Source organism: Pseudomonas syringae (assembly GCF_021606685.1).
Lineage (GTDB): Bacteria > Pseudomonadota > Gammaproteobacteria > Pseudomonadales > Pseudomonadaceae > Aquipseudomonas > Aquipseudomonas syringae_R.
Window position 1 is genome coordinate 1 of the sequence record NZ_WKCB01000010.1, and the last position, 55731, is coordinate 55731.

Genomic DNA, 55731 nt, shown 5'->3' on the forward strand with positions numbered 1-55731 from the left:
CCATGGGGCTGCGGCATGCCTGTCGCGTCTCGCCTGGTTTTCGTCATTGGCTGGACGCCGGTTTGTTGAAAGCGCCCCTGGCAGGCAAACTGCTGCAAAAATCGGCCGTGGCCCGCTACGCCCGCACGCTTTCCACTACCTTTGCCGCCGGTGTTCCGCTGGTACAGGCGTTGGGTTCCGTGGCCGGGGCCGTCGGTTCAGGTCCGTTCAAACAGGCAATCGAGCATATGCGACATGATGTATCTACCGGCATGCAGTTGAATCAATCGATGGCCGCCAGCGGTTTGTTTCCGGGCATGGCGATCCAGATGACGGCCATTGGCGAAGAGTCCGGCACGCTGGACTTCATGCTGGAAAAAGTCGCCAAGCACTACGAGGCCGCTGTGGACGACCAGGTCGATCACCTCACGAGCCTGATGGAGCCGCTGATCATGGTCGTGCTGGGGGGGATTGTCGGAGCGCTGGTGCTCGCCATGTACCTGCCGGTGTTCCAGCTGGGGAGCGCATTTTGAGCCCGCTGTTCACAGAGTTTCCCTGGGCCTTTGTAGCGATGGCCCTGGTGCTGGGGTTGATCGTCGGCAGTTTTCTCAACGTGCTGGTGTCGCGCCTGCCGACCATGCTCGAACGGGAATGGCGCGCACAGGCCCATGACATACTCGGTTTGCCTGCCGACCCCGCCGGGCCGCCCTACAACCTGATGCACCCCAACTCCCACTGCCCGCACTGCGAGCACCCGATCCGTGCCTGGGAGAATATCCCCCTGCTGAGTTACGTGATGCTCAAGGGCCGCTGCGCGCACTGCGAGGGCGCGATCAGCCTTCGCTATCCGTTTACCGAGCTAGCGTGCGCGCTGATCAGCGCCGTGGTGGCCTGGCATTTCGGCGTGGGCTGGCAAGCGGCGGCGGTGATGCTGTTGAGCTGGGGGTTGCTGGCGATGAGCCTGATCGATGTCGACCACCAGTTGCTGCCGGATGTGCTGGTGCTGCCGTTGCTGTGGCTGGGGCTGATCGTCAATGCCTTCGAGCTGTTCGTGCCGCTGCCCGACGCGTTGTGGGGCGCGGTGATCGGCTACGTGAGCCTGTGGTCGGTGTTCTGGCTGTTCAAACTGGTCACCGGCAAGGAAGGCATGGGCCATGGTGACTTCAAGTTGTTGGCGCTGCTCGGCGCCTGGGGCGGCTGGCAGATCCTACCGATGACCCTCTTGATGTCGTCCCTGGTCGGGGTGTTTGTCGGGTTGATCCTGATGCGCCTGCGCAAGGCCCAAGCCTCGACACCGATGCCGTTTGGTCCGTATCTGGCAATTGCCGGCTGGATTGCATTGCTCTGGGGTGGTCAAATAACCGACTTCTATTTGCAGTCTGTCGGTTTCAGATGACCACTTCTGTTGCAACATCCTGGATTCTCGGCCTCACCGGCGGCATCGGCAGCGGCAAGAGCGCGGCGGCCCAGCACTTTATCGACCTGGGCGTTGACCTGGTGGACGCCGACCACGCCGCGCGCTGGGTGGTTGAACCTGGCCGCCCGGCACTGGCGCGCATTGTCGAGCATTTCGGCGCTGGCGTACTGCAGCCTGACGGCCAGCTGGACCGAGCGGCCCTGCGCAAGCTGATCTTTGAAGTGCCCGAGGAGCGCCGCTGGCTGGAAGGCCTGCTGCACCCGTTGATTGGCGAGGAGATTCGCAGCCACCTGGCCCGTGCCCGGTCGCCGTACGCGATATTGGTGTCACCCTTGCTGATCGAATCCGGGCAGTACAGCATGACCCAGCGCATCCTGGTGATCGACGTGCCGCAATCGCTGCAGATTCAGCGTACCCTGCAGCGCGACGGCATCAGCGAGCAACAGGTGCAGGCAATTCTCAAGGCTCAGTCCAGCCGCGAAGACCGTCTGAACCATGCCGATGACGTGCTGGTCAATGACCAGGACCTCGCCTGGCTGCACAGCGAGGTCGAGCGACTGCACCACTTTTACCTTACTTTGCGTGGAGGCCGATCATGAGCCAACCCTTGACCGTCGACTGCCCAACCTGCGGTGCACCCGTGGAATGGAAAGCGACCAACCTCAACCGGCCGTTCTGCTCGGACCGCTGCAAACTTATCGATCTGGGCGCATGGGCCGCTGAGGAACACAAAATCCCGGTAGCGCCGGACGCCGAAGACGAGCTGTTCTCCGAAGACCTGCCGCCGCGCCATTAAGGCCGCATAAAGGCGTACTCCTGCTGGTCGTCGAGGTTCTCTGCAAGGTATTGCAGCTCGTCGGCCAGGTCTTCGAAACTGCGCACGCCCTTGCTCTGCTGCACCACCGCACTGAGCATCGCGCGCAGGGTCAAGCCCGGATCAAAGCCGATTTCCTGCGCGGCGTCCTGGCTTCTGCGCAACTCCTGCCGTGCCCATTCATACACACTCATGATCCGTGCTCCTGAAAAATTCTGCAGAGCATGAGCCTGCCGAGTCGCGCAGGATTTGACCTGGATCAACGCTGCGAATCGTCATCCTTCCACGGTGCCGAGAGATAGCGAGTGCGGTTGAACGTCTCCAGCCATTCCGGGCAAAACACCACCAGCGCACTGATGACCATGCCGTTGATAAAGGCCTCGGGGAAGATGATCAGCCAGAGGTAGCCGACAAAATCCTCCAGCCATTCCGGCATGGCAAAACGGCCGTCGAACCATAACAGCCCCAACCCCAGTAACAGGCAGAGCAGCGCCGAGAGCGCGGCAGCAAAAAAGCCGGAACAGAAGATGTACACGAATGGATTACGCGGTTGCGTGCGCTCGACCAGCAACGCGCAGCCTTCGGTAACCAGCACCGGCAGCCCGATCAGCAGCAGGCCGTTCACGCCAAGGGCTGGCAGGTCCTGACGCCCCAGCGCCATCAGGCCCAGCTGCGCGGCAAACCCACCGACGATTGCCAGCGGCCAGTCCAGCAGCAGGGTCACGGCGGTCATGCCGATAAAATGGTAGGAAACCCCCGTATCGAAATCCCGCCTGACCAACCACAGCATGAACAGCGCGAACACCGTGCCGAACAACAGATGCTGACGCCGTCGGTCGGCAAACAACTCGACCCACGGCGAGCGCAGAACTGCCCACACAAGCACCGGCACATACAGCAGCCAGCCAATGCCGAGGGTGGCCGGCGCCAGCACGGCGGCACTGATCACGGTTTCACCTGCTCCAGCGCTTGGCGAAGCTCAGTGGCCGTGCTGTATTCGCGTTGCGCAACCAATGTACCGTTATTCAGTTGCAGCCACAGCACTTTGTCGACAGCCGCCGGATAGCGCGGGGCGATGCGGGCATCCCGGTCCAGCATGACCCGGTAGTTGTAGGCCTGCATGGCCGGTACCGCGAACAGTTTGGCGATCAGCCTCGGCATGCGCTGGATATCGGCGACAAACACCGCGTGCCGCGCTTCGAGGTAGCCTTTTGGCTGGCCTTGCAGCGCCGCATCCACCTGTTTGGCGGCGTCCATGCTGCGCGCAACCAAGAGAACCTGCGCTTGATCATTCAAGGTGTAGGCCTGGTCGAACTGATCCAGCAGCGTCCAGGGCGCCACGCGCTCCCCCACCTCAATGGCCTGGGCGCACGCAGGCAGCAGGATCAGCAACAGCGCCAGAGAAAACTTCACGGCAAACTCCTCATCGTTTTGGCCTAACACTCGAGCGGCCAGTCTACACCGGCGTTTTAACGCAAGACTTCCTGCAGTCATCATTTGGACGCTAAGCTGCAAATATGGATGACTCAGACTACTTGCGCCTGCTCACCGTAGCGGCCGAACAAGCCAACGCGTTCCTGTCCAATGCCCGCAAATGGGAGCGTGAGCGTTGGGTCTGCCAGCGCCTGCTGCAAGGCCTGAACGTGCCTTATCGCGCCGAAGAGTTCCACGCCGCCGGGCAAGAGCCGCCGGATGTGCTGTTTCGTGACGCCAGTTTCGAGGTGTTTTTCGTGCTGGACGAGGGGCGACGCCTGAACGATGAATGGCGCGATGAATTGCTGCGTCGCCGCAGTGCATTCTCCCTGAGCCAACTGGTACGGCGCGAAGCCAAGCCGCGGCGCATTCCGGCCCATGAGTTCCTGCTGCGCCTGGCGCCGACCCTGCGCAAAAAGGCGCACAACTACAAAGAGCGCGGGATGGACCTGGGTGAGCTGGATATCGTCGCCTTTACCAGCCTCAAGCGCGAAGTGCTGGACCTCAACAGCCACTTCCCACCCCCTACCGAATACCTGCGCCAGGGCTGGCGCTCGCTGTCGCTGGTGGGGCCGACTTTTGCGCGGGTGTTGTTCGCGCACCCGGATGCGCCGGATTTCTTGCGCAACAACCTGGGGCGCAGCATAGTATTCGACGTGGGCATCAGCCTCTGAGCCCCCGGACTGTAACGTGGCGCCCTTTTGCAACGTCTACCTGACGAGGCCTTATATGACCAGCCGCCTGAACCCCGACGACCAACAGCATGTCGAAGAGTACCTGCAACTCTCCCAAAACCGAGTCGAGCGCAAGCCTTTCCGGCCGTGGCTGCTCCTTGGTGTGGTGCTGGTGGTGGTGATCGGGCTCGGCCTGCTGAGCCGCCTTTTGAGTTACCTGACGCTATGAGCTGCCTGGCGCTCGCGGGGGTAACTGCTCCGATTTCTTTTAGCCTTGCGAGATATCCCCATGACCCATCGTATTATTATCGTCGGCGGCGGCGCCGGCGGCCTGGAGTTGGCTACCCGCCTGGGTAAGACTCTGGGCAAGCGCGGCACCGCCAGCATCACGCTGGTGGACGCCAACCTGACCCATATCTGGAAGCCGCTGCTACACGAAGTGGCGGCCGGCTCGCTGAACTCTTCGGAAGACGAACTCAATTACGTCGCCCAGGCCAAATGGAACCACTTCGAGTTCCAGCTGGGGCGCATGAGCGGGCTCGACCGCGAGCAGAAAAAAATTCAGCTGGCCGCCACCCTCGACGAAGAAGGCCGTGAACTGGTGCCTGCACGCGTGCTGGGCTATGACAGCCTGGTCATCGCGGTGGGCAGCACCACCAACGATTTCGGCACCGAGGGCGCAGCGCAGCACTGCCTGTTCCTCGACACCCGCAAACAGGCCGAGCGCTTCCACCAACAATTGCTCAACCACTACCTGCGCGCTCACGCCGGGCAGACCGACACCATTGAGCAGATCAGCGTCGCCATCGTCGGCGCCGGCGCCACCGGCGTTGAACTGGCCGCCGAGCTGCACAACGCGGCCCATGAGCTGGCAGCGTACGGCCTGGACCGCATCAAGCCGGAAAACATGCACATCACCCTGATCGAAGCCGGCCCACGGGTGTTGCCTGCCCTGCCCGAGCGTATCGGCAGCCCTGTGCATAAAACCCTGGAGAAACTCGGGGTGACCGTACTGACCAACTCTGCCGTCAGCGAAGTCACCGCCGACGCCCTGATCACCAGCAGCGGCCAGGTGATTCCCGCCAGCCTCAAGGTGTGGGCCGCCGGTATTCGCGCCCCGGGTTTCCTCAAGGACATCGACGGCCTGGAAACCAACCGCATCAACCAGCTGCAAGTGTTGCCGACGCTGCAGACCACACGCGACGAAAACATCTTCGCCTTCGGTGACTGCGCAGCCTGCCCGCAACCCGGCACCGACCGCAATGTGCCGCCACGTGCCCAAGCCGCTCACCAGCAGGCTTCGTTGCTGGCCAAGTCGCTCAAGCTGCGAATCGAAGGCAAGGACCTGCCGTCCTACAAGTACACCGACTATGGCTCGCTGATTTCGCTGTCGCGATTCTCGGCGGTGGGTAACTTGATGGGCAACCTCACCGGCAGCGTGATGCTGGAAGGCTGGCTGGCGCGGATGTTCTACGTGTCGCTGTACCGCATGCACCAGATGGCGCTGTATGGCTTCTTCCGCACGGCGATGCTGATGCTGGGCAGCAAGATCGGGCGCGGGACTGAGCCACGCCTGAAACTGCACTAACAACATCAAACAATGTGGGAGGGGGCTTGCTCCCGATAGCGGTGGGTCAGTTAAGCAATTACTGACTGACACCCTGCTATCGGGGGCAAGCCCCCTCCCACATTTGTCCTGCGGGGACTTTGAGTTTTCAGCAGGCAAAAAAAATCCCCGTATCTTTCGATACGAGGATTTTTAATATGGTCGGGGTAAGGGGATTCGAACTCCTGACATCCTGCTCCCAAAGCAGGCGCGCTACCGGACTGCGCTATACCCCGGTAAAAAAAAGGCGACCTTTCAGTCGCCTTCTTCGATCAGTGCTTTTGGCCTCTGATCTTAAGATTCGATTCCAGCGTTAACTGGTCTCAAAAATGGTGGGTCGTGTGGGATTCGAACCTACGACCAATTGGTTAAAAGCCAACTGCTCTACCAACTGAGCTAACGACCCAAATATGGTCGGGGTAAGGGGATTCGAACTCCTGACATCCTGCTCCCAAAGCAGGCGCGCTACCGGACTGCGCTATACCCCGGTTTGAAATTGGCTCCGTGACCAGGACTCGAACCTGGGACCCAATGATTAACAGTCATTTGCTCTACCGACTGAGCTATCACGGAACTACATATTTCAAAGTACAACTTTTACTGCGTATTGCCTTCTCATCGACTTGTCCGTATCGCTACGTTCATGTGTCTGAGGCGCGCTATTCTACAATCTTAAAAACCCCTGTCAACCCTTTAAATTGCTTTTAAGACAATGATTTGCGCTTGTTTCTGATTTCTTCTTGGGGAGAAGAAACCCGTGGGCTGACGTTGCTGCGGGGCGCACTTTACAAGCCTTTGCCTTACAGTTCAACGCCCTATCGAAAAAAAAGGCCCCGCAATGCAGGGCCTTCTCTTATTGCCGTAGCGCCAGGGCTCAGTGGAAGACGATTTCGTCGTTTTCCACGGTCGCCGTCACGCTGGTGCCAGGCATGAAGCTGCCCGACAGGATCAACTGCGCCAGCGGGTTCTCGATCCAGCGCTGGATCGCACGTTTCAAAGGCCGTGCGCCATACACCGGGTCGTAACCGACCGCGATCAGTTTATCCAACGCCTCGCGGCTCAGCTCCAGCGACAACTCACGCTCGGCCAGGCGACCACGCAGGCGGCCCAACTGGATCTCGGTAATCCCCGCAATCTGATCCCGCGCCAAAGGCTCGAAGATCACCACTTCATCGACCCGGTTGATAAATTCCGGGCGGAAGTGCGAGGTCAGCGCGTCCATCACAGCGGCGCGCTGCGCCTCACGATCACCCACCAGTTCCTGGATCTGCGCCGAGCCCAGGTTGGAGGTCATCACGATCACCGTGTTGCGAAAATCCACGGTACGCCCGTGGCTGTCCGTCAGGCGGCCATCTTCCAGCACTTGCAGCAGGATGTTGAACACATCCGGGTGGGCCTTCTCGACTTCATCCAGCAGGATCACCGAGTAAGGCTTACGCCGCACGGCTTCGGTCAGGTAACCGCCCTCCTCGTAGCCCACGTAGCCTGGCGGGGCACCGATCAGGCGCGCCACCGAGTGTTTCTCCATGAACTCGGACATATCGATCCGCACCATCGCCTCTTCAGTATCAAAGAGAAACTCGGCCAACGCCTTGCACAGCTCGGTCTTACCCACGCCAGTCGGGCCGAGGAACATGAACGAGCCGCTTGGGCGATTCGGGTCGGACAACCCGGCGCGCGAACGCCGTACCGCGTTGGACACCGCCACCACGGCCTCTTCCTGACCGATCACGCGCTGGTGCAACAGGCTTTCCATTTTCAGCAGCTTGTCGCGCTCGCCTTCGAGCATTTTCGACACCGGAATGCCGGTCCACTTGGAAACCACTTCGGCGATTTCTTCTTCGGTCACCTTGCTGCGCAGCAACTGGTTTTCAGCCTTGCCATGCTGGTCGACCATCTGCAGGCTGCGCTCCAGGTCAGGGATCACCCCATACTGCAGCTCGGCCATGCGGTTCAGGTCGCCTTTACGGCGTGCGGCTTCCAGCTCCTGACGCGATTGCTCGATTTTTTGCTGGATCTGCGCCGAGCCCTGTACTTCGGCTTTTTCCGAGGTCCAGATTTCTTCGAGGTCCGAATACTCGCGCTCCAGACGCACGATTTCTTCCTGGAGTTTTTCCAGGCGTTTCTTCGCCGCGTCATCCTCTTCTTTCTTCAGCGCCTGGGATTCGACTTTCAGTTGAATCAGGCGCCGGTCCAGACGATCCAGCACTTCCGGCTTGGAATCGATCTCCATGCGGATACGGCTGGCGGCCTCGTCGATCAGGTCGATGGCCTTGTCCGGCAATTGACGGTCGGTGATATAGCGGTGGCTCAGTTTGGCCGCCGCAATGATCGCGCCGTCAGTGATCGCCACCTTGTGGTGGACCTCATAACGCTCTTTCAGGCCACGCAGGATCGCGATGGTGTCCTCTTCGCTCGGCTCTTCCACCAGCACTTTCTGGAACCGCCGCTCAAGGGCCGCGTCCTTCTCGATGTACTGGCGATACTCATTGAGCGTCGTGGCACCCACACAGTGCAGCTCACCCCGCGCCAACGCAGGCTTGAGCATGTTGCCGGCGTCCATGGAACCCTCGCCCTTACCGGCGCCGACCATGGTGTGCAGTTCGTCGATAAACAGAATGATCTGCCCTTCCTGCTTCGACAGCTCGTTGAGCAGGGATTTCAGGCGTTCTTCAAACTCGCCTCGGAACTTGGCACCGGCGATCAGCGACCCCATGTCCAACGACAACAAGCGCTTGCCTTTAAGGCCGTCCGGCACCTCACCGTTGATGATGCGTTGGGCCAGGCCCTCGGCAATCGCGGTTTTACCCACACCAGGTTCACCGATCAGCACCGGGTTGTTCTTGGTACGACGTTGCAGGACCTGGATGGTGCGACGGATTTCATCGTCACGGCCGATCACCGGGTCCAGCTTGCCTTCCTCGGCGCGCTTGGTCAGGTCGACGGTGTATTTGTCCAGAGCCTGGCGCGACTCCTCATGGTTGGGGTCGTTGACGGCATCGCCGCCCCGCAGGTTGTTGATGGCATTTTCCAGGGCTTTCTTGCTCACACCCTGGCCCAGCAACAACTTGCCGAGTTTGCTGTTCTCGTCCATAGCGGCGAGCAGCACCAGTTCGCTGGAGATGAACTGGTCACCTTTCTGCTGGGCCAGGCGGTCCGCCTGATTAAGCAGGCGCGCCAGGTCCTGTGACATATTCACGTCGCCGGTAGGATTTTGGATTTTTGGCAGTTGGTCGAGCTCTTTGCTCAACTCCTTGCGCAGGCTGCTGACATCAAAGCCGACCTGCATCAACAAGGGCTTGATAGAACCACCTTGTTGTTCCAGGAGCGCCTGCATCAAGTGCGCAGGCTCAATGGCCGGGTGGTCGAGGCCCACCGCCAGGGATTGGGAGTCCGATAAAGCCAACTGTAATTTGCTGGTTAAACGATCAATACGCATTAGTCACCTTCCTTTTGAGCAGGCCGGAGCTATAAACACACATCCTGAATGAAGAAACCTGCCAGATACCCCTATAGATGCGGTCGATTCTGGGAGATTCAAGCTACAGAGCGTTGACGCAGATCAGAAGAGTCTAGCGTTCGAGCCAGATCAGGGAGGCAAACCGACCAGTGCGAGCGCTGCGGCGGTAAGAAAAGAAACGCGGGTCGGTTACGGTGCACAAACCGCCCCCGTAAACAGCAGTGACGCCGCGCGCAGCAAGGCGCAGGCGAGCCAGCTTATAAATGTCAGCCATGAACTTGCCCGGATTGTGGCTGGGCACAAAAGCCTGGGCGGTGATCGGCAAGTGCTGCATGAAGGCTTCACGCACTTCCGGGCCCACTTCAAAGGCTTGCGGGCCAATGGCGGGGCCGAGCCAGACCAACACTTCATCCGGCTCGGCCTCGAGGCTTTCAACAGCCGCCTCCAGCACACCCGCCGCCAGGCCACGCCAACCGGCGTGGGCCGCGGCCACGCGAGTACCGGCGCGGTTGCAGAACAATGCGGGCAGGCAGTCGGCGGTCATTGAGGTGCAGGCGATACCCGGGGTGCCGGTCCAGCTGCCATCCGCTTCGACCGTGCGCGACGGATCGGCCTCGACCACGGCCACCCCGTGAATCTGGCGTAACCAGGCCGGCTGAATATCAAAGGCATCGGTAAGACGACGGCGATTTTCAAGAACAGCCTCCAGGCTGTCCTCGACATGATCGCCCAGGTTGAGGCTGTCGAACGGCGCCAGACTGACGCCGCCCGCACGGGTGGTGACGCAGGCTTTGACCTGAGTTGGCGCAGGCCAGTCAGGAATCAGCCAGTCACTCATCCGATAAACGCCTCGCGATCCTGCTTGAGGAGCGACAACAACCAGACCAGATCGTCCGGCAGAGGCGATTCCCAGCTCATCCGCTTACCGCTCGTCGGATGATCCAGCTCCAGGAAGCGTGCGTGCAGTGCCTGGCGCGGGAAGGATTTCAACGATTCAACCATGGTCTGACTGGCCGCAGGTGGAATGCGGAAGCGACCGCCGTAGGCCGGATCTCCGACCAACGGGAAGTTGATGTGGGCCATGTGCACCCGAATCTGGTGGGTACGACCGGTTTCCAGCTTGACCCGCACGTGGGTGTGGGAGCGGAAACGCTCCAACACGCGGTAGTGGCTGACGGCCTGCTTGCCGCCCTCCATCACCGCCATGCGCTGGCGCTGCTGGCCGTGACGGCCAATCGGTGCGTTGATCTTGCCACCGGCCACCACCACGCCGATCACGATGCACTCGTAGATCCGGCTGACGCTGCGGCTCTGCAATTGCGTAACCAACTGCGTCTGCGCCTGAATGGTCTTGGCCACCACCATCAAACCGGTGGTGTCCTTGTCCAGGCGGTGCACGATGCCGCAGCGCGGCACATTGATGATGTCCGGCACGTGGTGCAGCAGGGCATTGAGCAAGGTGCCATCAGCGTGCCCGGCGGCCGGGTGAACCACCAGGCCTGCGGGTTTGTTGATGACCAGGATGTCGTCGTCTTCATAGACGATATCCAGCTCGATGTCCTGGGCGACCCATTCTCCCTGGGCTTCCTGCTCGGCGGTCAGCTCAAGAATCGCACCGCCATGGACTATGTCTCGCGGGCGGATAACCGCTCCATCCACAGTCAGGCGGCCGTCTTTGATCCAGGCGGAAAGGCGCGAGCGCGAGTGCTCAGCGAATAATTGTGCGGCGACTTGATCGAGGCGTTGGCCGCCCAATTCGGACGGCACCTCTGCGCGAAGTTCAATTTTATCGGACATGCTCAGACTAGGCGTGGCACAGCCTTTGGTTTCGGCTGCGCGCTTGTGGTTAAATACGGCGTCTTTTGCCCCGAGGCTTTCAACGGGGCGCTCATCATAACAGGACGGCCCCGCCCAAGACAGCGGCCGTCATAGGGACGCAAGCCGCCATGCAAGTGAAACACCTGCTGCTGATCGCCATCCTCGCCATGACTGCTGCTTGCTCGTCAACAAAGGAAGTCGTCGACGAAAACCTGAGCGAAGTCGAGTTGTACCAACTGGCTCAGAAAGACTTGGACAACAATAGCTACACCAGCGCCACAGCGAAGCTGAAGGCACTGGAGTCGCGCTATCCGTTCGGGCGCTACGCCGACCAGGCCCAGCTCGAGCTGATCTACGCCAACTACAAGAACGCCGAGCCGGAAGCTGCCAAGTCCGCCGCCGAGCGTTTCATCCGCCTGCATCCGCAGCACCCGAACGTCGACTACGCCTACTACATGAAGGGCCTGACCTCGTTCGACCAGGACGTCGGCCTGCTGGCGCGCTTCCTGCCGCTGGACATGACCAAGCGTGATCCGGGCGCTGCCCGCGACTCCTACAACGAGTTCGCCCAGCTGACCAGCCGCTACCCCAACAGCCGCTACGCGCCGGACGCCAAGCAGCGCATGATCTACCTGCGCAACCTGCTGGCGTCCTACGAGATCCACGTGGCTCACTACTACCTGACCCGTCAGGCCTACGTAGCAGCCGCCAACCGTGGCCGTTACGTCGTAGAGAACTTCCAGGAAACCCCTTCGGTGGGTGACGGCCTGGCCGTGATGACCGAGGCTTACCAGCGTCTGCACCTGGACGAGCTGGCCAACACCAGCCTGGAAACCCTGAAGCTCAACTACCCGGACCACCCAAGCCTGCAGGACGGCCAGTTCGTGCCTCAGGTCGCCGAGGCAGACAACCGTTCATGGCTGAGCAAATACACCCTGGGCCTGATCGAATCCCGTCCACCGCTGCCGCCGGGCGAAACCCGCGCCAACCAGGACGTAATCAAGCAGTACCAGGACGCCAAGGAAGCCATTCCTTCGGAACTCAAGCCGCACGATGAGAACGGCGATGTGATCGAAGAGGAAGAACCGCAGGCCCTGGGCAACAACCAGGACCGCTCGTGGTTCAGCTACATGACCTTCGGCGTGTTCGACTGATCAGTCGACGCAACGCAAAAAGGGAGCCCCTCGGGGCTCCCTTTTTTATGGGCAAGCATTATTGCTCTGTGCGCCTGCCACGTCCTTGGCTAAACTGGCGCATTCCTTGTCGAGAAACTACCTACCATGGTTCGTCTACTGTTCTGGATTGCCGTCATTGCTGCCGCAGTATGGTTCTGGCGCAAATTCAAAAGCCCGGCCGCCAAACAGCAGCGTGGCAGCGAGCCAGGCACGGCCCTGATGGTGCGCTGCGCCCACTGCGGCGTGCACCTGCCGCAGGATCGCGCACTCAGCTCACGTCAGGAGTGGTATTGCACTCAGGCGCATCTGGAGCAAGGCCCCAAGTCTATTCAGCGTTGAGCCGACCGGCGGGGGCATAGGGCGCCGGGTCAATGATCGGCGTGCGCCCCAGCAACAAGTCGACAAACAGCTGGCACGAGGCCGGTGCCAGCACCAGGCCGTTGCGGTAATGCCCACAGTTGAGCCACAACCCCTTGAAACGGGGCACCTGGCCAATATAGGGAATCCCTTCTGGTGAGCCTGGGCGCAGTCCGGCCCAATGCCCCACTACTTCTGCGTCCGCCAATGCGGGAATCAGCTCTACCGCAGATGCCTTGAGGCTTTCCAGCGCGGTTTCGGTGGGGGTCTTGTCGAAGCCTTCATGCTCCAGGGTACTGCCGATCAGGATGTGCCCGTCACGCCGGGGAATCGCATAACGCCCCTTGGCCAGAACCATGCTCGACAGGAAGTCTGAAGCGCACTTGTACAGAATCATCTGCCCTTTGACCGGCTCCACCGGCAACGCCAGGCCCAGCGTGGCAAGCAACTCACCACTCCACGCCCCAGCGGCCAGCACCACCTGATCGCCGAAAACCGGGCCATCCGCCGTGTTCACCCCCACCACGCTGCCACCGTCCCGAATAAAACCGGCGACCTCGCACTGCTCATAAATCGTCACACCCGGCAGCGCCAACAACGCCGCCTTGAGGGATTTGACCAGGCGCGGGTTACGCACATTGGCCACATCGGCCATATAGATCGCCTGGGAGTACCCGCTGCCCAGCACAGGGACTGCATCGTGGGCAGCCGACACATCGACTTTGCTCAAGGGCCGGCCTTCACGGGCGGCCCAGGCCAGGGCCTCGGCCTCATCGTCCAGATCGAGCCAGTACAGCCCGGTGGTGTGAACCTCAGGATCGACCCCAGTGGCCGCAAACAAGCGTGCAGCCAGTTGCGGGTAAAAATCCTGGGACCAATGCGCCAGAGCGGTGACCGCCGGGCTGTAGCGCCAAGGATACAGCGGGGAAACAATGCCACCGCCCGCCCAGGACGACTCCTGGCCTAGCCCTGCACGCTCCAACAGCACTACCGCCTGGCCCTGGGTGGCCAGGTTGTATGCCGTCAACAAACCGATGACACCGCCACCGACAATCACCACTTGCTGTTGCTTAGCCATCATTTGATCCAGCCGAAAAATAGGAACAAGCGCGCCTGGCGCCCAGTCGTCCAGCACTTGCATCTGCATCATTGCCCCCAGCACGCCGTACGCGACATGTGCGGTGCAGCGCCAGGGTTGGCCCGTGCACCGGTGCTGTTCAGGCTGAACTCACCGCACGGGTCGCCAGCCATCACCGAGTCGGCGACAGGCGTGGCCACCAGGCTGAAATCCTGAGGGTTCAATGCAGCGCTGATTCTATAGCGATCGTTGCCCTGACTGACGCCGCTTGCATCAATAAAAGTACCGTTCCTCGTATAAAAACGCTCCAGGTGCTGAGCCTGCTCAATCAATAACCCGACAAGTTCGACGCGATACGCTTTCTTAACGTGGTGGGTGTACCCGGGGTACGCGATCCCGGCCAGAAACGCGATGATCGTCACCGCGATCAGTAACTCGATCAGGGTAAAACCCTGGCTGTCCATGCCCATCTTGTTGCTCCTTATTGAAGTTGCCGCCATGCCACTCGCCGAAACCGCGAGCCGCCCTCCTCCTCCACTCGCGCATACACGCTCTCCAGCACCGTGCGCGCCTGCCCGCTCAGCCCCACGGCCGTCACCCGATACAACGTGGCGGGAGTCAGCGCGGGCAAACGCGCCACCCCAACACCTGGGCCCAGGGATTGAACGCCGTATAAACCGCCTTTCACCGCAACCCAGGTGATACCCGAGAGGTAGCTGCCTCCGGCGTGCACCACTGAAAGCGCCTCATTCGGCGGCGCACAACTGACGATCGAGCGGCACACCGGCCACGTCGCCGACTCTCGCTGCACCGTTGCCTCACCGAACCTCAGGCCACTTTCGGCACGTTGCAGCGATTGGTTGCCATGCCAGAAGCTGCCGGCGATTTTTTGCTGCGTCACCGCCCCTTGCATCGACGACAAACCGACCAACGACAACAGCAGCAGAAACACCAGGCTGACCAGCAAGACCATGCCCGTCTGCCGTACAAACCCACCTTGACCGAGCCTCATGGCGCTAACCCAACCGGTTTCGCAGCGCCGCCACGACGCTGTAGGTTTGATCCTTTACCCGGCCCGCCGGGTCATGCAGCGTCAACACGATGCGCACACTGCGTATCAACGACGCATCCGCCTGGCTTGCGTCGTAGCGCTCCACGCGCGTCGAGTCGAACTTGGCGGCCATGCCGAAACTCACGTCGAACCGCTGCACGTTGTCCACCAACACCGTTTTGGCCGGCGCTGCCAGCGTGCTCACCTTCAGCTGGCCCGCCTCAAAGCTGTAGGTGAGCTGGCGCAGCGCAAAACGGCTCTGCCCGGGCGCCGGCGCCGGTGAGTTCGCGGTGTAAGCCTGGGCGGTACCTGTGCAGTCGGACAGCACTGTCCAGTCAGGCTTGCCGCCTTCGCCCGCCACATCGGCAGTGACCAGTGTCAGCGACGCTGAGCCGCCACCGGCCACCCAGGCAATGGGGCGATCGAAGGCTGGCGGGGCATTCTCGATAAACGCCGGCGCCAAACAGCCGAACATGCCGGCCTGGCGTATGTCCTGAATCAGCTTGCCCAGGGCAAACCGCGCGTCATCCTGCAGTTGCATCGCCGCCTGCTGGCTGGCATGAGTCGCCCGCGCGCTGACCGCCACCTGGCTGACGCCAAGCACCAGTACCAGCCCGACCGACAGCGCCAGCAGCACTTCCAGCAAGCTGAAACCACGAATCGGGTAGCTCATCGCGCCGTCCCCGCTTCGATGCCGATGCGGCTGGTGAGCGTGAAGGTTTCGCGGGCTCCCGGAATGCCGGTGCGCAGGCGGTCATCCCAACTGATGCTGACCGTCACTTCGCCAGCACTGACAACCACCGAGCCGTCGCCGCTCTCCCCGGCAAACCCGCGAATATTGGCCTCGAAATCATGCAGGTCCAGGTCGCGCGCACTGGCGCTTGCAGCACTGGCCGATGCACGCGCGCCGCGGCGCCATGCGTAGTCGGCAGCGGAATTGGCGCGAATCCGGTCGAGCATGTCGTAGGCAATGAAACTCGCCTGGCTGGTCATCCTCGAGCTGTCGGTGAGCTTGAGTGCATTGAGTTGGATCAGCGCCGCGCCCAGCAGGCCGATGGCGAGAATCAGCACCGCCACCAGCACTTCAATCAGCGTCATGCCGGTTTGGTCCTGGTGCGATGCGTGGGAAATACAGGTGTTCGAGCAGGCAAGCATTACCGTCGTCATCCGTGTCGAAGGCCAAAAGAAGCAGGTAAACCCTGCTGTGCGGCCCAAGACTAGCGTCGGTTTTCAGACCGCGCTGCTGCGGGAACAAAGGGAAATACTTTGGACATAAAGGCCATCATCCGCAGTCGCCGGTGGGCGCTATACCTAGGGCAGCACCCAAACACTACCCACGTCCACGGAGGGACGGCCCATGCGCCAACACGGCTTCACACTGATCGAACTGCTATTGGCGCTACTGCTGAGCGGCGTCCTCGCGCACTTGGCAACGCCCAATTTCAAGAGCCTGCTGGAATCCCAGCAACGCCAGGGCGCCGCACACGCCCTGGCGAGCGGACTGCGTTATGCACGCACGGAGGCCATCGCCCGTAACCGCCCGGTGGTCATTCACGCCTGGGACGATGACTGGAGCCAGGGCTGGCGAGTGATACTGGATGTGAGCGGACGCGGTCATCTGGACGACGACAACCCCGTACTGCTGGAACGCCAGGACAGCGGCCGAGTGCCGATTGTGGGCAACGGGCCGGTCAAGAACCAGGTGCGCTTCAGCGGGGTGGGCGAACCGGTATTTTCAGGCGGGGGGTTTCGGGCCGGCACCGTGCATGTGTGCGCCGCGGACCAGGCGCAGAGCCTGCATCAGATCGTGCTGGCGCCAAGTGGGCGCATCAGCCTGCGCAGCGACAGGGCCGAGCAGGCGCTGTGCCGGAGCTACTCCGGCACCCTGGGCATCAGAGCAGCGAACGAACCCGCAGCTCCTTGGGCATCGAGAAGGTGATGTTCTCTTCACGCCCGGCCAACTCATCGGCGCCGGTCGCGCCCCAGGCGTGCAGTTGCTGGATAACACCGCGCACCAGCACTTCCGGGGCCGAAGCACCGGCGGTGATGCCAATACGCTCAACGCCGTCGAACCAGCTGCGCTGCATGTCTTCGGCACCGTCGATCAGGTACGCGGGGGTTGCCATGCGCTCGGCCAACTCGCGCAAGCGATTGGAGTTGGAGCTGTTGGGGCTGCCCACTACCAACACGACATCGCACTCGTTGGCCAGTTGCTTAACTGCGTCCTGACGGTTCTGGGTGGCGTAGCAGATGTCGTCCTTACGTGGGCCGCCAATGGCCGGGAAGCGGCTACGCAGCGCGTCGATAACGCGGCTGGTGTCGTCCATCGACAGCGTGGTCTGGGTCACGAACGCCAGGCGCTCAGGGTTTTGCACCTGCAGGTTGGCGACGTCGTTCTCGTCTTCCACCAGGTAGATGGCGCCGCCATTGCTGGCGTCGTACTGGCCCATGGTGCCTTCGACTTCCGGGTGGCCGGCATGGCCGATCAGGATGCATTCACGGCCATCACGGCTGTAGCGCGCGACTTCGATGTGCACCTTGGTGACCAGCGGGCAGGTGGCATCGAACACTTTCAGGCCACGGCCCGCCGCTTCGGTACGCACCGCCTGGGAAACACCGTGAGCGCTGAAGATGACGATCACGTCGTCCGGCACCTGGTCCAACTCTTCGACAAAGATGGCGCCACGGGCGCGCAGGTCTTCGACCACGAACTTGTTGTGGACGACTTCATGGCGCACATAGATAGGCGGGCCGAAGACTTCCAGGGCGCGGTTGACGATTTCGATCGCCCGGTCCACGCCGGCGCAGAAGCCACGGGGGTTGGCGAGTTTGATTTGCATGCTGTGCCTCGTGTGTTGCAGCGGCTATGGGTCAGGATCGACGCGACTCAAGTGACAATGAAGATCAACGGTGGGAGGGAGCTTGCCCCCGATGGCGGTGGATCAGTTAAACATGTATTCACTGACCCACTGCTATCGGGGGCAAGCCCCCTCCCACACTATCCCGCCCCACACATTAATTGTGTTTCGCCAGTCAGAGCGCTTTAACGTCGATGATTTCAACGTCGAACGTCAAGGTTTTACCGGCCAATGGGTGGTTGAAATCGATGGTCACTTGCGCGTCATCGAAAGTTTTGACCACACCGGGCAGCTCGGTATTCGCCGCATCGTTGAAGATCACCAGCAGGCCTTCCGACAGGTCCATGTCCTGGAACTGCGAACGCGGGATGATCTGCACGTTTTGCGGGTTGGGCTGGCCAAAGGCGTTTTCCGGCAGGATCTGCAGGGTGCGCTTGTCGCCGGCCTTGAAACCGAACAGGGCCGCTTCAAAACCCGGCAGCAGGTTGCGGTCGCCGACCTTGAAGGTCGCCGGGGCTTTGTCGAACGTGCTGTCGACCGTGTCGCCATTCTCCAGGCGCAGTGCGAAATGCAAAGTGACTTCCGTGTTCTGGCCGATGCGTTGCTCAGCCAATACCTGATCAGTCATTGACGGTCTCTCCGGTTTTCTTGCTCTTGAACATGTCCAACGCCAGCATGATTGCACCGACGGTGATGGCGCTGTCGGCAAAGTTGAACGCAGGGAAATACCAGCGGTTCTGCCAATGCACCAGGATAAAGTCGATCACATGGCCCAGGGCAATGCGGTCGTACAGGTTGCCCAGCGCGCCGCCCAGCACCAGGGCCAGGGCAATGGCCAACCAGGTGTCATCGCGGCCCAGGCGTTTGAGCCAGACCACCAGCACCGCACTGACCACCACGGCGATCAAGGCAAACAGCCAGCGCTGCCAGCCGCCACCGTCGGCGAGGAAGCTGAACGCCGCGCCGGTGTTGTAGGCCAGGGTCCAACTGAAGTAATCCGGGATCACCACGATCTGCTGGAACATTTCCAGGGAGCCCTCGAAGTGAGCCTTGCTGACCTGGTCGATGACCAGGACCAGCACGCTCAATACGAGCCAACCCAGGCGTCCAAAACGGCTGGCTGGATTAGGCATAGTGGCGAACCTCGCCATCACCCGAGATGTTGTCGACACAACGACCGCAGATCTCTGGATGCTCAGGGTTCACGCCAACGTCTTCACGGCAGTGCCAGCAGCGGGCGCACTTGGGGAAGGCCGACTTGACGACTTTGAGCTTGAGCCCAGGCACGTCGGTGACCACCGCGTCTGCCGGGGCCTGGGCGAACGGGGCCAGGCTGGCAGTCGAGGTGATCAGCACGAAGCGCAGCTCGTTGCTCAGCTTGGTCAGGTCGGCGGTCAGGCCTTCTTCGGCAAACAGGGTGACTTCGGCTTGCAGGTTGCCACCGACGGCCTTGGCCGCACGCTGCACTTCCAGCTCTTTGTTCACCGCGACTTTGACGGCCATCACGCCTTCCCAGTACTCGCGGCCCAGTTCGAAGTCGGCCGGCAGTTCGGTCAAGCCTTCGTACCAGGTGTTGAGCATCACGGACTCGTTACGCTCGCCCGGCAGGTATTCCCACAGTTCGTCGGCGGTGAAGGCCAGGATCGGCGCGATCCAGCGCACCAGCGCCTCGCTGATGTGGTACAGCGCGGTCTGCGCCGAACGGCGTGCCTTGCTGTTGGCGCCGGTGGTGTACTGGCGGTCCTTGATGATGTCGAGGTAGAAACCACCCAGCTCCTGCACGCAGAAGTTGTGGATCTTCGAGTACACGTTCCAGAAGCGGTATTCGCCGTAGTGTTCCTGCAACTCGCGTTGCAGCAACAGGGTGCGGTCTACGGCCCAACGGTCCAGGGCGAGCATGTCCTCGGCCGGCAGCAGGTCGGTGGCCGGGTTGAAACCGGTCAGGTTCGACAGCAGGAAGCGTGCGGTATTACGGATACGGCGGTAGGCATCGGCGCTGCGGGCCAGGATCTGGTCCGACACGGCGATTTCGCCGGAGTAATCGGTCGAAGCGACCCACAGACGCATGATGTCGGCGCCCAGGGTGTCGTTGATCTTCTTGGGCTCGATCACGTTCTTCAGCGACTTGGACATCTTGCGGCCCGTCTCGTCGACGGTGAAACCGTGGGTCAACAGTTCGCGGTACGGGGCGTGGTCGTCGATGGCGCAACCGGTCAGCAACGAGGAGTGGAACCAGCCACGGTGTTGGTCCGAGCCTTCCAGGTACAGGTCGGCGCGTGGGCCGGTCTCGTGACCCATCGGGTGTGAACCACGCAGCACGTGCCAGTGAGTGGTGCCCGAGTCGAACCACACGTCGAGAGTGTCGCTGATCTTGTCGTACTGCGGCGCTTCATCGCCCAGCAGTTCGGCGGCGTCCAGCTTGAACCAGGCTTCGATACCTTCCTGTTCAACGCGCTGGGCCACGACTTCCATCAGTTCAACGGTGCGTGGATGCAGTTCGCCGCTTTCCTTGTTCAGGAAGAACGGGATCGGCACGCCCCAGTTGCGCTGGCGCGAGATGCACCAGTCCGGGCGGTTGGCGATCATCGAGTGCAGGCGCGCCTGGCCCCAGGCCGGTACGAACTTGGTGTCTTCAATGGCCTTGATCGCACGGTTGCGCAGGGTGTCGCCGCTGGTCGGCTGCTTGTCCATGCCGATAAACCACTGCGCGGTGGCGCGGTAGATCAACGGAGTCTTGTGGCGCCAGCAGTGCATGTAGCTGTGCTTGATGGTTTCGGTGTGCAACAGCGAACCGACTTCGCGCAGCTTGTCGATGATCGGCTCGTTGGCCTTGAAGATGAACTGGCCGCCGAAGAACTCCAGCGACGGCGCATACACGCCATTGCTCTGCACCGGGTTGAGGATGTCGTCGTTGACCATGCCGTAGGCTTTGCAGGTCACGAAGTCGTCCACGCCATAGGCGGGCGCGGAGTGAACCACGCCGGTACCCGAACCCAACTCGACGTATTCAGCCAGATACACTGGCGACAGACGGTCGTAGAACGGGTGACGGAAGTTGATCAGTTCCAGCGCAGTACCGGTGGTGGTGGCGATCACCGAACCTTGCAGCTCGTAGCGCGCCAGGCAGGCTTCGACCATTTCTTCGGCCAGCACCAGCAGGCGATCACCGACGTCCACCAGGGCGTAAGTGAATTCCGGGTGCACGTTCAGCGCCTGGTTGGCCGGGATCGTCCACGGGGTGGTGGTCCAGATCACGATGGCCGCCGGCTTGCTCAGGCTTGCCAGGCCAAAGGCCTCGGCCAGCTTGGCGTCGTCGGCGATCGGGAAGGCCACGTCGATGGTCGAGGACTTCTTGTCTTCGTACTCGACTTCCGCTTCGGCCAGGGCCGAACCGCAGTCAAAGCACCAGTTCACGGGCTTGAGGCCCTTGAACACGAAGCCGCCCTTGACGATTTCGGCCAAGGCGCGGATTTCACCGGCCTCGTTCTTGAAGTTCATGGTCTTGTAGGGGTTGTCCCACTCGCCCAGCACGCCGAGGCGGATGAATTCGGACTTCTGCCCTTCGATCTGCTCGGTGGCGTAGGCGCGGCACAGTTCGCGGGTTTTGTCCGCGCCCAGGTTCTTGCCGTAGGTCACTTCGACTTTGTGTTCGATCGGCAGGCCGTGGCAGTCCCAACCTGGAACATACGGTGCGTCGAAGCCCGACAGGGTTTTCGAACGCAGGATCATGTCCTTGAGAATCTTGTTCAGTGCATGACCGATGTGAATCGTGCCGTTGGCATAAGGAGGGCCGTCGTGCAGGACGAATTTCGGACGATCCTTGCCAATTTCGCGCAACTTTCCGTACAGGCCAATACTGTCCCAGCGCTGCAGGATCTGCGGTTCGCGCTGTGGCAGGCCGGCCTTCATTGGGAAGGCGGTGTCCGGAAGGTTTAGCGTGGCTTTATAGTCGGTCATTTAAGGCTCTTCGGTTAGCGATGGGCGCTAGGTGCGGCTAGTGCACGGGCGGCGGCGACATCCGCATTGATCGCCGTTTTCAACGCCTCAAGGGAGGCGAAACGCTGCTCTTCACGCAGCTTCTGGTGGAAAACCACCGTCAAACGCCGGTCATACAAATCACCGGCAAAATCCAAAAGGTGAACTTCCAGGTGGGCCTTGCCATCACCTGCAACCGTGGGTCTGACGCCTATATTGGCGACTCCCGGCCACGGCTGGCCGTCGATGTCGACGCTCACCAGGTAAACCCCGGTCAACGGTACACGACGGCGCTTGAGTTGCACGTTGGCGGTTGGCGTGCCCAGTTGGCGCGCCAGCTTCTGGCCGTGCAGGACCCGCCCGGCAATGCGGAACGGGCGGCCGAGCAAACGCTCGGCCAAGCCGAAGTCGGCAGCGGCCAGGGCGTTACGCACCTGGGTACTGCTCACACGCAGGCCGTCCAGTTCGACGGTTTGCGCGGCTTCGACGGTAAAACCCTGGGTGATACCGGCGTGTTGCAGGAAATCGAAATCGCCTACACGGTCGCAGCCGAAACGGAAGTCGTCGCCGACCTCCAGGTGCTGTACGCCCAGGCCATCGACCAGGATGCGGTCGACGAACTCTGCAGCGCTGAGGCTTTGCAAGCGCTGGTTGAAGGCCAGGCAGAGAACGCGGTCCACGCCTTCTTCGGCCAGCAGTTGCAGTTTGTCGCGCAGGCGGGCCAGGCGCGCTGGCGCCGTTTGCGGGGTGAAGTATTCCCGCGGCTGTGGCTCAAAAATCACCACGCAGCTGGGCACGCCCAACTCGACCGCACGCTCGCGCAGCCGGGCCAGGATAGCCTGGTGGCCACGGTGAACACCGTCAAAGTTGCCAATAGTGGCGACGCAGCCCCGATGCTCGGGGCGCAGGTTGTGGAGACCTCGAACCAGCTGCATAACGCGCTTCTTGCTCATAAAGTGGTCGATTATAACCACACCCAGCCCCGGACGACAGGCAACAGCGCAGGCCAAATGGATCGAATCGATAAAACAACCGTTTTATCGCGGCAAACTCTCTAGTTCAGTGACTTGCGATTGAAATCGCGCAGGCGAAAGCCCTGCAGCAGCAACATCCCGAAGTACACCACCACACCGGCAACCACCAGCACGCCCAGGCGCATGAAGCGCTCAAGCATATGGCCTTCGTCCCAGGCGGGCATAAAGTGCATCAGGCCCAGCAATACCGCCGACATCGCCGCCACCGCCACCAGCAGTTTGAGGGCAAACAGACCCCAGCCTGGCTGCGGCTGGAACATCTGCTGCTTGCGCAGCTGGTAAAACAGCAGGCCGGCGTTGATGCACGCCCCCGCACTGATGGCCAGGGCCAGGCCGGCGTGGGCCAGCGGACCGATGAAGACCAGGTTGAGCAATTGCGTGACGATCAGCGTGAAAATCGCGATTTTGACCGGCGTTCGGATGTTTTGCTGCGCATAGAAGCCGGGGGCCAGCACCTTGATCACGATAATGCCCAGCAGCCCCACGGAATAGGCGACCAGCGCGTGCTGCGTCATCAACGCGTCGTGCGCATCGAATTGGCCGTATTGAAACAGCGAGACCGTCAACGGCTCGGCCAGGATACCCAGCGCCAGGGCGCACGGCAGCACCAGCACAAAACACAGGCGCAGGCCCCAATCGAGGATGCGCGAGTATTCCTGGCGGTCCTTGCTGGCGTAGGTGCGCGCCAGTGTCGGCAGCAGGATGGTGCCCAGCGCCACACCGAGCACACCGGATGGCAACTCCATCAGACGATCGGCGTAGTACATCCACGACACCGAGCCGGACACCAACAACGAGGCAAACGCGGTGTTGATGATCAGGGAGATCTGGCTCACCGACACGCCGAGGATCGCCGGCAGCATGTTGCGCATCACGCGCCACACGCCGGTGTCCTTGAGGTTAAGACGCGGCAATACCAGCATGCCGATTTTTTTCAGGTGCGGCAGTTGGTAGATCAACTGCGCCAGGCCGCCGGCCAGCACGGCCCAGCCCAGGGCCATTACCGGCGGGTCGAAATACGGCGTGAGGAACAGCGCAAAAATAATCATGCTGACGTTCAGCAGGGTCGGCACAAAGGCCGGCACCGAGAAACGGTTCCAGGTGTTGAGGATCGCCCCGGCCAGGGACGACAAGGAAATCAGCAATATATAAGGAAAGGTCACGCGCAGCAGGTCAGTGGTCAGCGCGAATTTTTCCGGGGTATTGGCAAAGCCAGGCGCCGTGGCCCAGATCACCCAGGGCGCAGCGAGCATGCCGAGGATAGTCACCAGCATCAGCACCAGGGTCAGCAGGCCAGACACGTAGGCAATAAAGGTGCGAGTCGCCTCTTCGCCCTGCTGGGTCTTGTATTCGGCCAGGATCGGCACGAATGCCTGGGAAAACGCGCCCTCGGCGAAGATCCGTCGCAGCAGGTTGGGAAGTTTGAAGGCAATAAAGAACGCATCCGTGGCCATGCTGGCGCCAAATATGCGCGCCAGCAGGGTGTCACGCACAAACCCCAAAACCCGGGAGATCATCGTGATAGAGCTGACGGCAGCCAACGATTTGAGCAGATTCATTGAAAGAGTTTGCGCCTATAGATAAAGAGCAGGCGAACTGTGCGCCTACTTATGCGATACTGCGCGCCTGCAACAGCACAGAGCCAAAGCTCGCGAGTTTACAGGTCAAGCGCCGGAAATAAATCACCCGCCTCTTCAGATCGACCACTCAGCAGTTCGCATCAGCCGCTCTTGACAACCCATCAAGTCATCGGCATGATTCGCGGCCTATTTTGTTTGCTATTTCCTAAAAAGTCTTTCGAGGAGCTCGACGGTGGCCAACACACCTTCCGCCAAAAAACGTGCAAAACAGGCTGAGAAGCGTCGCAGCCACAACGCCAGCCTGCGTTCCATGGTTCGTACCTACATCAAGAATGTAGTTAAAGCCATCGACACCAAAGACGCTGAAAAAGCCCAAGCTGCTTACGTTCTGGCCGTGCCAGTTATCGACCGTATGGCCGATAAAGGCATCATCCACAAGAACAAGGCCGCTCGCCATAAGAGCCGCCTGAATGGCCACATCAAGGCTCTGAACGTCGCTGCAGCAGCCTAAGTGGTAACAACTGCCGCGTAACCCAGGTTGCGTAACAGTTAAGAAATGCCCCGTGCCGAAAGGTCCGGGGCATTTTTGTGTGTGCCGGAAAATCACTACAGGCTGATGTGATGAACAGGCTTGTTGTGGCGAGCGGGCTTGCCCGCGCTGGGGCGCGAAGCGGCCCTGAAACCTGCGACCGCGATATGCCTGAAATAGCGCGGTGGATTTATTGGGGCCGCTTCGCGCCCCAACGCGGGCAAGCCCGCTCGCCACAAAAAAGCACTCGACTTAACTATCAGGCAAAAAAACGCCCCGAACCAGTCGGGGCGTTTTTGCTACCGATTGATCAAACCACGATCAATGGTGGTGACCGCCTTCACCGTGGACGTGGCCGTGAGCCACTTCTTCCTGGGAAGCGTCGCGGATGGCAACGATCTTCACTTGGAAGTTCAGGCGCTGGCCTGCCAGAGGGTGGTTGCCGTCGACGGTAACGTCGTCGCCGTCCAGATCACGGATGGTCACGATCTGCATTTGACCGTCCGGCGCGGAAGCGTGGAACTGCATGCCGACTTCCAGCTCGTCAACACCTTCGAACATGCTGCGGCTCAGGGTGCTGACCAGCTCGGCGGAGTACTCGCCGTAGGCATCTTCAGGTTCTACGGCAACGGTCAGTTCATCACCAACGCTCTTGCCTTCCAGAGCCTTTTCCAGGCCTGGGATGATGTTACCTGCGCCTTGCAGGTAGACCAGCGGCGCGCCGCCGGCGGAGCTGTCGATGACCTCACCAGCGTCGTTGGTCAGGGTATAGTCGATGGAGACAGCCTTGTTAGCGGCGATCGTCATGGGGCGAGACCTTTTGCATAAGAATGAAGAACGGACAAGTCTAAACAAGGATTTGCCCGAAAGCGAACAGAACCCGGACGGACGGGGTCGAACAAACGACTCGACCATCACCGGTTTTCATCAGGATGAAGACCAGCATTGGGTGGTGGAGCTGTCCTGCGGCCACACTCAGCACCTGCGTCATCAACCACCCTGGCAATCCCGGGCCTGGGTGACGGAGCCCGCGCAACGTCTTGAAAAAATAGGCCAGCGCTTTGCGTGTGGCTGGTGTGCTCAAGCGCCGGATAGAGATAACCTTGTCAGCTGATTCCCGCGGTAGGCCATCAGTCATAGACGGCCACCCAAGCCATGCACCTCCAGAGAATTCGCATGCAGACTTTTTTTATCGCGCCCACCGATTTTGGTGTGGGTCTGACCTCCATCAGCCTTGGGCTGGTGCGTACCCTTGAGCGGGCCGGGCTGAAAGTCGGCTTCTTCAAACCGATCGCCCAGCCGCACCCCGGCGACACCGGCCCCGAGCGCTCCACCGAACTGGTGGCCCGCACCCACGGCCTCAAGCCGCCACAGCCGCTGGGCCTGGCTCACGTAGAGCGCATGCTCGGCGACGGCCAGCTGGATGAGCTGCTCGAAGAAATCATCACGCTCTACCAGCAAGCCGCCGTGGGCAAGGACGTGCTGATCGTCGAGGGCATGGTGCCGACCCGCAGCGCCAGCTATGCGGCGCGGGTCAACCTGCACCTGGCCAAGAGCCTGGATGCGGAAGTGATCCTGGTGTCGGCCCCGGAAAACGAAGTACTCACCGAACTATCAGGCCGCGTGGAATTGCAGGCCCAACTGTTCGGTGGCCCGAAAGACCCGAAGGTGCTGGGCGTGATCCTCAACAAGGTGCGCACCGACGAAAGCATGGAAGCCTTCTCGGCGCGCCTCAAGGAGCATTCGCCGCTGTTGCGCAGCGGCGATTTCCGCCTGCTCGGCTGCATCCCCTACCAACCGGAACTCAACGCACCGCGCACGCGTGACGTGGCCGACCTGATGGGCGCGCAGATCCTCAACGCCGGCGACTATGAAACGCGGCGCATGACCAAGATCATCATCTGTGCGCGCACCATGCGTAACACCGTGGAGCTGCTCAAGCCCGGCGTGCTGGTGGTAACCCCAGGCGATCGCGACGACATCATCCTCGCCGTCAGCCTGGCCGCGATCAACGGCGTACCCCTGGCCGGCCTGCTGCTGACCAGCGACACCCTGCCCGACCCGCGCATCATGGACCTGTGCCGTGGCGCCTTCCAGGCCGGGCTGCCGGTGCTGTCGGTGAGCAGCGGCTCCTATGACACGGCGAACCAGCTCAATAGCCTGAATAAGGAAATCCCCATCGATGACCGCGAGCGCGCGGAGATCATCACCGATTTCGTCGCCAGCCACCTCGATGCACGCTGGCTGCACCAACGCTGCGGCACTCCGCGGGAAATGCGCCTGTCGCCGGCGGTGTTCCGTTACCAGCTGATCCAACGCGCCCAGGCGGCCAACAAGCGCATCGTGCTGCCCGAAGGCAGCGAGCCGCTGACCGTGCAAGCCGCCGCCATCTGCCAGGCCCGGGGCATCGCGCGCTGCGTGCTGCTGGCCAAGCCTGCGGACGTGGAAGCCGTCGCCCGCGCCCAGGGCATCGAACTGCCCGAGGGCCTGGAGATTCTTGACCCGGACCTGATTCGCCAGCGCTACGTCGAACCGATGGTGGCGCTGCGCAAGAGCAAAAGCCTCAATGCGCCGATGGCCGAGCAGCAACTGGAGGACACGGTGGTGATCGCCACCATGATGCTCGCGCTGGACGAGGTGGACGGCCTGGTCTCCGGCGTCATTCACTCCACCGCCAACACCATCCGCCCTGCCCTGCAGCTGATCAAGACCGCGCCAGGCTGCACGCTGGTGTCGTCGGTGTTTTTCATGCTGTTCCCCGAGCAGGTGCTGGTGTACGGCGACTGCGTGATGAACCCACACCCAAGCGCTGCGGAACTGGCGGAGATCGCCCTGCAAAGCGCCGATTCGGCCGCCGCGTTCGGGATTACCCCGCGTGTGGCGATGATCAGCTATTCCAGCGGCGACTCGGCCAGCGGTGAGGAAGTCGAGAAGGTCCGCGAAGCCACCCTGCTCGCCCACGAGCAACAAAGCTCGCTGCTGATTGACGGCCCACTGCAATACGACGCCGCAGCCAACGAAGCCGTGGCTCGCCAATTGGCGCCCGACAGCCTGGTCGCGGGCAAGGCCACGGTGTTCGTGTTCCCGGACCTGAACACCGGCAACACCACGCACAAGGCCGTGCAACGCAGCGCCGACTGCGTGAGCCTGGGGCCGATGCTCCAGGGCCTGCGCAAACCGGTCAACGACCTGCCACGCGGCGCCCAGGTCGACGACATCGTGTACACCATCGCACTGACTGCGATCCAAGCCGCCAACCGACCTATGGATATCTAAATGCTGGATTTTCTACCTGCCGCCGTGCGCGGGGTGATCGCGTCAGTGCTGTTGGCGCTGAACACGATCCTGTTGTGCTCGTTCCTGTTTATCGTCGCGCTGTTCAAGGCGCTGCCGTTTGCCAAACGCTTCAGCGAATGGCTGATGAATCACACGCACGAGGCCTGGGTCACCAACAACAAGGGCTGGATGAACCTGGTGCAGCGTACACGCTGGCACCTCACCGGCCTGGAGGGGCTGGACTATGAACACTCCTACCTGGTGACCAGCAACCACCAGAGCTGGGTCGACATCATGGTGCTGCAATACGTGCTCAATCGACGCATCCGCCCGCTGAAGTTCTTCCTCAAGCAGGAGCTGATCTGGGTGCCGGTGATTGGCCTGGCGTGGTGGGCGCTGGGCTTTCCGTTCATGAAGCGCTACACCAAGGCCTACTTGGAAAAGCACCCGGAGAAGAAAGGCAAAGACCTGGAAACAACCCGCAAGACCTGTGCGAAGTTTCGCGACAACCCGGTGGGCATTTTCAACTTTGCCGAGGGCACGCGGTTTACGCCGGGCAAGCATGCCCAGCAGAAATCACCGTTTAAATATCTGCTCAAGCCCAAGGCTGGCGGTATCGCGTTTGTGTTGGATGCGATGGGTGAGCAGTTGAAGTCACTGGTCAATGTGACCATTCACTACCCAGCCGGGCGCCCGGGGTATTGGGATTTGCTGTGTGGCAATGTGAAGGACGTTGTCGTGCAGTTTGAGGAAGTGCAGATTCCGGCCGAGTTCATTGGCAAGAATTATGAACAGGATGGGGAATATCGGTTGGCGTTCCAGGGGTGGATCAACAAGCTATGGGAAGACAAGGATCAGTTGCTGGAGAAACTGCACACAGAATTCCTAGGCAAACGATGATCACCCTGTGGGAGGGGGCTTGCTCCCGATGGCGGCGTGTCAGCCAGTACAGCTGTTACTGATACACCGCTATCGGGAGCAAGCCCCCTCCCACACTTGACCGAGCCCGATCTCTAGACTGTAAAAAGCCCGCCACCGATCACTCGGTGGCGGGCTTTTTTGTGGCGGCGAGGTTTAGATCGCGCCGCGCTGACGCAACAGTTCCAGCACTTGCTTGACGCTGTCTTCCAGCGACAGGGCCTGGGTGTCGATCACCAGATCGGCATTCAACGGCACGTCGTACGGGAAGGACTCGCCCGGGATGTTATCCCCACCGGCAGCGTACAGGCCTTGCGGGTCACGCTCGGCGCACACCAGCGGCGATGCCTGCACGTACACGGTCAGCAAACGCTCGCTGCCGATCAGCGCCTTGGCCTGTTCGCGGCCTTCGGCATCCGGTGCAACGAACGCGGCCAGGGTCAGCAGGCCGGCTTCGTTGAACTGGCGCGCCACGTGCGCGGCACGACGCCAGTTCTCGGTACGCCCGGCACGGTCCTGCGGCAAGCCCTTGTTCAGGTCGTGACGCAGGTTCTGGCCATCCAGTACGAACACCGCACGGCCCATGTCGAACAGCTTGCGCTCAACCGCATAAGCCAAGGTGCTTTTGCCAGCGCCCGACAGGCCGCTGAACAACACGGTAGCCGGTTGCTGGCCGAAACGCTGGGCACGCTCTTCGGTGGCCACGTGGGCCAGCTTGCCGTGCTGCGCCGCGCTGCCGTGGGTCACCGGCGGCGCGATGATCATGCCCGCCGCCACAGTGCCGTTGGTCAAACGGTCGATCACGATGAATGCACCGGTGGTGCGGTTGCTGTCGTAACCGTCCAGCGCGATGGCGGCGTCGAGGCTGACCTTGACGCGACCAATCTCGTTCAACTGCAGCGAACTCGCCGGGCCTTCGGCCAGGGTGTTCACGTCCACGCGGTGCACGATGCTGGTGATGGAACCCGGCACGTAGCTGGTGGCGCGCTTGATGTCGTACTTCTTGCCCGGCAGCATCGGCTCTTCAGCCATCCACACCAGCATGGCGTCGAAGGCGTCAGTCACTTGCGGCACGTTGTCGGCATGCACCAGCAGGTCGCCACGGGAGATGTCGATCTCGTCTTCCATGGTCAGGGTCACGGCCTGGCCTGGGCCTGCGTGCTCAAGTTCACCGTCGAAGGTGACGATGGATTTGACGCGGCTGCTCTTGCCCGACGGCAGCACCACGACTTCGTCGCCTTTGTGCACGATGCCGCTGGCCAGGGTGCCGGCAAAACCACGGAAGTTCAGGTTCGGACGGTTGACGTACTGCACCGGGAAACGCAGGTCGGTGTAGTTGCGGTCGTTGGCAATCTCGACGGTTTCGAGGATCTCCATCAGCGACTGGCCGGTGTACCACGGCGAACGCTCGCTTTTGTTCACCACGTTGTCGCCCTTGAGCGCCGACATCGGCACAAAGGCCATGGTGCTCGGCTTGAAGGCGATACCGTCGGCGAACTTGAGGTAATCGGCCTTGATCTGCTCGAACACGCTCTGGTCAAAGCCGTTGATGTCCATCTTGTTGACGGCAATCACGATGTGCTTGATGCCCAGCAACGAGGCGATAAAGCTGTGGCGACGGGTCTGGGTCTGCACGCCGTAGCGGGCGTCGATCAGGATGATCGCCAGGTCACAGGTGGAGGCACCGGTGGCCATGTTGCGGGTGTACTGCTCATGGCCGGGGGTGTCGGCGATGATGAATTTACGCTTGGCGGTGGAGAAGTAGCGGTAGGCAACATCAATGGTGATGCCCTGCTCACGCTCAGCCTGCAGGCCGTCGACCAGCAAGGCCAGGTCGATGTCGTCGCCGGTGGTACCGGACTTCTTCGAATCACGGGTGATGGCTTCCAGGTGATCTTCGTAGATCATCTTGGAGTCGTGCAGCAGGCGCCCGATCAGGGTACTCTTGCCGTCGTCGACGTTGCCACAGGTCAGGAAGCGCAACATTTCCTTGCGCTCGTGCTGGCCCAGGTAGGCGAGGATGTCCTCGCTGATCAAATCAGATTGATGCGACATTGGTGACAGCCCCTTAGAAATAACCCTGACGTTTTTTATCTTCCATCGAGCCTGCGCCATCGTGGTCGATGACCCGGCCCTGGCGCTCGGAAGTTCGCGTCAGGAGCATTTCTTGAATGATGTCCGTCAGGCTTTCAGCGTCGGACTCCACAGCGCCCGTCAACGGGTAGCAGCCAAGGGTACGGAAACGTACTTTCTTTTTGACGATTCGGGCTTTGTCTTCGTCGGACAAGTGCTCGAGGATGCGGTCGTCGTCGATCATGATCAACGTGCCGTTCTTCTCGATCACATCGCGTTCGGCGGCGAAGTACAGCGGCACAATAGGGATGCCTTCGAGGTAGATGTACTGCCAGATGTCCAGCTCGGTCCAGTTGGACAGCGGGAACACACGGATCGACTCGCCCTTGTTGACGTTGCCGTTGTAGACGTTCCACAGCTCGGGACGCTGGTTCTTTGGGTCCCAGCGATGCTTGCTGTCACGGAACGAGTACACGCGCTCTTTGGCGCGGGATTTCTCTTCATCGCGACGGGCACCGCCGAACGCTGCGTCGAAACCATGCTTGTCCAGAGCCTGCTTGAGGCCCTCGGTCTTCATGATGTCGGTGTGCTTGGCGCTGCCGTGGGTGAACGGGTTGATGCCCTGCGCCACACCGTCCGGGTTGACGTGGGTAATCAGGTCCAGGCCCAGTTCTTCAACCATGCGGTCGCGGAACTTGTACATCTCCTGGAATTTCCACCGGGTGTCGACGTGCATCACCGGGAACGGCAACTTGCCCGGGAAGAAGGCCTTGCGCGCCAGGTGCAGCATCACGGCGGAGTCTTTACCGATCGAGTAGAGCATCACCGGGTTATCGAACTCGGCGGCGACCTCGCGGATGATGTGGATGCTTTCCGCCTCCAACTGTTTCAGATGCGTCAGTTTGTCGACCATGGTTACTCACGGAAAAACGATCTTATGGACGGCCAGCGGGCCGTGTTCGAGCGGGGCATGCTAGCACAGCACCTTCTTCTATTCAGGGAGCTGGCTAGATCGAAACGGTATATGAATATGCTCCCGAGTTTGGCCTGGAATGCAGTCAAGTGTGGGAGGGGGCTTGCCCCCGATAGCGGTGTGTCAGTTGATACATACTTAGCTGACACTCTGTCATCGGGGGCAAGTCGAATCGTCGCACCGCCCCTCCCACATTTGATCCTCGGCGTTACTTAGATCGGGTTGGGGCAGTCGATGAACAAATGCTCCAGGGCAAACCGCCGCGCCAGGTAATCCCCCAGTGCCTGCACGCCGTAGCGCTCGGTGGCATGGTGGCCGGCAGCAATAAAGCTGATGTCGTTTTCCCGCGCGCTGTGGAAGGTCTGCTCGGAGGCTTCACCGCTGAGGTACAGGTCGACACCGGCGGCAACCGCGTCGTCGATGTAACCCTGACCACCGCCAGTGCACCAGCCGACGCGGCGGATCATTTCACTGCCTTCGATCAGCAGCGGCTCACGGCCCATGACGCTCTGCACGCGGTGCGCAAAGTCGCGCGGCGACAGCGGCTCGGCAAGGGAGCCGACCAGGCCGACGATTTTCGGGTTGCTGGGGTCCAGCGGGCCTTCGACGGTGATGTCCAATTGGCGAGCCAGTTGCACGTTATTGCCGACATCGGGGTGCAGGTCCAACGGCAAGTGGTAGGCCAGCAGGCTGATGTCATGCTTGAGCAGGGTTTTCAGACGGCGCTGCTTCATACCGGTGATGCAGGGGTTCTCGCCCTTCCAGAAATAACCGTGGTGCACCAGGATCAGGTCGGCCTGGGCGTCGACGGCCGCGTCCAGCAGGGCCTGGCTTGCGGTCACGCCGCTGACGATGCGCATCACCTGCGGACGGCCTTCGACTTGCAGGCCATTGGGGCAATAATCAGCGATTTTTGCGCTGCCCAGGTAGCGGTCCGCTTCCTCGACGAGTGTGCTCAAAGCAACGGCCATAAAAGACTCCTAAATATCCCGTTCCGAGGCGCTCGCAGCCTCGTATAATGCGCGACATTATGGGCGCTCTCCCGCCCCCTGCAACCTGTCAGGACTTACTTGATGCTCAAGGCACTGCGTTTTTTTGGATGGCCATTGTTGGCTGGCGTGCTGATCGCGATGCTGATTATTCAGCGTTTCCCCGAATGGGTGGGCTTGCCCAGCCTTGATGTAAACCTGCAACAGGCACCGCAAACCAGCGCGGTGGTACAAGGCCCGGTGACTTACGCGGATGCCGTTGTCATCGCCGCTCCGGCGGTGGTCAACCTGTACACCACCAAGGTCATCAACAAGCCGGCGCATCCGTTGTTTGAAGACCCGCAGTTCCGCCGCTATTTCGGTGACAACGGGCCCAAGCAGCGGCGCATGGAATCCAGCCTCGGCTCCGGCGTAATCATGAGCCCCGAAGGCTACATCCTGACCAACAACCACGTGACCACCGGCGCCGACCAGATCGTGGTCGCCCTGCGTGATGGCCGCGAAACCCTGGCGCGCGTAGTTGGTAGCGATCCTGAAACAGACCTGGCGGTGCTAAAGATCGATTTGAAGAGCTTGCCGTCCATCACCCTGGGACGTTCCGATGGCCTGCGCGTGGGTGACGTGGCGCTGGCCATCGGCAACCCGTTCGGGGTGGGCCAGACGGTGACCATGGGCATCATCAGCGCCACCGGGCGTAACCAGTTGGGGCTTAACAGCTACGAAGATTTCATCCAGACCGACGCGGCGATCAACCCGGGCAACTCCGGCGGCGCGCTCGTGGACGCCAACGGCAACCTGACCGGGATCAACACGGCGATTTTCTCCAAATCCGGCGGCTCCCAAGGTATCGGTTTCGCGATTCCGGTGAAGCTGGCGATGGAAGTCATGAAGTCGATCATCGAGCACGGCCAGGTGATTCGCGGTTGGCTGGGGATTGAAGTGCAGCCGCTGACCAAAGAGCTGGCCGAGTCGTTTGGCCTGACCGGGCGTCCTGGCATCGTGGTCGCCGGCATCTTCCGCGATGGCCCGGCGCAGAAAGCCGGCCTGCAGCTGGGGGATGTGATCCTGAGCATCAACGGCGAACCGGCAGGCGATGGTCGCAAGTCGATGAACCAGGTGGCGCGGATCAAGCCAACCGACAAGGTGGCGATCCAGGTGATGCGCAATGGTAAAGAGATCAAGCTGCTGGCGGAAATCGGCCTGCGCCCACCGCCCGCCCCGGTGAAAGAAGAAGAGTAAGCCGCGCGCCTCAGGTACCCGCTTGCGGGTACCTGTAAGCTAATATTTCAAAGCGCAGCCATTCTCATTGGTCATGTTATATTGTTTCAATATCGCTATTGGAACGCTCTATCATGCCGTCTCGAAGATTTGCCCCCTTGGCTGGCCTGGCCTTTGGGTTGCTGCTGGACCCCGCCTTTGCCGAAGACAACACCCTGGAACTCGACACCATCAGCGTCACTACCGACGCCTATGAATCCGCGACCGGCCCGGTCAAGGGCTACCGCGCCACCCGCTCTGCAAGCGCGACAAAAACCGACACGGCCCTGCGCGATATCCCACAGTCGATCAGCGTGATTCCCACCACGGTGCTCAAGGACCTGGGCAGCACGAATGTGGAACGCGCCCTGGAATTTGCTGGCGGCGTGTCCAAGCAGAACAACTTCGGCGGCCTGACCCTCTACGAATACAGCGTGCGCGGCTTCACCACCTCGGAGTTCTACCAGGACGGCTTCAGCGCCAACCGTGGCTACCCGAGCACGCCGGACACGGCCAATATCGAACGCATCGAAGTGCTCAAGGGCCCTGCCGCCAGCCTTTACGGGCGCGGCGATCCGGGCGGCACGGTGAATATCGTGACTAAAAAACCGCAGCCGGAGGCCTTCACCACCCTGCAAACCAGCGCCGGCAGCTGGGACCGCTACCGCACCGCCCTCGACGTCAACACCCCGCTGGACGCCGAAGGCCAGGTGCTGTCGCGGGTCAACCTCGCGGTGGAAGACAACCACAGCTTCCGCGATCACGTGCAGAGCAAGCGCGTGTTCGTCGCGCCTTCATTCAGTTGGCAGCTGGACCCGGACACCAGCCTGTTGGTGGAAAGCGAGTTCGTGCGCCACAGCTCCACCTTCGACCGTGGCATCGTCGACGCCCCTGGTATGTCGCGCGCAACCTTCCTTGGCGAGCCCAATGACGGTGACATCGACAACCACAACAACCGCCTCCAGGCCACCCTCGAACATCACCTCAACGATGCCTGGAAACTGCGCCTGGCCAGCCACTACAAACAAGGCAGCTTATGGGGCGACGCCTCGGAAAACCGCGCGCTGAATGCCGACGGCCATACCATCAACCGCCGCTACCGCGAGCGCTCCATGGGTTGGCATGACAGCATCACCCAGCTCGAACTGCGTGGCCTCTTCGACATCGGCAGTTGGCAGCATGAGCTGCTGGTGGGCACCGAATACGAGGACTACCGCAAGCAAGAGCGCGTCACCGCCATCACCGGCAGCGCCTATGCCATCGACATTTACAACCCGGTCTACGGCCAGCCAAAACCCACCGGCGCGCGCACAGGCACCGACTTCTTCGAGCAGACCAAAAGCCACGCGCTGAACCTGCAAGACCAAATCGTCTTTACCGACCGCCTGCGCGGCATGGTTGGCGCGCGCTTCGAGCATTTCGAACAGAGCATCGATGACTTCACTGGCAACGCCCCACCGAGCCGGCAAACCCACGACGCCCTGACCCAGCGCGCCGGCCTGCTTTACCAGCTCACACCGCAGGTCGGCGTGTTCGCCAACGCGTCCACCTCGTTCAAGCCCAACAGCGGGCTGGACGCCGACAATAAATCCTTCAAGCCGGAAGAAGGCGTGGGGTATGAAGTCGGGGTCAAGAGCGAGCTGTTCGACGATCGCCTCAGCGCCACCCTTGCTGCGTTCCATATCGAAAAGGAAAACGTACTGACGCTGGACCCCGCCACCAACACCAACCGCGCCATGGGCAAGGCGCGCAGCCAGGGCTTCGACCTGCAAGTGACCGGGCAGGTCAGCGACGCCGTGCGCGTGATCGGCGCTTTTGCCTACATCGACGCCCAGGTGACCAAGGGCGACAAGGTTATCCCGACTGGCAGCCGAATCCTCGGCGTGGCCAAGCGCAGCGGCAGTCTGTTGGGGGTGTATGAGTTCCAGGATGGGCTGTTGCGCGGCTCAGACCTGGGCGCGGCCTTCACCTATGTGGGTGATCGCTCGGGTGAAGCCGGCACGGGCTTCGAGCTGCCGGCTTACCACACGGTCGACCTGCTGGCCCATTACAAGGCCACGGAGAATGTCACTGTAGGGCTGAACCTCAACAACCTGTTTGATGAGAAGTACTACGAGCGCTCGTACAGCAACTACTGGATCAACCCCGGCGAACCGCGCAACCTCACGGTCAGCCTGACCCTCAACCTGTAAATACAATCAAAAATGTGGGAGGGGGCTTGCTCCCGATGGCGGTGTGTCAGCTACACATGTATCAACTGACACTCCGCAATCGGGGGCAAGCCCCCCTCCCACAGTTGAATCTAAACTTCACCCGGCGGCTTTTTCACACAGGGTATTAAGCGCCGCCGCCCACTGCGGGTCATCATTCAGGCAAGGCACCAGCAGCAACTCCTCACCGCCAGCCTCGCGGAACTGCTCCAGGCCGCGATCGCCGATTTCCTCCAGGGTTTCGATGCAATCGGCGACAAACGCCGGGCACATCACCAGCAGCTTTTTCACGCCTTGCTGCGCCAGGGCCTCAAGGCGCGCTTCGGTGTAGGGTTCGATCCACTTGGCCCGGCCCAGGCGCGACTGGAAAGCCACCGACCACTTGCCTTCCGGCAAACCCAAACGCTCGGCAACGTCACGCGCAACGCTGAAGCACTGCGCGCGATAGCACGTCTTGAGCACCTCGGCAGACGCGTTCTTGCAGCAGTCGGCATCTTTGAAGCAATGCTGCCCGGTGGGGTCGAGCTTGGTCAGGTGGCGCTCGGGCAAGCCGTGGAAACTCATCAGCAAGTGGTCGTAATCCTGCTCGACATACGGCACCACACTGGCCGCCAGGGCATCCAGGTATTCGGGCTGGTCGTAGAACGGTTGCAGGGTCGAGAACTGCACATTGAGCTTCTTGTCGCGCACGACCCGCTTGGCTTCCTCGATCACCGTGGTCACGGTGCTGTCGGCAAACTGCGGGTACAGCGGCGCCAGGGTAACCTTCTGAATACCCCGGGCCGCGAGGCGGGTCAGCACGCTTTCAATCGACGGTTCGCCATAGCGCATCGCCAGTTCTACCGGGCCCTGGGTCCACTGCGAGGTCATTTGCTGCTGCAGGCGTCGGCTCAACACCACCAACGGCGAACCCTCGTCCCACCAGATCGACGCATAGGCATGCGCCGACTGTTCGGGGCGCTTGATCAGGATCAACGACACCAGCAAGCGCCGTACCGGCCACGGCAGGTCGATCACATAAGGGTCCATCAAAAACTGATTGAGGTAGCTGCGCACATCGGCCACCGAAGTGGACGCCGGTGAGCCCAGGTTGACCAGTAACAACGCGTGATCCGTCATGCAACATCCTATCTCTAGAGGCGGCTGGACAGGTCGTCCAACGCCGCACGCAACTCAGTGAACTGGAAAGTGAAACCGGCGGCCAGCAACCGCTCGGGCAGCGCCTTCTGCCCGCCCAGCAACAGGCCCGACAACTCGCCCAACCCCACCTTCAACGCAAAGGCCGGCATCGGCATAAAGGCCGGGCGGTGCAGCACCTGGCCGAGTGTCTTGGCGAACTCGCGGTTACGCACCGGGTGCGGCGCGCAGGCATTATAAGGACCGCTGGCGTCAGGCTTGTGCAGAAGAAAATCAATCAGGGCGATTTGATCCTTTATATGCACCCACGGCATCCACTGCCGACCATTGCCGATAGGCCCGCCCAGCGCAAGTTTGAACGGCAGCAGCAACCGCGACAAAAAGCCGCCCTCAGCCGCCAGTACCAGGCCGGTACGCACCAGCACCACGCGAATACCCAAGGCTTCGGCGCGCTGGGCGGTTTCCTCCCAGGCGATGCACAGTTGGCTGGGGAAATCGTCCAGCACCGGGCCGCTGGCTTCGGTCAACTCGCGCTCGCCCCCGTCGCCGTACCAACCCACCGCAGAACCTGAGATCAACAGCGCCGGCTTGTGCTCCAACCCGTCCAGCCACGCCAACAGGGTTTCGGTGAGGCTGATGCGACTGCTCCACAGCAACGCCTTGCGCTTGTGCGTCCAGGGGCGATCCGCGATGGGCGCGCCGGCGAGGTTGACCACCGCGTCCACGGCGCCGCTCACCTCCTCCAGGCGCGCCACGCCCAGCACCTCAGCGCCACACAACGCAGCCACCTCTTGGGGATGACGGCTCCACACGGTCAGGCGATGGCCCTGGGCGAGCCAATGTCGGCAAAGTTGGCGGCCGATCAAACCTGTACCGCCGGTCAGCAAAATGTGCATGGGATCTTCCTCATGTAACGTTCGCCGCCCATCACTGGTCTATTTTAAATACAGGGATCATTGGTATCGGGCGTGGCTATTGTTTAACCCCAGGCATTAACAATAGGTCACGCCGTTAGAACAGGTAAGCCAAAACTTATACCAAAAAACAATATTGTACAGCTATTGGTGTCGGCGTAGTCTGTACCCAACGGTAAAACGAGGCCCTCCATGACTGTTCCCATTGCGATCATCGGCACCGGCATCGCCGGTCTCTCCGCCGCCCGAGCGTTACGAGACGCGGGGCACGCTGTAAAACTCTTCGATAAAAGCCGCGGCAGTGGTGGCCGCATGTCCAGCAAGCGCAGCGACGCTGGCGCACTCGACATGGGCGCGCAGTACTTCACTGCCCGCGACCGGCGTTTCGTTAACGAAGTGCAGCGCTGGCAAAGCAACGGCTGGGCCGAGCAATGGAAACCGCAGCTGTACAACTTCAAATCCGGGCAGCTCACGCCCTCCCCCGATGAGCAGATCCGCTGGGTCGGCACGCCGCGCATGAGTGCGATCACCCGCGCCCTGCTCGATGACTTGCCGGTGCAATTCGGTTGCCGCATCACCGATGTGTTCCAGGGCAAACAGCACTGGAACCTGCTGGACGCCGACGGCGAAAACCACGGCCCCTTCAGTCACGTGATCATTGCCACTCCGGCGCCGCAAGCCACCGCCCTGCTGGCCGCCGCACCCAAGCTGGCGAGTGCCGCCGCCGGGGTAAAAATGGACCCTACCTGGGCCATCGCGCTGGCCTTCGACAAGCCCCTGGATACGCCGATGGAAGGCTGCTTCGTGCAGGATAGCGCCCTCGACTGGCTGGCGCGCAACCGCAGCAAACCCGGACGCGACACCACCCTCGACACGTGGGTACTACACGCCACCAGCGCCTGGAGCAGGGCCCACCTGGACCTGCCAAAAGAAGCCGTGATCGAACACCTGCATGGCGCCTTCGCCGAATTGCTGCACAGCGCCATGCCCGCCCCCTCGTTCAGCCTGGCGCACCGCTGGCTCTATGCGCGCCCCTCAAGTGCCCACGAATTCGGCGTGCTGGCCGACGCCGACCTGGGGCTGTATGTGTGTGGCGACTGGTGCCTGTCGGGCCGGGTCGAAGGCGCATGGCTCAGCGGCCAGGAAGCTGCGCGACGCTTGATCGAGCACCTGCAATGAACCGCATCAACCCCGCAAAATTGCTGCTGTCGAAGTGGACAGCAGCCCATCCGCGCAACAAGGAAAAACACTTTCTGGTCACCGAACTGTTTCGCGATGAAGAAGGCACCGTGCTGGAAATCGAGCTGCAAGCCGTCATGACCCGACGCGCCGAGCGCCTGGCATGGCAGACCTTGCAAGACGCCGAAGCCTGGCGCATCGGCTGGAAATAGCCTCGCCGCAAATACTTGTACAAAATATTTGACTTGTACAGCATCACACCTATGATGAGATTTAGTTGTACAAGACCTCAAGCTTGTACAGGAATCTTGCAGAGGTTTGCGCATGTCCAGCACCGGTAGTAAGCCCAAGATCGCCATCAGCGCCTGCCTGCTCGGCGAAAACGTGCGCTTCAACGGCGGGCATAAGCAGTCGCTGCTGTGCAGCCAGACCCTTGCCGACTATTTCGACTTTGTGCCGCTGTGCCCCGAAGTCGCCATCGGCCTCGGCATCCCCCGTGAACCGATCCGCCTGGTGGGTGACCCCGCCCACCCGCAAGCCGTGGGCACCGTGCACCGCGAGCTGAATGTCACCCAACCGCTGGACGACTACGGCCAACAAATGGCCGAGGCACACACCGACCTGTGCGGTTACATCTTCATGCAGAAATCGCCGTCCTGCGGCCTGGAACGGGTCAAGGTGTACCGCGACAACGGCACACCGGTGGACGGCGGCGGGCGCGGCATCTACGCCCAGGCGTTTTGCGCGCGGCACCCCAACTTGCCCGTCGAAGAAGACGGTCGGCTGAATGACCCGGTGCTGCGGGAAAACTTCCTGACCCGCGTCTTTGTGTACGCCAGTTGGCAAAACCTGCTGGCCGAGGGCCTGACCCGCCATCGCCTGCTGGCCTTCCACTCGCGCTACAAATACCTGCTGATGGCCCACAGCCCCGTGCATTACAAGAGCCTCGGCCACCTACTCGGCAGCATGGGCAAGGGCGCCAACCTCGATGAGTTGGCCGACGGCTACTTCACCGACCTGATGACCGGCCTGAAAAAATGCGCCACGCGCGGCACCCACACCAATGTGCTGCAACACATCAGCGGCTACCTCAAGCAGGCCATCAGCGCCGACGACAAACAGGAAATGCAAACCGTCATCGGCCAATACCGTCACGGCATCGTGCCGTTGGTGGTGCCGCTGACGCTGCTCAAACACCATTTTCGCCAACACCCGGACCGCTACATCGCGCAACAGGCTTACCTGCAACCGCACCCGGAAAACCTCAGCCTACGTAATGCGATCTGAACGATGAAAGCTGCCCTGCAAGACCCGCCCGGCGAAGATTTCGCCCAAGCCCTCGAAGAAGGCTGGCTGCCGATTCGCGAAGTGGCGCGCCAGACCGGCGTCAACGCCGTGACGTTGCGCGCCTGGGAACGCCGTTATGGCCTGATCGTGCCCCAGCGCACACCCAAGGGCCATCGGCTGTTCAGCACCGAGCATGTGCAACGCATCCACACCATCCTCACGTGGCTCAACCGCGGCGTGCCGGTCAGCCAGGTCAAAGGCCTGATCGACTCCGCCCAGGCGCTTCCCGATACCGTCGAAAACGAATGGCATGCCCTGCGCCAGACCCTGGTCAGCGCCATCGGCGACTTGACCGAACGCCGGGTCGACGACGCCTTCAACCAAGCCATGGCCCTGTACCCGCCGCGCACATTGTGCGAGCAACTGTTGCTGCCGCTGCTGCAAGAGCTTGAGCAGCGATGGCAGGGACAATTCGGCGCCCAGATGGAGCGGGTGTTTTTCCTGTCCTGGCTGCGCAGCAAATTTGGCGCGCGTATCTACCACAACAACCGCCAACTGCAGGGCGCGCCGTTGCTGCTGGTCAATCAGTCTGACCTGCCGCTGGAGCCGCACCTGTGGCTCAGCGCCTGGCTGGCCAGCAGCGCCGACTGCCCGGTAGAGGTCTTCGACTGGCCGCTGCCCGTCGGTGAACTGGCCCTGGCGGTGGAACACCTGAAACCGCGCGCCGTGCTGCTCTATTCGAGCAAAGCCCTCCATTTGTCGGGACTCGCAAAACTTCTGGGTGGCGTCGGTTGCCCAAAGTTAATCGTCGGACCAACGGTGTGCATCCACCAGGCGGAGTTGAGCGTATTAACCCGTGAAACCCCTGAATTGTTCGTGGCCGAAGACCCCTTGTCGGCCCACCAGATACTGATCCAGCGTGGACTTCTTTAAATGCACTTGATCTGGCTGCGCACCGACTTGCGCCTGCACGACAACACCGCCCTCGCTGCCGCCTGCCAGCGAGGCCCGGTCGCGGCCGTGTACCTCATCACCCCGCAACAGTGGCTGGCCCATGATGATGCGCCGTGCAAAGTGGACTTCTGGCTGCGCAACCTGCAGGCCCTGAGCCAGGCATTGGGCGAGCTGAATATCCCCTTGCTGATCCGCCACGCCGCAACCTGGGACCAGGCGCCCGCCGTACTCGGTGAGCTGTGCAGCGAGCTGTCGGCAGAGTCGGTGCACGTCAACGAAGAATATGGCGTGCATGAAAGCCGTCGCGATGTGGCGGTCGCCAAGGCGCTGGAAGGTGCTGGCGTGACGTTTCACAGCTACCTGGACCAATTGTTTTTCCAGCCGGGCAGCGTGCTGACCAAAACCGGCACGTACTTCCAGGTGTTCAGCCAGTTCCGCAAGGTCTGCTACAACCGCCTGCACAGCGCCCTGCCGCGCCTGGTGGCGACGCCCTCGGCGCAGCGCCCGCTCAAGTTCAAGAGCGACCCGATCCCTTCGCAGGTCGAAGGTTTCGAGCCACCCAGCGACGCCTTGCGTGCGCTCTGGCCCGCTGGCGAAGACGAAGCCCGGCGCCGCCTCGATGCTTTCGCCGACCAGCAGATCAGCTATTACAAAGACGAGCGTGATTTCCCTGCCAAGCCCGGCACCAGCCAGCTGTCCGCCTACCTCGCGGCGGGCGTCGTATCGCCGCGCCAGTGCCTGCACGCCGCGCTACAAACCAACCAGGGTGAGTTCGAAAGTGGCGACATCGGCGCCATTACCTGGATCAACGAGCTGCTGTGGCGTGAGTTCTACAAGCACATTCTGGTGGGTTACCCACGGGTTTCCCGCCACCGCGCCTTCCGCCCCGAAACCGAAGCACTCGCCTGGCGCCAGGCCCCCAAGGACCTCGAGGCCTGGCAGCAAGCCCGCACCGGCCTGCCGATCATCGACGCGGCCATGCGCCAATTGCTGGAAACCGGCTGGATGCACAACCGCCTGCGCATGGTGGTGGCGATGTTCCTGACCAAGAACCTGCTGATCGACTGGCGCGAAGGCGAGCGTTTCTTCATGCGCCACTTGATCGACGGCGACCTGGCGGCCAACAACGGCGGCTGGCAGTGGAGTTCGTCCACGGGCACCGACTCGGCGCCGTACTTCCGGATTTTCAGCCCGTTGAGCCAGTCGGAAAAATTCGACGGCGAAGGCGTGTTCATCAAACGCTGGCTGCCGGAGCTGGCCGCGCTGAACAAAAAGGACGTGCATAACCCCGATGCCGCCGGTGGCCTGTTCGGTGTGGCGGACTACCCGCGATCGATTGTCGACCTCAAGCAATCGCGTGCACGCGCCCTGGCCGCCTTCCGCAACCTGCCCTCACGCCAGGAGGTCGCCGAACATGAGTGACTTCCTGCGCAGGTTTGCCCAGGCCTTTGCCACGCTGGACAAGCACAACCTGCAATTGCTCGACAGCCTGTACAGCAAAGACATCGCCTTCACCGACCCACTGCACGACGTGCACGGCCTGCCCGCGCTGCATCGTTACTTCGCGCAGCTGTACGACAACGTGAGCCAGCTGCGCTTCGACTTTCACGGCTTTGACTGCGTGGCCGAGGGCGAAGGCTATTTGCGCTGGAAAATGAGTTTTTGCCACCCGCGACTCAACAGCGGCAAGGTCATCCGGGTGGAAGGTTGCTCGCACCTGATGTGGCGCGATAACAAGGTTTACCGCCATCGCGACTATTTCGATGCGGGCGCCCTGCTTTATGAGCACCTGCCACTACTCGGCCGAGTCATAACCTGGCTGAAAAGGAGAATGGGATGAGCCCTACACCCCCCCGCCGATATTGGCTGACCGGCGCCAGCAGTGGCATCGGCGCCTCACTGGCCGTGGAGCTGCTCAACAGCGGTGCCCACGTGGCCCTCAGCTCGCGCAGCAAAGGCCCGCTGCAAGCACTCGCCCAACGCTTTCCAGGGCAAGTGCTGGTGGTGGCCGGCGACCTGACCAACAGCCAGACCGTGCGCGAGATCGGCGAGCATATCGGCGCGGCCTGGGGGTCGGTCGACACGGTGATTCTCAACGCCGGCACCTGTGAATATGTGGATGCCAAGCAATTTGATTCTTCCATCGTCGAGCACGTGGTGCGCACCAATCTGCTGGCGAGCAGCTATTGCATCGAAGCCGCGCTGCCGCTGTTGCGCGCAGGCAGCACCCCGCACCTCGTGGGCGTGGCCAGCGCCGTGACCTACCTGCCGATGCCGCGCGCCGAGGCCTATGGCGCGTCGAAGGCTGGGCTGCGCTACCTGTTTGAAGCCCTGCGCATCAGCCTGTCGCCGGAAAATATCGACGTGACCGTGATCAGCCCGGGCTTTGTCGAGACGCCGCTGACCGAACGCAATGACTTCCCGATGCCCTTGAGCTGGTCTGCCGACAAAGCCGCGCGGCATATCTTCGCCAAGCTGGACAAACGCCCGCTGGAAATCGCCTTCCCGGCCATGTTTATCGCCACCTTGTGGCCGTTATCGAAGCTGCCCAACCGTGCGCAGTTGCTGATCGGCAAACGCATGCTGCGTAGCCCGCCACCGCAGAAGGACGACCTGTGAAGATCGCCATTATCGGCAGCGGCATCGCCGGGCTGACCAGCGCCTACCTGCTCAGCCGTGGTCACGACATCACCGTGTTCGAGGCCGGCGACCGCATTGGCGGGCACACCCATACGGTCGACGTGACGGTCGAGGGGAAAGCCTACGCCGTGGACACCGGGTTCATCGTGTTCAACGACTGGACCTACCCCAATTTCATCCGCTTGCTGGGGCAGATCGGGGTGAAGTTCAAACCCACCGAGATGAGCTTTTCGGTGTGCGACCAAAGCGAAGGGTTCGAATACAACGGCAATAACCTCAACAGCCTGTTTGCCCAGCGGCGCAATATCCTGTCGCCGGGCTTCTGGGGCATGTTGCGCGACATCCTGCGCTTCAACCGCCAGGCGCCGCTGGACCTGCAGGAACAGCGCATCAGCGCCGAAATGACCCTCGGCGACTACCTCGAAGCAGGGGGTTACGGCCCGCGGTTTATCCGGCATTACATCGTGCCGATGGGCGCGGCGATCTGGTCGATGTCGCTGGCGGACATGCTCGATTTTCCATTGCAGTTCTTTGTACGCTTCTTCAAGAACCACGGCTTGCTGTCGGTGAACAACCGCCCGCAATGGTGCGTGATCGAGGGCGGCTCCAGCCGCTACATCGAACCGCTGACCCGCAACTTTCGTGAGCAGATCCGCCTCAACTGCCCCGTGCATGGGGTTGAGCGCGATACCGAGGGCGTGATTATCCACAGCGCCGCCGGCACTGAAGCCTTCGACAAGGTGGTGTTCGCCTGCCACAGCGACCAGGCGCTGGCGTTGCTCGCCGACCCGAGCCAGGCTGAACAGGAGATTCTCGGCGCCCTGCCCTACGCCGACAACGACGTGGTGCTGCACACCGACACGCGCCTGCTGCCGGACCGCAAGCTGGCCTGGGCGAGCTGGAATTATCGGCTGACCAGTGCCGCGCAGACTCAGGCCGCCGTGACCTACGACATGAACATCCTGCAAGGCATCGACAGCGCCACGACCTTTTGCGTCAGCCTCAACCAGACCTCGATGATCAACCCTCTGAAGGTGCTTGCGCGTTACACCTACGCCCATCCGCAATACAGCCTGGCGGCGGTGGCCGCGCAAGGTCGCTGGGAAGAGTTGCTCGGCGCGCGAAACACCTTTTACTGCGGCGCCTACTGGGCCAACGGGTTTCACGAAGACGGCGTGGTCAGCGCGCTGCGCGTGGCCCAAGCCTTTGGGGAAAGCCTGTGAACAGCGCCCTGTACAGCGGCTGGATCGCCCATCGCCGCTTTACGCCCAAGGGCCACGCCTTTCGCTACCGCATCGGCCTGCTGTACCTGGACCTCAGTGAGCAGGACCAGGTACTCGGGCTGTCGCCGCTGGCGGGCACCAGTCGCCTGGCGCCCTTTGGTTTTCGCCAGCAGGATTACCTGCGTGAATTGACGCGCCACGGCATGAGTTTGAGCGATGCCGTGCGCCAGGAAGTCGGCAAGGCTCTGGGGCGTACACCCCAGGGCGCTATCTGCCTGCTGACCCAGGCCCGCAGTTGGGGCCTGGCTTTTAATCCAGTGAGTTTCTTCTACTGTTTCGAGGCCGACGGGCAACTGGCCGCGATCCTGTGTGAAGTGACCAATACCCCATGGCGCGAACGCTATCACTACGTGCTGCCGGCCCAGGCCCTCGACGCACATGAGCACCAGCACTTCGCCGTGGCCAAGGCGTTTCATGTGTCGCCGTTCTTGCCGCGCGACCTGGAATACCGCATGAGCTTCAGCCCGCCGGCTGCCAGGCTAGGCGTGCACATGGCCGATTGGCAGGGCGAGCACAAAGTCTTCGACGCCACCCTGAGCCTGGCCAAAGAAGCGCTCAACCGCGCCAGCCTGCATCGCTACCTGTGGCGCTTCCCGTGGATGACCGCCAAGACGTGCCTGGCCATTTACTGGCAGGCGCTGCGCCTGCTGCTCAAACGCACACCGATTTTTTCCCATCAGGCCGCCGATGGCGCCTCTCGCACCGCAGTCGGGTATACCAAGGATCGCCGCCATGAAATCCCCTAACGTATCGGTCAAGGCCAACCGCCTGAACGTCAACGGCGTGACCACGGCGCTGCTGCGCAAGGCCGTGCTGCGTCTACTCAGCCAACTGCGCCACGGCCAGTTGGTGGTCATCGAAGACGGCGAACGTCAGGTATTCGGAGCACGCGAGGCGCACCTGCTGGGCGAAATCCAGATCCTCGACTCGGCGGTGTGGGGCCTGGTGGCGGCCAACGGCTCCATCGGCGCGGGCGAAGCATTTATTCACGGCTATTGGACCACCCCGGACCTGACCGCCGTGGTCCGGGTGATGGTGAGTAACCTGGAGGTGCTGGATGCGATGGAAGGTGGCCTGGCACGCTTGGCGCGGCCGTTCACCCAGGGCCTGCATTGGCTCAATCGCAATACGCGCAAGGGTTCGCAGAAAAACATCGCCGCCCACTACGACCTGGGCAATGACCTGTTCAAAGAGTTTCTGGACCCGACCATGATGTACTCGGCGGCGCAATTTCTGACGCCCGACGACACCCTGGAACAGGCGCAGCTGAACAAACTCGAGCGTATCTGCCAGAAACTTGCGCTGAAACCCAGCGACCACCTGCTGGAAATCGGCACGGGCTGGGGCAGCATGGCGCTGTATGCCGCGCAGCACTACGGGTGCAAGGTCACTACCACCACCCTTTCCAAAGAGCAGTTTGCCTACACCGCACAGCGCATCGAGGCCTTGGGGCTCAACGACCAGGTGACTCTGTTGCTGCAGGATTACCGCGACCTCACCGGCCAATACGACAAACTCGTTTCCATCGAAATGATCGAAGCGGTCGGCCATCGTTTCCTGCCGACCTACTTCAAGCAATGCGCGCACCTGCTCAAGAGCGATGGCCTGATGCTGCTGCAAGCCATCACCATCCGCGAGCAACGTTTCGAGCTGGCCAAACGCAGCGTCGACTTTATCCAGCGCTACATCTTCCCTGGCGGCGCCCTGCCCAGTGTGCAGAACATGTTGCAGATCGTCAGCCGCGACACCGACATGAACCTGCTGCACATGGAAGATTTCGGCCTGCATTACGCGCGAACACTGCGCCTGTGGCATGAGAACTTTCGCCGCGCCCATGGCCGCCTGACGGAATTGGGCTACGACGAGTACTTCCTGCGTTTGTGGGAGTTTTACCTGTGCTACTGCGAGGGCGGCTTCATGGAGCGCACCATTGGCACCGCGCAATTGCTGCTGGCCAAGCCATCGGCCATCACCCCTCCGCTGCTTGGGCGTTTCAGTGCTTAAAACGGCGGCCAATGCCGTGCTGTTCCAGTGCGGCTGGTTTGCCTGCGTGCTGGGTGGAAACAGCCTCTGGCTGCTGGTGGGGCTGGCCGTGCTGGCGATCCATCTGCTGTGGATAAGTGCGTGGTCCAAGGAGGGCCAGGTGATCCTGGCCGTGACCCTGCTGGGAACAGTCATCGACACCTCACTGCGCACCTTCGGCGTATTCCACTTCAGCATGCCGGGGCCGTTGATCCCGGTCTGGCTGATCCTGTTGTGGGCGCTGCTGGCCACGACCCTGCGCCATTGCCTGGCCTGGAGTGCGCAGCCCTGGTGGCGCGCCAGCCTGCTGGGCGCGCTGGGTGGACCGCTGTCCTATTACGGTGGCAGCCAGTTGGCGGGGGTCACTTTCGGCTATGGCACGACGGCCAGCCTGATCGGCCTGGCGGTGTTGTGGGCCCTGGTGTTTCCGCTATTGCATTGGGTCGCCGATCAGTTGGGAAACTGACGTCCGTCAGAGCATTCATACGCACAGCAGCCGCTTGCCTTACACTGCGCGCCTATGACCAACATCCCCCACACCCAAATCACAGAACCCGCCGTCACCTGCTCGACGTGCGCGGCCTGCTGCTGCCAGCTGGAAGTGATGCTGATCACCGACACCGGCGTGCCGGAACGCTACATCGACACTGACGATTGGGGCGGCGAAGTGATGCTGCGCCTGGATGACGGTTGGTGCGCGGCGCTGGATCGGGACACGATGATGTGCACGATCTACGAGCGGCGACCGCTGATCTGTCGGGAATTCGAGATGGGTGCGCCGGAGTGCCTGACCGAGCGCGAAGGGATTGCGACGGCATACCGCTGACCGTGCGTTGAGCAGAGATTCAAATGTGGGAGCGGGCTTGCTCGCGAAAGCGGTGTGTCAGTCAATTCATGTCCGGCTGACACACCGCTTTCGCGAGCAAGCCCGCTCCCACAGGGGGATTTGCAGCGGGTGGGGGATTACAGTGGCAGCGTGTAGTGCACCGCGTAACTTTCTACCCCGTCGTTATTGCTGCTGATCCCGGCGTTGGAATAATGCGTGGCACGAATGCCCACTTCATGCCCGCCGTTGAACCGCAGGCCGAAACCCAAGCGGTCTTCGAACTGGAAAGCCTGGCCGATGTTGTTGTCTTCGACCTTGGTGCGGGAGAACACCGCTACACCGATGCCCGCTTCGATGTAAGGCTTCACCGACTCCCCGGCAAATTCGTACACAAACACTGGCGAGAACGACAGGCTGCTGACGCTGGCGCGCTTGTCGCCATCCCAGTAGGTGTAGGCCCCGCTCCAGTAACCGGTCAGACGGCCGGTATCGCTCTGCCACCAGCTTTTATCCCAATCCGACGTAAGCCCCAACCGATAGGTCATGGTCGAATCGCTGGTGCTCCCCACACCCAATTCCAGGCCGGCGGCCTGGGCCGAAAAAGAGTGTCCCACCACAGCGGCCGCAATCGCGGCCAAACAGAACAAGCGCTTCATAAGAAACATCCTTTCCGAACGAAGTTATTTGGTTTTGTACAGGCAATCTCGCTATAGAAACTGGCGCAGAGGCAGAAGTTCAGCGACATTTCACGAAATTTTCACGCGCCAAAGCTTCGCACAACTCCGGGATGTTTCCATAGTGTCGGTAGGATATTTCTGAAGTGATACACATCGCCACTGGTCCAGAATTGCGCTGGCGCCGGATTACCCCTGCTCAGCAGGTCGCGCTCACCGAGCAAACGCTTGAGTTGGCGGGCCACGGCGGCACCGGTGTCGATCAGGATGATGCTGGGGGGCAGCATCTGCGCCAGCAGCGGCTTGAGGAAGGGATAGTGGGTGCAACCGAGGATGATGGTGTCGCAACCGGCGCTGAGCAGCGGCTCGACATACCCCTGCAGCAACTGGCGCAGGGCGGCGCTGTTCAGGTCGCCGGTTTCGATCAACTCCACCAGCCCTGGGCACGGCTGGGTCACCACCCGAACATCAGTGGCGAAGCGATCCAGCAATGCCGCGAATTTGGCGCTTTGCAGGGTGCCGGTCGTCGCGAGCACCCCTACCACTCCGCTGCGAGTGGCGGCAGCGGCCGGCTTGACGGCGGGCTCCATGCCTACCAGCGGCCAGTCGGGAAAGTCTTCGCGCAAATCGGCAGCGGCCGCGACGGTCGCGGTGTTGCAGGCAATCACAAACGCCTTGGCGCCTTTTTCGCGAAAGAACGCCGCCACACGCCGGGAACGTTCAAGAATGAATGCCGGGGTTTTCTCGCCGTAGGGGATATGCCCGCAATCCGCCACATACAACAACGATTCGTGAGGCAGCAATTGCTGGATTTCATCCAGCACCGACAACCCGCCGACGCCGGAATCGAACACACCGATCGGCGCGTCCTTAACCATGGTGCGTCCCGCAGACACTGCAGCCCGGGTCACGCTTTACGCGCAACTCGCGAAACCGCGTGGTCAGCGCATCGATCAGCAACAACCGGCCCACCAGCGGCTCACCGAAGCCGGCCAGCAGCTTGAGCGCTTCCAGGGCTTGCAGGCTGCCGACCACGCCCACCAGCGGGCCGACCACGCCGGCTTCGCTGCAGGTCAGTTCGGCGTCGCTGCCGTGCCCATACAAGCAGTGGTAGCACGGGCTTTCGGCGCGACGCGGGTCAAACACCGACAACTGCCCTTCAAGGCGAATGGCCGCGCCACTGACCAACGGCGTGGCCGCTGCGACGCAGGCGGCATTCACCGCTTCACGGGTGGCGAAGTTATCGCTGCAATCGAGCACCACATCCACCGCCGCCACGGCCGCCGCCAAAGCGTCGGCATCCAGGGCGCAGCGATGGGCAATCAAGGTGACTTCAGGGTTAATGGCGCTCAGGCGACGCAGGGCCGAGTCGACTTTGGTCTGCCCGACGCTGTCGGTGTCGTGGATGATCTGGCGCTGCAGGTTGGTGAGGTCAACCGTGTCGAAGTCCGCCACATGCAGCTCACCGACACCGGCGGCGGCCAGGTACAACGCCACCGGCGCGCCCAGGCCCCCAAGGCCGATGATCAGCGCACGGCTGTTTTTCAGGCGCAACTGCCCCTCGATGTCGACATGCTGCAACAGAATCTGTCGGCTATAGCGCAACAGCTCCTGGTCGGTCAGCACGGGCGGCGCCCCAGCGTGATGCGTTCGTGGCCACCGAGGTCGATGCGGCTGTGTACTTGCTCAAACCCCTGGTTCAGCAGCAGGTCACGCACCGCCAGGGCCTGGTCGTAACCGTGCTCGAGCAGCAGCCACCCACCCGCGCTCAGATGGGCCGGGGCCTGGCGGATGATCTGGCGCAGGTCATCGAGGCCATCGTGGCCGGCCACCAGTGCGCTGGCCGGTTCGAAACGCACATCACCGGCCACCAGGTGCGGGTCATTGTCGGCGATATATGGCGGGTTGCTGATAATCAGGTCGTAGTGATGACCTTGCAGGTCGCTGAACCAATGGCTGTTCAGCACCGTGGCATTGTTGAGGTGCAGGCGCTGGCGGTTGCGTTCGGCAAGGGCCACGGCCTCCAGCACACGGTCGACTGCGGTGACCTGCCAAGCCGGGCGCTCGCTGGCCAGGGCCAGGGCAATTGCGCCGCTGCCCGTGCCCAGGTCAAGAACCGTGGCGGGGGTGGCAGGCAACAACTCCAGTGCGGCTTCCACCAGCATCTCGGTTTCCGGACGCGGGATCAGCGTGTGGGGCGCAACCTCCAGGTCCAGCTTCCAAAAGCCTTGCTGGCCGAGGATGTAGGCTACCGGCTCACCCGCCCGGCGCCGCTGCAGGTAGTCGGCAAAGGCCAGTGCGTGTTCGCTGCTGACGATCTTTTCCGGCCAGGTGTGCAGGTAGCTGCGGGACTTGCCCAGCGCGGCAGCCAGCAACAGCTCAGCATCCAGGCGCGCGGTGGGCGAGTCCGGCAGGTCGGCGGCACGCAGCAGGCTGGCGATGATGGTCATTTATTCACCTATCGCCGCGAGTTGATCGGCCTGGTATTCGGCGAGCAACGGCTCGATCACCGCGTCCACGCCGCCGGCGAGAATTTCGTCGAGGGAGTAAAGGGTGAGGTTGACCCGATGGTCGGTGACCCGACCCTGGGCAAAGTTGTAGGTACGGATACGCTCGGAACGGTCGCCCGAACCCACCAGCAGTTTACGTTCGCTGGCAATCGCGTTGGCGGCGGCGCTGGTTTGCTGGTCATTGAGCTTGGCCGAAAGCCAGGACATGGCCCGCGCGCGGTTCTTGTGCTGGGAACGTTCTTCCTGGCACTCCACCACGATGCCAGACGGCAAGTGGGTGATACGGATGGCCGAGTCGGTCTTGTTGACGTGCTGGCCACCGGCGCCCGACGAGCGGTAGGTGTCGACCCGCAGGTCCGCCGGGTTGATCTCGATGGCTTCCTGCTCGTCCGGCTCGGGCAACACCGCCACAGTGCACGCCGAGGTGTGGATACGGCCCTGGGACTCGGTGGCCGGTACCCGTTGCACGCGGTGCGCGCCGGATTCGAATTTCAGCTTGCCGTACACGTTGTCGCCTTCGACCCGCGCGATGACTTCTTTATAGCCGCCGTGCTCGCCTTCGTTCTCGGACAGGATCTCGACACGCCAGCCACGGCGCTCGGCATACCGCGAATACATGCGGAACAAATCGCCGGAGAAAATCGCCGCCTCGTCGCCACCGGTGCCGGCGCGGATTTCGAGGAACACGTTGCGCCCGTCGTTGGGGTCCTTGGGCAAGAGCATGCGCTGCAGATCGCCTTCCAGCTCAAGCAGCTTGTCCTTGGCTTCGCGGACTTCTTCCACGGCCATTTCGCGCATGTCCGGGTCGCTGTCCTTGAGCAGCGCCTGGGCGCCTTCGAGGTCGGCCTGGGTCTTCAGCCACTGGCCATAAGTGGCCACAATCGGCTCAACTTCCGCGTATTCCTTGGAATAGGTGCGGAACTTGGTCTGATCGGAGATGACCTCACCGTCGCCGAGCAAGGCGGTCAGTTCTTCGAAACGGTCCTGGAGCACGTCCAGTTTATTGAGCAGTGACGCTTTCATTGCGGTTTTTTATCCGAAGAGCTATCTGACGCGCCCTCACCGAGGGCAAAGAGTTCCTGGGCCATGGCCAGCGCATCGAGGCGGCCTTCGGCAGTCAATTTTTTAAGCTGTACGCTGGGCGCGTGGAGCAACTTGTTGGTGAGGCCACGGGCCAGTTGCATCAATACCTCCTCGGCGCTGCTGCCATTGGCGAGCAAGCGCTGGGCCTTGAGCAACTCTTCGTCGCGCAGGCGTTCGCCCTGCTGACGATACGCCTTGAGCACGTCCACCGCCGCCAGTTCACGCAGGCGCACCATGAAATCTTCGGCGCCGCTGCTGACCATCTCTTCGGCAGCCTGGGCAGCACCCTGGCGGCTCTTGAGATTTTCGGCAACCACTTCATGCAGGTCATCGACGCTGTAGAGGTAAACGTCGTCCAACTCGCCGACTTCTGGTTCGATATCCCGGGGAACGGCGATATCCACCATAAAAATAGGTTTGTGCTTGCGCAGCTTCAGCGCGCTTTCCACCGCGCCCTTGCCAAGGATCGGCAGCTGGCTGGCGGTGGAGCTGATGACGATATCGCTGCGTACCAGTTCGGCGGGGATATCCGACAGCAGCACCGCGTGGGCGCCGAACTGCTCGGCCAGGATGCTCGCGCGCTCCAGCGTGCGGTTGGCGACCACGATGCGCTTCACGCCCAGGTCGTGCAGGTGGCGGGCAACCAGGGTAATGGTCTCACCGGCGCCGATCAGCAAGGCCTGGCTGCGTTGCAAATCGCTGAAAATCTGTTTGGCCAGGCTGACGGCCGCAAACGCCACGGACACCGGGTTTTCACCGATGGCAGTGTCGGTGCGCACTTGCTTGGCGGAATTGAAGGTGGCCTGGAACAGCCGCCCCAGCAGCGGGCCGACGGTACCGGCCTCGCGGGCGACGGCATAGGCGGACTTCATCTGGCCAAGGATCTGCGGTTCGCCCAACACCAGCGAGTCGAGCCCTGCCGCCACACGCATCATGTGACGAACTGCCGCATCGTCTTCGTGCACATAAGCACTGGCGCGCAGGTCCTCAAGGCTCAAATGGTGGTAATCGGCCAGCCAGCGCAGTACCACATCCGCGGAAAGATGTTCCTGCTCTATATAAAGCTCGCTGCGATTGCAGGTCGAAAGGATCGCAGCTTCGCGGCTGTCGGTGAGCCGGCAGAGCTGCTGCAAGGCCTCAACCAACTGCTCTGGCGTAAACGCCACGCGCTCGCGCACGTCTACGGTTGCAGTCTTGTGGTTAATACCGAGTGCGAGGAAGGCCATTCAATATCGCTGATGATGTCGGGAAGCCGACAATTGTCCTACTTCGAAAGATTCAGAACAACCACCGTCGTCTATTGTCCCTATACCTTGTGCCTATAAAGGTACCCACTGAGACTCGGTTATGTTTGGCCGTAGGCTTGTGTCATGATGATCCGACCGCAGGTTAGTCGTCCTCTTCCTATATGAATAGATCCTCCGCGTTGCTCCTTGCTTTTGTCTTCCTCAGCGGCTGCCAGGCCATGGCACCCGTGTCGCCGGACGGTACCCCGCCGGTAGAAGACAGCACCCCCGCCCCTGAAAAGCCCAAGGTTTATTCCTCGTTCAGTGAAGAAACGGTGTTCAGCCTGCTGAGCGCGGAGCTGGCCGGCCAACGCAATCGTTTCGATATTGCGCTGGATAACTACGTGACCCAGGCCATCAACACCCAGGACCCGGGCATTTCCGAGCGCGCCTTCCGTATCGCCGAGTACCTGGGGGCCGATCAGGCTGCGCTGGACACCTCGCTGATCTGGGCCAAAAACGCGCCGGACGACCTCGAAGCGCAGCGCGCAGCCGCCATTCAATTGGCCCGCGCAGGGCGCTACGACGACTCCATGGTTTATATGGAGAAAGTCCTGCAGGGCAAAGGCGACACCCATTTCGACTTCCTCGCGCTGTCGGCCGCCGACACCGACCAGGACACCCGCAATGGCCTGATGAAGAGTTTCGACCGGCTGCTGCAGAAACACCCGAACAACAGCCAGCTGATTTTCGGCAAGGCCCTGCTGCTGCAACAGGACGACGAAGCCGAAGCCGCGCTCAAGCTGCTGGAGCAGAACCCGCCGGAAGACGGCGAGATCGCACCGATCCTGTTGCGCGCCCGCCTGCTGCAGAACCTCAATCGCGGCAAGGAAGCGATTCCGCTGCTGGAAAAAAGCCTCAAGAAGTACCCGGAAGACAAGCGCCTGCGCCTGACTTACGCGCGCACGCTGGTGGAGCAGGACCGCATGGAGGACGCCAAGGTGCAGTTCGCCAACCTGGTCCAGCAATACCCGGACGACGACGAGCTGCGCTACTCCCTGGCACTGGTGTGCCTGGAAGCCAAGGCCTGGGACGAGGCCAAGGGCTACCTGGAGGAGCTGATCCAGCGTGAAAGCCATGTGGACTCGGCGCATTTGAACCTTGGCCGTATCGCCGAAGAGCGCAATGACCCGCAAGCCGCCCTGCTCGAATACGCCCAGGTCGGCCCCGGCAATGACTACCTGCCGGCCCAATTGCGCCAGGCCGATATCCTGATGAGCAACGGCCGCACCGACGAGGCGGAAAAACGCCTGGCCGCGGCCCGCGATGCCGAACCGGACTACGCGATCCAGCTGTACCTGATCCAGGCCGAGACCTTGTCCGCCAACAATCAGGGTGAGCGCGCCTGGAAGGTCTTGCAGC

The 55731-nt window shown here is 61.6% G+C and carries 58 protein-coding genes and 4 tRNA genes (1 of these 62 only partly in view); 29 read left to right on the top strand and 33 right to left on the bottom strand.

What is annotated here, in order from left to right:
• The 4 genes from GIW02_RS06170 to yacG form a co-directional block, all read left to right on the top strand.
• The coding region (locus GIW02_RS06170) for a type II secretion system F family protein (RefSeq protein ID WP_236421799.1) at positions 1–512 on the top strand (512 nt) is incomplete at its 5' end.
• Positions 509–1375, top strand: coding sequence for a prepilin peptidase (locus GIW02_RS06175; protein ID WP_456361649.1), 867 nt, complete (start codon positions 509–511; stop codon positions 1373–1375). The genes GIW02_RS06170 and GIW02_RS06175, both read left to right, overlap by 4 nt.
• Positions 1372–1995 (top strand): dephospho-CoA kinase, encoded by a 624-nt coding sequence (gene coaE, locus GIW02_RS06180; RefSeq protein WP_236410823.1) that lies wholly within the window; start codon positions 1372–1374, stop codon positions 1993–1995. The genes GIW02_RS06175 and coaE overlap by 4 nt, the downstream gene beginning before the upstream one ends.
• The gene (gene yacG, locus GIW02_RS06185; RefSeq protein WP_003188437.1) at positions 1992–2192 is read left to right on the top strand and encodes a DNA gyrase inhibitor YacG; all 201 of its coding nucleotides are present in this window, start codon (positions 1992–1994) and stop codon (positions 2190–2192) included. The genes coaE and yacG overlap by 4 nt, the downstream gene beginning before the upstream one ends.
• On the opposite strand, the gene GIW02_RS06190 is transcribed toward yacG, so the two are convergent.
• The 3 genes from GIW02_RS06190 to GIW02_RS06200 form a co-directional block, all read right to left on the bottom strand.
• The gene (locus tag GIW02_RS06190) at positions 2189–2404 is read right to left on the bottom strand and encodes a hypothetical protein (RefSeq protein ID WP_003171680.1); all 216 of its coding nucleotides are present in this window, start codon (positions 2402–2404) and stop codon (positions 2189–2191) included. The genes yacG and GIW02_RS06190 overlap by 4 nt on opposite strands.
• Before the next feature lie 65 nt (positions 2405–2469).
• Positions 2470–3159, bottom strand: a complete 690-nt coding sequence (locus tag GIW02_RS06195) for an energy-coupling factor ABC transporter permease (RefSeq protein ID WP_236410822.1) — start codon at positions 3157–3159, stop codon at positions 2470–2472.
• Positions 3156–3623 carry an FAD/FMN-containing dehydrogenase gene (locus GIW02_RS06200; protein WP_236410821.1) on the bottom strand — a complete coding sequence of 156 codons (468 nt, stop codon included), beginning with the start codon at positions 3621–3623 and terminating at the stop codon, positions 3156–3158. The genes GIW02_RS06195 and GIW02_RS06200 overlap by 4 nt, the downstream gene beginning before the upstream one ends.
• Before the next feature lie 104 nt (positions 3624–3727).
• Between GIW02_RS06200 and GIW02_RS06205 the strand changes: the two genes are divergently transcribed.
• Genes GIW02_RS06205 through GIW02_RS06215 form a run of 3 tightly spaced genes read left to right on the top strand, consistent with a single transcriptional unit; the run spans position 3728 to position 5945 of the window.
• Positions 3728–4357, top strand: a complete 630-nt coding sequence (locus tag GIW02_RS06205) for a DUF1780 domain-containing protein (protein WP_010213242.1) — start codon at positions 3728–3730, stop codon at positions 4355–4357.
• A gap of 55 nt (positions 4358–4412) precedes the next feature.
• Complete coding sequence (locus GIW02_RS06210; protein ID WP_016976295.1) at positions 4413–4586, top strand: DUF3094 family protein; 174 nt, start codon at positions 4413–4415, stop codon at positions 4584–4586.
• Positions 4587–4646: 60 nt separating this feature from the next.
• Positions 4647–5945, top strand: coding sequence for an NAD(P)/FAD-dependent oxidoreductase (locus GIW02_RS06215; protein WP_236410820.1), 1299 nt, complete (start codon positions 4647–4649; stop codon positions 5943–5945).
• A 177-nt stretch (positions 5946–6122) separates the two neighbouring features.
• Here the strand turns inward: GIW02_RS06215 and GIW02_RS06220 are convergent.
• The 7 genes from GIW02_RS06220 to rluD all read right to left on the bottom strand — a co-directional run bounded on the left by GIW02_RS06220 (position 6123) and on the right by rluD (position 11220).
• Positions 6123–6199: transfer RNA gene (locus GIW02_RS06220), tRNA-Pro, on the bottom strand.
• A gap of 94 nt (positions 6200–6293) precedes the next feature.
• A tRNA-Lys gene (locus tag GIW02_RS06225) sits at positions 6294–6369 on the bottom strand.
• A gap of 5 nt (positions 6370–6374) precedes the next feature.
• A tRNA-Pro gene (locus tag GIW02_RS06230) sits at positions 6375–6451 on the bottom strand.
• 9 nt (positions 6452–6460) lie between these two features.
• Positions 6461–6536, bottom strand: a tRNA-Asn gene (locus GIW02_RS06235).
• A gap of 301 nt (positions 6537–6837) precedes the next feature.
• On the bottom strand, positions 6838–9402 hold the full coding sequence (clpB, locus tag GIW02_RS06240) for an ATP-dependent chaperone ClpB (protein WP_236410819.1): 2565 nt from the start codon (positions 9400–9402) through the stop codon (positions 6838–6840).
• A gap of 133 nt (positions 9403–9535) precedes the next feature.
• Positions 9536–10261 (bottom strand): peptidoglycan editing factor PgeF, encoded by a 726-nt coding sequence (gene pgeF / locus GIW02_RS06245; protein WP_236421800.1) that lies wholly within the window; start codon positions 10259–10261, stop codon positions 9536–9538.
• The gene (gene rluD, locus GIW02_RS06250) at positions 10258–11220 is read right to left on the bottom strand and encodes a 23S rRNA pseudouridine(1911/1915/1917) synthase RluD (protein WP_005784662.1); all 963 of its coding nucleotides are present in this window, start codon (positions 11218–11220) and stop codon (positions 10258–10260) included. Before rluD ends, pgeF begins: the two co-directional genes overlap by 4 nt.
• A gap of 149 nt (positions 11221–11369) precedes the next feature.
• Between rluD and GIW02_RS06255 the strand changes: the two genes are divergently transcribed.
• On the top strand, positions 11370–12395 hold the full coding sequence (locus tag GIW02_RS06255) for an outer membrane protein assembly factor BamD (protein WP_236410817.1): 1026 nt from the start codon (positions 11370–11372) through the stop codon (positions 12393–12395).
• 126 nt (positions 12396–12521) lie between these two features.
• Positions 12522–12755, top strand: coding sequence for a PP0621 family protein (locus GIW02_RS06260; protein WP_236410816.1), 234 nt, complete (start codon positions 12522–12524; stop codon positions 12753–12755).
• Here the strand turns inward: GIW02_RS06260 and thiO are convergent.
• From thiO to pilV, 5 genes are all read right to left on the bottom strand, one after another.
• Positions 12742–13851 (bottom strand): glycine oxidase ThiO, encoded by a 1110-nt coding sequence (gene thiO / locus GIW02_RS06265; RefSeq protein WP_236410815.1) that lies wholly within the window; start codon positions 13849–13851, stop codon positions 12742–12744. The genes GIW02_RS06260 and thiO overlap by 14 nt on opposite strands.
• Before the next feature lie 68 nt (positions 13852–13919).
• Positions 13920–14321, bottom strand: coding sequence for a type IV pilin protein (locus GIW02_RS06270; RefSeq protein ID WP_236410814.1), 402 nt, complete (start codon positions 14319–14321; stop codon positions 13920–13922).
• 11 nt (positions 14322–14332) lie between these two features.
• Positions 14333–14863, bottom strand: coding sequence for a PilX N-terminal domain-containing pilus assembly protein (locus GIW02_RS06275; protein WP_236410813.1), 531 nt, complete (start codon positions 14861–14863; stop codon positions 14333–14335).
• Positions 14864–14867: 4 nt separating this feature from the next.
• A complete protein-coding gene (locus tag GIW02_RS06280) occupies positions 14868–15575 on the bottom strand; it encodes a prepilin-type N-terminal cleavage/methylation domain-containing protein (RefSeq protein WP_236410812.1) in 708 nt (235 codons plus the stop codon).
• A complete protein-coding gene (gene pilV / locus GIW02_RS06285) occupies positions 15572–16057 on the bottom strand; it encodes a type IV pilus modification protein PilV (protein ID WP_268935483.1) in 486 nt (161 codons plus the stop codon). The genes GIW02_RS06280 and pilV overlap by 4 nt, the downstream gene beginning before the upstream one ends.
• Before the next feature lie 202 nt (positions 16058–16259).
• Between pilV and GIW02_RS06290 the strand changes: the two genes are divergently transcribed.
• Positions 16260–16841: a GspH/FimT family protein gene (locus GIW02_RS06290; RefSeq protein WP_236410810.1), complete on the top strand. Its 582-nt coding sequence runs from the start codon at positions 16260–16262 to the stop codon at positions 16839–16841.
• Here the strand turns inward: GIW02_RS06290 and ispH are convergent.
• The 6 genes from ispH to murJ all read right to left on the bottom strand — a co-directional run bounded on the left by ispH (position 16795) and on the right by murJ (position 24328).
• A complete protein-coding gene (gene ispH, locus GIW02_RS06295) occupies positions 16795–17742 on the bottom strand; it encodes a 4-hydroxy-3-methylbut-2-enyl diphosphate reductase (protein ID WP_236410809.1) in 948 nt (315 codons plus the stop codon). The two genes, GIW02_RS06290 and ispH, sit on opposite strands and share 47 nt — an antisense overlap.
• 193 nt (positions 17743–17935) lie before the next feature.
• A complete protein-coding gene (gene fkpB, locus GIW02_RS06300) occupies positions 17936–18373 on the bottom strand; it encodes an FKBP-type peptidyl-prolyl cis-trans isomerase (RefSeq protein ID WP_236410846.1) in 438 nt (145 codons plus the stop codon).
• Between the two features lie 7 nt (positions 18374–18380).
• Positions 18381–18893: a signal peptidase II gene (lspA, locus tag GIW02_RS06305; protein ID WP_236410808.1), complete on the bottom strand. Its 513-nt coding sequence runs from the start codon at positions 18891–18893 to the stop codon at positions 18381–18383.
• Positions 18886–21717, bottom strand: coding sequence for an isoleucine--tRNA ligase (gene ileS / locus GIW02_RS06310; RefSeq protein ID WP_236410807.1), 2832 nt, complete (start codon positions 21715–21717; stop codon positions 18886–18888). The genes lspA and ileS overlap by 8 nt, the downstream gene beginning before the upstream one ends.
• Before the next feature lie 14 nt (positions 21718–21731).
• Positions 21732–22670, bottom strand: a complete 939-nt coding sequence (gene ribF, locus GIW02_RS06315; RefSeq protein WP_236410806.1) for a bifunctional riboflavin kinase/FAD synthetase — start codon at positions 22668–22670, stop codon at positions 21732–21734.
• 119 nt (positions 22671–22789) lie between these two features.
• Entirely contained in the window at positions 22790–24328 is a 1539-nt protein-coding gene (gene murJ, locus GIW02_RS06320; RefSeq protein ID WP_236410805.1) for a murein biosynthesis integral membrane protein MurJ, read from the bottom strand.
• A 253-nt stretch (positions 24329–24581) separates the two neighbouring features.
• On the opposite strand from murJ, the gene rpsT reads away from it, so the two are divergent.
• On the top strand, positions 24582–24860 hold the full coding sequence (gene rpsT, locus GIW02_RS06325) for a 30S ribosomal protein S20 (RefSeq protein WP_003171647.1): 279 nt from the start codon (positions 24582–24584) through the stop codon (positions 24858–24860).
• Between the two features lie 339 nt (positions 24861–25199).
• On the opposite strand, the gene GIW02_RS06330 is transcribed toward rpsT, so the two are convergent.
• Entirely contained in the window at positions 25200–25685 is a 486-nt protein-coding gene (locus tag GIW02_RS06330) for an FKBP-type peptidyl-prolyl cis-trans isomerase (RefSeq protein WP_027606858.1), read from the bottom strand.
• Here GIW02_RS06330 and GIW02_RS06335 point away from each other — a divergent pair.
• The 3 genes from GIW02_RS06335 (at position 25654) to GIW02_RS06345 (ending at position 29054) form a co-directional block, all read left to right on the top strand.
• Positions 25654–25992, top strand: coding sequence for a DUF3565 domain-containing protein (locus GIW02_RS06335; RefSeq protein WP_236415414.1), 339 nt, complete (start codon positions 25654–25656; stop codon positions 25990–25992). The genes GIW02_RS06330 and GIW02_RS06335 overlap by 32 nt on opposite strands.
• Positions 25993–26054: 62 nt before the next feature.
• Positions 26055–28154 (top strand): phosphate acetyltransferase, encoded by a 2100-nt coding sequence (pta, locus tag GIW02_RS06340; RefSeq protein WP_236415412.1) that lies wholly within the window; start codon positions 26055–26057, stop codon positions 28152–28154.
• Positions 28155–29054, top strand: a complete 900-nt coding sequence (locus GIW02_RS06345; protein ID WP_236415410.1) for an acyltransferase — start codon at positions 28155–28157, stop codon at positions 29052–29054.
• A gap of 174 nt (positions 29055–29228) precedes the next feature.
• Here GIW02_RS06345 and cysN read toward each other — a convergent pair whose 3' ends face one another.
• From cysN to GIW02_RS06360, 3 genes are all read right to left on the bottom strand, one after another.
• Positions 29229–31127 carry a sulfate adenylyltransferase subunit CysN gene (gene cysN, locus GIW02_RS06350; protein WP_236415408.1) on the bottom strand — a complete coding sequence of 633 codons (1899 nt, stop codon included), beginning with the start codon at positions 31125–31127 and terminating at the stop codon, positions 29229–29231.
• A gap of 13 nt (positions 31128–31140) precedes the next feature.
• Positions 31141–32058, bottom strand: coding sequence for a sulfate adenylyltransferase subunit CysD (gene cysD, locus GIW02_RS06355; RefSeq protein ID WP_236415398.1), 918 nt, complete (start codon positions 32056–32058; stop codon positions 31141–31143).
• A gap of 272 nt (positions 32059–32330) precedes the next feature.
• Positions 32331–33089 carry a Nif3-like dinuclear metal center hexameric protein gene (locus GIW02_RS06360; protein WP_236415396.1) on the bottom strand — a complete coding sequence of 253 codons (759 nt, stop codon included), beginning with the start codon at positions 33087–33089 and terminating at the stop codon, positions 32331–32333.
• 102 nt (positions 33090–33191) lie between these two features.
• On the opposite strand from GIW02_RS06360, the gene algW reads away from it, so the two are divergent.
• Both algW and GIW02_RS06370 read left to right on the top strand, forming a co-directional pair.
• Positions 33192–34346: a Do family serine endopeptidase AlgW gene (algW, locus tag GIW02_RS06365; RefSeq protein WP_236415391.1), complete on the top strand. Its 1155-nt coding sequence runs from the start codon at positions 33192–33194 to the stop codon at positions 34344–34346.
• A 113-nt stretch (positions 34347–34459) separates the two neighbouring features.
• Positions 34460–36556: a TonB-dependent siderophore receptor gene (locus tag GIW02_RS06370; RefSeq protein ID WP_236415389.1), complete on the top strand. Its 2097-nt coding sequence runs from the start codon at positions 34460–34462 to the stop codon at positions 36554–36556.
• Between the two features lie 117 nt (positions 36557–36673).
• Here GIW02_RS06370 and hemH read toward each other — a convergent pair whose 3' ends face one another.
• Together hemH and GIW02_RS06380 are read right to left on the bottom strand one after the other, a co-directional pair.
• On the bottom strand, positions 36674–37693 hold the full coding sequence (gene hemH / locus GIW02_RS06375) for a ferrochelatase (protein ID WP_236415387.1): 1020 nt from the start codon (positions 37691–37693) through the stop codon (positions 36674–36676).
• Positions 37694–37707: 14 nt separating this feature from the next.
• Positions 37708–38607 (bottom strand): TIGR01777 family oxidoreductase, encoded by a 900-nt coding sequence (locus GIW02_RS06380; RefSeq protein ID WP_236415385.1) that lies wholly within the window; start codon positions 38605–38607, stop codon positions 37708–37710.
• Between the two features lie 210 nt (positions 38608–38817).
• On the opposite strand from GIW02_RS06380, the gene GIW02_RS06385 reads away from it, so the two are divergent.
• The 12 genes from GIW02_RS06385 (at position 38818) to GIW02_RS06440 (ending at position 48816) form a co-directional block, all read left to right on the top strand.
• Positions 38818–39804, top strand: a complete 987-nt coding sequence (locus tag GIW02_RS06385; protein ID WP_236415383.1) for an FAD-dependent oxidoreductase — start codon at positions 38818–38820, stop codon at positions 39802–39804.
• Positions 39801–40016, top strand: a complete 216-nt coding sequence (locus GIW02_RS06390; RefSeq protein ID WP_236415381.1) for a TIGR02450 family Trp-rich protein — start codon at positions 39801–39803, stop codon at positions 40014–40016. The genes GIW02_RS06385 and GIW02_RS06390 overlap by 4 nt, the downstream gene beginning before the upstream one ends.
• Before the next feature lie 112 nt (positions 40017–40128).
• Positions 40129–41091 carry a DUF523 and DUF1722 domain-containing protein gene (locus GIW02_RS06395; protein WP_236415379.1) on the top strand — a complete coding sequence of 321 codons (963 nt, stop codon included), beginning with the start codon at positions 40129–40131 and terminating at the stop codon, positions 41089–41091.
• A 3-nt stretch (positions 41092–41094) separates the two neighbouring features.
• On the top strand, positions 41095–42024 hold the full coding sequence (locus GIW02_RS06400; protein ID WP_236415377.1) for a MerR family transcriptional regulator: 930 nt from the start codon (positions 41095–41097) through the stop codon (positions 42022–42024).
• Positions 42025–43467 carry a deoxyribodipyrimidine photo-lyase gene (gene phrB / locus GIW02_RS06405; protein ID WP_236415375.1) on the top strand — a complete coding sequence of 481 codons (1443 nt, stop codon included), beginning with the start codon at positions 42025–42027 and terminating at the stop codon, positions 43465–43467.
• A complete protein-coding gene (locus tag GIW02_RS06410; protein WP_236415366.1) occupies positions 43460–43885 on the top strand; it encodes a nuclear transport factor 2 family protein in 426 nt (141 codons plus the stop codon). Before phrB ends, GIW02_RS06410 begins: the two co-directional genes overlap by 8 nt.
• A complete protein-coding gene (locus GIW02_RS06415; RefSeq protein ID WP_236415364.1) occupies positions 43882–44664 on the top strand; it encodes an SDR family NAD(P)-dependent oxidoreductase in 783 nt (260 codons plus the stop codon). The genes GIW02_RS06410 and GIW02_RS06415 overlap by 4 nt, the downstream gene beginning before the upstream one ends.
• Positions 44661–45908, top strand: coding sequence for an FAD-dependent oxidoreductase (locus tag GIW02_RS06420; protein ID WP_236421801.1), 1248 nt, complete (start codon positions 44661–44663; stop codon positions 45906–45908). Before GIW02_RS06415 ends, GIW02_RS06420 begins: the two co-directional genes overlap by 4 nt.
• On the top strand, positions 45905–46714 hold the full coding sequence (locus GIW02_RS06425; protein ID WP_236419790.1) for a DUF1365 domain-containing protein: 810 nt from the start codon (positions 45905–45907) through the stop codon (positions 46712–46714). Before GIW02_RS06420 ends, GIW02_RS06425 begins: the two co-directional genes overlap by 4 nt.
• Positions 46701–47972: an SAM-dependent methyltransferase gene (locus GIW02_RS06430; RefSeq protein WP_236419792.1), complete on the top strand. Its 1272-nt coding sequence runs from the start codon at positions 46701–46703 to the stop codon at positions 47970–47972. The genes GIW02_RS06425 and GIW02_RS06430 overlap by 14 nt, the downstream gene beginning before the upstream one ends.
• On the top strand, positions 47965–48456 hold the full coding sequence (locus GIW02_RS06435; protein ID WP_236419794.1) for a DUF2878 domain-containing protein: 492 nt from the start codon (positions 47965–47967) through the stop codon (positions 48454–48456). The genes GIW02_RS06430 and GIW02_RS06435 overlap by 8 nt, the downstream gene beginning before the upstream one ends.
• Positions 48457–48510: 54 nt before the next feature.
• Entirely contained in the window at positions 48511–48816 is a 306-nt protein-coding gene (locus GIW02_RS06440) for a YkgJ family cysteine cluster protein (RefSeq protein WP_016977069.1), read from the top strand.
• Positions 48817–48953: 137 nt separating this feature from the next.
• Here GIW02_RS06440 and GIW02_RS06445 read toward each other — a convergent pair whose 3' ends face one another.
• The 6 genes from GIW02_RS06445 to hemA all read right to left on the bottom strand — a co-directional run bounded on the left by GIW02_RS06445 (position 48954) and on the right by hemA (position 54309).
• Positions 48954–49472 (bottom strand): acyloxyacyl hydrolase, encoded by a 519-nt coding sequence (locus tag GIW02_RS06445; RefSeq protein WP_236416723.1) that lies wholly within the window; start codon positions 49470–49472, stop codon positions 48954–48956.
• A gap of 101 nt (positions 49473–49573) precedes the next feature.
• Positions 49574–50368, bottom strand: a complete 795-nt coding sequence (gene murI, locus GIW02_RS06450; protein ID WP_236416721.1) for a glutamate racemase — start codon at positions 50366–50368, stop codon at positions 49574–49576.
• A complete protein-coding gene (moeB, locus tag GIW02_RS06455) occupies positions 50361–51116 on the bottom strand; it encodes a molybdopterin-synthase adenylyltransferase MoeB (protein ID WP_236416719.1) in 756 nt (251 codons plus the stop codon). The genes murI and moeB overlap by 8 nt, the downstream gene beginning before the upstream one ends.
• Positions 51110–51940 (bottom strand): peptide chain release factor N(5)-glutamine methyltransferase, encoded by an 831-nt coding sequence (gene prmC, locus GIW02_RS06460; protein WP_236416717.1) that lies wholly within the window; start codon positions 51938–51940, stop codon positions 51110–51112. The genes moeB and prmC overlap by 7 nt, the downstream gene beginning before the upstream one ends.
• Positions 51941–53023, bottom strand: a complete 1083-nt coding sequence (gene prfA, locus GIW02_RS06465) for a peptide chain release factor 1 (RefSeq protein ID WP_236416715.1) — start codon at positions 53021–53023, stop codon at positions 51941–51943.
• Positions 53020–54309: a glutamyl-tRNA reductase gene (hemA, locus tag GIW02_RS06470; RefSeq protein WP_236416713.1), complete on the bottom strand. Its 1290-nt coding sequence runs from the start codon at positions 54307–54309 to the stop codon at positions 53020–53022. The genes prfA and hemA overlap by 4 nt, the downstream gene beginning before the upstream one ends.
• 182 nt (positions 54310–54491) lie before the next feature.
• On the opposite strand from hemA, the gene GIW02_RS06475 reads away from it, so the two are divergent.
• Positions 54492–55731, top strand: the 5' portion of a protein-coding gene (locus tag GIW02_RS06475; RefSeq protein ID WP_236416711.1) for a tetratricopeptide repeat protein. The gene runs 485 nt beyond the window's last position; only the first 1240 of its 1725 coding nucleotides appear in the window; the start codon lies at positions 54492–54494; its stop codon lies off the right edge, out of view.

Bases quoted from the DNA above. Each gene is read 5' to 3' on its own strand.
- GIW02_RS06410 (WP_236415366.1), top strand. From the start codon at position 43,460: ATGAGTGACTTCCTGCGCAGGTTTGCCCAGGCCTTTGCCACGCTGGAC.
- GIW02_RS06380 (WP_236415385.1), bottom strand. From the start codon at position 38,607: ATGCACATTTTGCTGACCGGCGGTACAGGTTTGATCGGCCGCCAACTT.
- prmC (WP_236416717.1), bottom strand. From the start codon at position 51,940: ATGACCATCATCGCCAGCCTGCTGCGTGCCGCCGACCTGCCGGACTCG.
- GIW02_RS06440 (WP_016977069.1), top strand. From the start codon at position 48,511: ATGACCAACATCCCCCACACCCAAATCACAGAACCCGCCGTCACCTGC.
- rluD (WP_005784662.1), bottom strand. From the start codon at position 11,220: ATGTCCGATAAAATTGAACTTCGCGCAGAGGTGCCGTCCGAATTGGGC.
- GIW02_RS06395 (WP_236415379.1), top strand. From the start codon at position 40,129: ATGTCCAGCACCGGTAGTAAGCCCAAGATCGCCATCAGCGCCTGCCTG.
- GIW02_RS06345 (WP_236415410.1), top strand. From the start codon at position 28,155: ATGCTGGATTTTCTACCTGCCGCCGTGCGCGGGGTGATCGCGTCAGTG.
- ispH (WP_236410809.1), bottom strand. From the start codon at position 17,742: ATGCAAATCAAACTCGCCAACCCCCGTGGCTTCTGCGCCGGCGTGGAC.
- hemA (WP_236416713.1), bottom strand. From the start codon at position 54,309: ATGGCCTTCCTCGCACTCGGTATTAACCACAAGACTGCAACCGTAGAC.
- murJ (WP_236410805.1), bottom strand. From the start codon at position 24,328: ATGAATCTGCTCAAATCGTTGGCTGCCGTCAGCTCTATCACGATGATC.
- thiO (WP_236410815.1), bottom strand. From the start codon at position 13,851: ATGGCTAAGCAACAGCAAGTGGTGATTGTCGGTGGCGGTGTCATCGGT.
- algW (WP_236415391.1), top strand. From the start codon at position 33,192: ATGCTCAAGGCACTGCGTTTTTTTGGATGGCCATTGTTGGCTGGCGTG.
- GIW02_RS06205 (WP_010213242.1), top strand. From the start codon at position 3,728: ATGGATGACTCAGACTACTTGCGCCTGCTCACCGTAGCGGCCGAACAA.
- GIW02_RS06255 (WP_236410817.1), top strand. From the start codon at position 11,370: ATGCAAGTGAAACACCTGCTGCTGATCGCCATCCTCGCCATGACTGCT.
- clpB (WP_236410819.1), bottom strand. From the start codon at position 9,402: ATGCGTATTGATCGTTTAACCAGCAAATTACAGTTGGCTTTATCGGAC.
- GIW02_RS06260 (WP_236410816.1), top strand. From the start codon at position 12,522: ATGGTTCGTCTACTGTTCTGGATTGCCGTCATTGCTGCCGCAGTATGG.
- GIW02_RS06270 (WP_236410814.1), bottom strand. From the start codon at position 14,321: ATGGGCATGGACAGCCAGGGTTTTACCCTGATCGAGTTACTGATCGCG.
- GIW02_RS06335 (WP_236415414.1), top strand. From the start codon at position 25,654: ATGGAGACAGCCTTGTTAGCGGCGATCGTCATGGGGCGAGACCTTTTG.
- GIW02_RS06190 (WP_003171680.1), bottom strand. From the start codon at position 2,404: ATGAGTGTGTATGAATGGGCACGGCAGGAGTTGCGCAGAAGCCAGGAC.
- yacG (WP_003188437.1), top strand. From the start codon at position 1,992: ATGAGCCAACCCTTGACCGTCGACTGCCCAACCTGCGGTGCACCCGTG.
- ileS (WP_236410807.1), bottom strand. From the start codon at position 21,717: ATGACCGACTATAAAGCCACGCTAAACCTTCCGGACACCGCCTTCCCA.
- GIW02_RS06430 (WP_236419792.1), top strand. From the start codon at position 46,701: ATGAAATCCCCTAACGTATCGGTCAAGGCCAACCGCCTGAACGTCAAC.
- GIW02_RS06290 (WP_236410810.1), top strand. From the start codon at position 16,260: ATGCGCCAACACGGCTTCACACTGATCGAACTGCTATTGGCGCTACTG.
- GIW02_RS06385 (WP_236415383.1), top strand. From the start codon at position 38,818: ATGACTGTTCCCATTGCGATCATCGGCACCGGCATCGCCGGTCTCTCC.
- prfA (WP_236416715.1), bottom strand. From the start codon at position 53,023: ATGAAAGCGTCACTGCTCAATAAACTGGACGTGCTCCAGGACCGTTTC.
- pgeF (WP_236421800.1), bottom strand. From the start codon at position 10,261: ATGAGTGACTGGCTGATTCCTGACTGGCCTGCGCCAACTCAGGTCAAA.
- GIW02_RS06210 (WP_016976295.1), top strand. From the start codon at position 4,413: ATGACCAGCCGCCTGAACCCCGACGACCAACAGCATGTCGAAGAGTAC.
- lspA (WP_236410808.1), bottom strand. From the start codon at position 18,893: ATGCCTAATCCAGCCAGCCGTTTTGGACGCCTGGGTTGGCTCGTATTG.
- GIW02_RS06215 (WP_236410820.1), top strand. From the start codon at position 4,647: ATGACCCATCGTATTATTATCGTCGGCGGCGGCGCCGGCGGCCTGGAG.
- coaE (WP_236410823.1), top strand. From the start codon at position 1,372: ATGACCACTTCTGTTGCAACATCCTGGATTCTCGGCCTCACCGGCGGC.
- ribF (WP_236410806.1), bottom strand. From the start codon at position 22,670: ATGCAGCTGGTTCGAGGTCTCCACAACCTGCGCCCCGAGCATCGGGGC.
- cysN (WP_236415408.1), bottom strand. From the start codon at position 31,127: ATGTCGCATCAATCTGATTTGATCAGCGAGGACATCCTCGCCTACCTG.
- cysD (WP_236415398.1), bottom strand. From the start codon at position 32,058: ATGGTCGACAAACTGACGCATCTGAAACAGTTGGAGGCGGAAAGCATC.
- GIW02_RS06280 (WP_236410812.1), bottom strand. From the start codon at position 15,575: ATGAGCTACCCGATTCGTGGTTTCAGCTTGCTGGAAGTGCTGCTGGCG.
- GIW02_RS06275 (WP_236410813.1), bottom strand. From the start codon at position 14,863: ATGAGGCTCGGTCAAGGTGGGTTTGTACGGCAGACGGGCATGGTCTTG.
- GIW02_RS06370 (WP_236415389.1), top strand. From the start codon at position 34,460: ATGCCGTCTCGAAGATTTGCCCCCTTGGCTGGCCTGGCCTTTGGGTTG.
- GIW02_RS06330 (WP_027606858.1), bottom strand. From the start codon at position 25,685: ATGACGATCGCCGCTAACAAGGCTGTCTCCATCGACTATACCCTGACC.
- pilV (WP_268935483.1), bottom strand. From the start codon at position 16,057: ATGCTTGCCTGCTCGAACACCTGTATTTCCCACGCATCGCACCAGGAC.
- GIW02_RS06415 (WP_236415364.1), top strand. From the start codon at position 43,882: ATGAGCCCTACACCCCCCCGCCGATATTGGCTGACCGGCGCCAGCAGT.
- phrB (WP_236415375.1), top strand. From the start codon at position 42,025: ATGCACTTGATCTGGCTGCGCACCGACTTGCGCCTGCACGACAACACC.
- pta (WP_236415412.1), top strand. From the start codon at position 26,055: ATGCAGACTTTTTTTATCGCGCCCACCGATTTTGGTGTGGGTCTGACC.
- GIW02_RS06400 (WP_236415377.1), top strand. From the start codon at position 41,095: ATGAAAGCTGCCCTGCAAGACCCGCCCGGCGAAGATTTCGCCCAAGCC.
- GIW02_RS06360 (WP_236415396.1), bottom strand. From the start codon at position 33,089: ATGGCCGTTGCTTTGAGCACACTCGTCGAGGAAGCGGACCGCTACCTG.
- GIW02_RS06390 (WP_236415381.1), top strand. From the start codon at position 39,801: ATGAACCGCATCAACCCCGCAAAATTGCTGCTGTCGAAGTGGACAGCA.
- murI (WP_236416721.1), bottom strand. From the start codon at position 50,368: ATGGTTAAGGACGCGCCGATCGGTGTGTTCGATTCCGGCGTCGGCGGG.
- GIW02_RS06445 (WP_236416723.1), bottom strand. From the start codon at position 49,472: ATGAAGCGCTTGTTCTGTTTGGCCGCGATTGCGGCCGCTGTGGTGGGA.
- hemH (WP_236415387.1), bottom strand. From the start codon at position 37,693: ATGACGGATCACGCGTTGTTACTGGTCAACCTGGGCTCACCGGCGTCC.